At 67.2% G+C, this 57,671-nt stretch carries 45 protein-coding genes and 1 pseudogene (2 of these 46 cut by a window edge); 14 read left to right on the top strand and 32 right to left on the bottom strand.

Annotated elements, in window-relative coordinates:
* The 12 genes and pseudogenes from J7I89_RS23030 to J7I89_RS22975 form a co-directional block, all read right to left on the bottom strand.
* A protein-coding gene (locus tag J7I89_RS23030; protein ID WP_214975377.1) for an ABC transporter ATP-binding protein crosses the window boundary here: on the bottom strand, window positions 1-1,418 show its 5' portion. The gene continues 109 nt to the left of window position 1, outside the view; 1,418 of the gene's 1,527 nt are visible here — the first part of the coding sequence; its start codon is at window positions 1,416-1,418; its stop codon lies beyond the left edge, outside the window.
* Window positions 1,415-2,173 carry an energy-coupling factor transporter transmembrane protein EcfT gene (locus J7I89_RS23025; RefSeq protein WP_214975375.1) on the bottom strand — a complete coding sequence of 253 codons (759 nt, stop codon included), beginning with the start codon at window positions 2,171-2,173 and terminating at the stop codon, window positions 1,415-1,417. The genes J7I89_RS23030 and J7I89_RS23025 overlap by 4 nt, the downstream gene beginning before the upstream one ends.
* 2 nt (window positions 2,174-2,175) lie before the next feature.
* Window positions 2,176-2,997: an ECF transporter S component gene (locus J7I89_RS23020; protein ID WP_214975373.1), complete on the bottom strand. Its 822-nt coding sequence runs from the start codon at window positions 2,995-2,997 to the stop codon at window positions 2,176-2,178.
* A 165-nt stretch (window positions 2,998-3,162) separates the two neighbouring features.
* The gene (locus J7I89_RS23015) at window positions 3,163-4,200 is read right to left on the bottom strand and encodes a nucleoside hydrolase (RefSeq protein WP_214975371.1); all 1,038 of its coding nucleotides are present in this window, start codon (window positions 4,198-4,200) and stop codon (window positions 3,163-3,165) included.
* Window positions 4,200-5,177 carry an aldo/keto reductase gene (locus tag J7I89_RS23010; protein ID WP_214975369.1) on the bottom strand — a complete coding sequence of 326 codons (978 nt, stop codon included), beginning with the start codon at window positions 5,175-5,177 and terminating at the stop codon, window positions 4,200-4,202. Before J7I89_RS23010 ends, J7I89_RS23015 begins: the two co-directional genes overlap by 1 nt.
* Window positions 5,178-5,235: 58 nt before the next feature.
* The gene (locus J7I89_RS23005; RefSeq protein WP_056626014.1) at window positions 5,236-5,454 is read right to left on the bottom strand and encodes a hypothetical protein; all 219 of its coding nucleotides are present in this window, start codon (window positions 5,452-5,454) and stop codon (window positions 5,236-5,238) included.
* A 33-nt stretch (window positions 5,455-5,487) separates the two neighbouring features.
* Window positions 5,488-6,048 carry a hypothetical protein gene (locus J7I89_RS23000; RefSeq protein WP_214975367.1) on the bottom strand — a complete coding sequence of 187 codons (561 nt, stop codon included), beginning with the start codon at window positions 6,046-6,048 and terminating at the stop codon, window positions 5,488-5,490.
* Window positions 6,045-6,320, bottom strand: a pseudogene (locus J7I89_RS22995) (DUF402 domain-containing protein); the annotation flags it as partial. The pseudogene J7I89_RS22995 and the gene J7I89_RS23000, both read right to left, overlap by 4 nt.
* A gap of 26 nt (window positions 6,321-6,346) precedes the next feature.
* The gene (dxs, locus tag J7I89_RS22990) at window positions 6,347-8,320 is read right to left on the bottom strand and encodes a 1-deoxy-D-xylulose-5-phosphate synthase (RefSeq protein ID WP_214975363.1); all 1,974 of its coding nucleotides are present in this window, start codon (window positions 8,318-8,320) and stop codon (window positions 6,347-6,349) included.
* A gap of 141 nt (window positions 8,321-8,461) precedes the next feature.
* Complete coding sequence (gene acnA / locus J7I89_RS22985; protein WP_214975361.1) at window positions 8,462-11,272, bottom strand: aconitate hydratase AcnA; 2,811 nt, start codon at window positions 11,270-11,272, stop codon at window positions 8,462-8,464.
* A gap of 151 nt (window positions 11,273-11,423) precedes the next feature.
* Window positions 11,424-12,794 carry a class I SAM-dependent RNA methyltransferase gene (locus J7I89_RS22980; protein WP_214975360.1) on the bottom strand — a complete coding sequence of 457 codons (1,371 nt, stop codon included), beginning with the start codon at window positions 12,792-12,794 and terminating at the stop codon, window positions 11,424-11,426.
* Window positions 12,791-14,767: an APC family permease gene (locus J7I89_RS22975; RefSeq protein ID WP_214975358.1), complete on the bottom strand. Its 1,977-nt coding sequence runs from the start codon at window positions 14,765-14,767 to the stop codon at window positions 12,791-12,793. Before J7I89_RS22975 ends, J7I89_RS22980 begins: the two co-directional genes overlap by 4 nt.
* A gap of 94 nt (window positions 14,768-14,861) precedes the next feature.
* Here J7I89_RS22975 and J7I89_RS22970 point away from each other — a divergent pair, with 94 nt between their 5' ends.
* Both J7I89_RS22970 and J7I89_RS22965 read left to right on the top strand, forming a co-directional pair.
* Entirely contained in the window at window positions 14,862-15,533 is a 672-nt protein-coding gene (locus J7I89_RS22970; protein ID WP_214975356.1) for a TrkA family potassium uptake protein, read from the top strand.
* The gene (locus J7I89_RS22965; RefSeq protein WP_214975354.1) at window positions 15,534-16,331 is read left to right on the top strand and encodes a TrkA family potassium uptake protein; all 798 of its coding nucleotides are present in this window, start codon (window positions 15,534-15,536) and stop codon (window positions 16,329-16,331) included. It abuts the gene before it with no gap.
* Here the strand turns inward: J7I89_RS22965 and J7I89_RS22960 are convergent.
* The 4 genes from J7I89_RS22960 to dut form a co-directional block, all read right to left on the bottom strand.
* Window positions 16,298-17,056 carry a DUF3159 domain-containing protein gene (locus J7I89_RS22960; RefSeq protein WP_214975352.1) on the bottom strand — a complete coding sequence of 253 codons (759 nt, stop codon included), beginning with the start codon at window positions 17,054-17,056 and terminating at the stop codon, window positions 16,298-16,300. The genes J7I89_RS22965 and J7I89_RS22960 overlap by 34 nt on opposite strands.
* The gene (locus tag J7I89_RS22955) at window positions 17,053-17,382 is read right to left on the bottom strand and encodes a hypothetical protein (protein ID WP_214975349.1); all 330 of its coding nucleotides are present in this window, start codon (window positions 17,380-17,382) and stop codon (window positions 17,053-17,055) included. The genes J7I89_RS22960 and J7I89_RS22955 overlap by 4 nt, the downstream gene beginning before the upstream one ends.
* Window positions 17,375-18,088 carry a DUF3710 domain-containing protein gene (locus J7I89_RS22950; protein WP_214975347.1) on the bottom strand — a complete coding sequence of 238 codons (714 nt, stop codon included), beginning with the start codon at window positions 18,086-18,088 and terminating at the stop codon, window positions 17,375-17,377. Before J7I89_RS22950 ends, J7I89_RS22955 begins: the two co-directional genes overlap by 8 nt.
* Before the next feature lie 124 nt (window positions 18,089-18,212).
* A complete protein-coding gene (gene dut / locus J7I89_RS22945; RefSeq protein WP_214975345.1) occupies window positions 18,213-18,773 on the bottom strand; it encodes a dUTP diphosphatase in 561 nt (186 codons plus the stop codon).
* Window positions 18,774-18,881: 108 nt separating this feature from the next.
* Between dut and J7I89_RS22940 the strand changes: the two genes are divergently transcribed.
* Window positions 18,882-19,370: a DUF3093 domain-containing protein gene (locus tag J7I89_RS22940; protein ID WP_214975343.1), complete on the top strand. Its 489-nt coding sequence runs from the start codon at window positions 18,882-18,884 to the stop codon at window positions 19,368-19,370.
* 57 nt (window positions 19,371-19,427) lie between these two features.
* Here J7I89_RS22940 and J7I89_RS22935 read toward each other — a convergent pair whose 3' ends face one another.
* A complete protein-coding gene (locus J7I89_RS22935; protein ID WP_214975341.1) occupies window positions 19,428-19,727 on the bottom strand; it encodes a DUF4193 domain-containing protein in 300 nt (99 codons plus the stop codon).
* Between the two features lie 262 nt (window positions 19,728-19,989).
* On the opposite strand from J7I89_RS22935, the gene sepH reads away from it, so the two are divergent.
* Window positions 19,990-21,405, top strand: coding sequence for a septation protein SepH (gene sepH, locus J7I89_RS22930; protein WP_214975339.1), 1,416 nt, complete (start codon window positions 19,990-19,992; stop codon window positions 21,403-21,405).
* A gap of 66 nt (window positions 21,406-21,471) precedes the next feature.
* Here the strand turns inward: sepH and J7I89_RS22925 are convergent, their stop codons facing one another.
* The 4 genes from J7I89_RS22925 to J7I89_RS22910 are packed head-to-tail and all read right to left on the bottom strand — an operon-like array spanning window position 21,472 to window position 26,937.
* A complete protein-coding gene (locus J7I89_RS22925; protein ID WP_214975337.1) occupies window positions 21,472-22,200 on the bottom strand; it encodes a thymidine kinase in 729 nt (242 codons plus the stop codon).
* Window positions 22,193-23,464, bottom strand: coding sequence for a nucleotide pyrophosphatase/phosphodiesterase family protein (locus tag J7I89_RS22920; RefSeq protein WP_214975335.1), 1,272 nt, complete (start codon window positions 23,462-23,464; stop codon window positions 22,193-22,195). The genes J7I89_RS22925 and J7I89_RS22920 overlap by 8 nt, the downstream gene beginning before the upstream one ends.
* 1 nt (window position 23,465) lies before the next feature.
* Window positions 23,466-24,203, bottom strand: a complete 738-nt coding sequence (locus J7I89_RS22915; RefSeq protein WP_214975333.1) for a DUF5998 family protein — start codon at window positions 24,201-24,203, stop codon at window positions 23,466-23,468.
* A gap of 43 nt (window positions 24,204-24,246) precedes the next feature.
* Window positions 24,247-26,937 (bottom strand): bifunctional GNAT family N-acetyltransferase/acetate--CoA ligase family protein, encoded by a 2,691-nt coding sequence (locus J7I89_RS22910; RefSeq protein WP_214975332.1) that lies wholly within the window; start codon window positions 26,935-26,937, stop codon window positions 24,247-24,249.
* 56 nt (window positions 26,938-26,993) lie between these two features.
* Between J7I89_RS22910 and J7I89_RS22905 the strand changes: the two genes are divergently transcribed.
* Entirely contained in the window at window positions 26,994-29,519 is a 2,526-nt protein-coding gene (locus tag J7I89_RS22905; RefSeq protein ID WP_214975330.1) for a DNA topoisomerase (ATP-hydrolyzing) subunit A, read from the top strand.
* Between the two features lie 53 nt (window positions 29,520-29,572).
* A complete protein-coding gene (locus J7I89_RS22900; protein WP_214975329.1) occupies window positions 29,573-30,091 on the top strand; it encodes a DinB family protein in 519 nt (172 codons plus the stop codon).
* A gap of 254 nt (window positions 30,092-30,345) precedes the next feature.
* On the opposite strand, the gene J7I89_RS22895 is transcribed toward J7I89_RS22900, so the two are convergent.
* Genes J7I89_RS22895 through J7I89_RS22880 form a run of 4 tightly spaced genes read right to left on the bottom strand, consistent with a single transcriptional unit; the run spans window position 30,346 to window position 37,482 of the window.
* Entirely contained in the window at window positions 30,346-31,338 is a 993-nt protein-coding gene (locus tag J7I89_RS22895; RefSeq protein ID WP_214975327.1) for a GNAT family N-acetyltransferase, read from the bottom strand.
* Between the two features lie 9 nt (window positions 31,339-31,347).
* Complete coding sequence (cydD, locus tag J7I89_RS22890; protein ID WP_214975325.1) at window positions 31,348-34,806, bottom strand: thiol reductant ABC exporter subunit CydD; 3,459 nt, start codon at window positions 34,804-34,806, stop codon at window positions 31,348-31,350.
* 6 nt (window positions 34,807-34,812) lie between these two features.
* On the bottom strand, window positions 34,813-35,862 hold the full coding sequence (gene cydB / locus J7I89_RS22885) for a cytochrome d ubiquinol oxidase subunit II (protein WP_214975323.1): 1,050 nt from the start codon (window positions 35,860-35,862) through the stop codon (window positions 34,813-34,815).
* A gap of 18 nt (window positions 35,863-35,880) precedes the next feature.
* Entirely contained in the window at window positions 35,881-37,482 is a 1,602-nt protein-coding gene (locus tag J7I89_RS22880; protein ID WP_214975321.1) for a cytochrome ubiquinol oxidase subunit I, read from the bottom strand.
* A gap of 273 nt (window positions 37,483-37,755) precedes the next feature.
* Here J7I89_RS22880 and J7I89_RS22875 point away from each other — a divergent pair, with 273 nt between their 5' ends.
* Complete coding sequence (locus tag J7I89_RS22875) at window positions 37,756-38,142, top strand: BlaI/MecI/CopY family transcriptional regulator (RefSeq protein ID WP_214975319.1); 387 nt, start codon at window positions 37,756-37,758, stop codon at window positions 38,140-38,142.
* Between the two features lie 6 nt (window positions 38,143-38,148).
* Window positions 38,149-39,132 carry a M56 family metallopeptidase gene (locus J7I89_RS22870; protein ID WP_214975317.1) on the top strand — a complete coding sequence of 328 codons (984 nt, stop codon included), beginning with the start codon at window positions 38,149-38,151 and terminating at the stop codon, window positions 39,130-39,132.
* Between the two features lie 46 nt (window positions 39,133-39,178).
* Here J7I89_RS22870 and J7I89_RS22865 read toward each other — a convergent pair whose 3' ends face one another.
* Window positions 39,179-41,287 carry a type IIA DNA topoisomerase subunit B gene (locus J7I89_RS22865; RefSeq protein WP_214975315.1) on the bottom strand — a complete coding sequence of 703 codons (2,109 nt, stop codon included), beginning with the start codon at window positions 41,285-41,287 and terminating at the stop codon, window positions 39,179-39,181.
* A gap of 225 nt (window positions 41,288-41,512) precedes the next feature.
* Here J7I89_RS22865 and J7I89_RS22860 point away from each other — a divergent pair, with 225 nt between their 5' ends.
* The gene (locus J7I89_RS22860; protein ID WP_056628651.1) at window positions 41,513-41,734 is read left to right on the top strand and encodes a hypothetical protein; all 222 of its coding nucleotides are present in this window, start codon (window positions 41,513-41,515) and stop codon (window positions 41,732-41,734) included.
* Window positions 41,735-41,907: 173 nt separating this feature from the next.
* Here the strand turns inward: J7I89_RS22860 and J7I89_RS22855 are convergent, their stop codons facing one another.
* The 5 genes from J7I89_RS22855 to J7I89_RS22835 form a co-directional block, all read right to left on the bottom strand.
* On the bottom strand, window positions 41,908-43,236 hold the full coding sequence (locus J7I89_RS22855) for an RNA polymerase sigma factor (protein ID WP_214975314.1): 1,329 nt from the start codon (window positions 43,234-43,236) through the stop codon (window positions 41,908-41,910).
* 333 nt (window positions 43,237-43,569) lie between these two features.
* Window positions 43,570-44,760 (bottom strand): winged helix DNA-binding domain-containing protein, encoded by a 1,191-nt coding sequence (locus J7I89_RS22850; RefSeq protein WP_308160012.1) that lies wholly within the window; start codon window positions 44,758-44,760, stop codon window positions 43,570-43,572.
* Window positions 44,761-44,821: 61 nt separating this feature from the next.
* Complete coding sequence (locus J7I89_RS22845; RefSeq protein WP_214975310.1) at window positions 44,822-46,126, bottom strand: DUF4192 domain-containing protein; 1,305 nt, start codon at window positions 46,124-46,126, stop codon at window positions 44,822-44,824.
* 88 nt (window positions 46,127-46,214) lie between these two features.
* Window positions 46,215-47,555, bottom strand: coding sequence for a nitrate/nitrite transporter (locus J7I89_RS22840; protein ID WP_214975308.1), 1,341 nt, complete (start codon window positions 47,553-47,555; stop codon window positions 46,215-46,217).
* A 61-nt stretch (window positions 47,556-47,616) separates the two neighbouring features.
* Window positions 47,617-48,555: a proteasome assembly chaperone family protein gene (locus J7I89_RS22835; RefSeq protein WP_214975306.1), complete on the bottom strand. Its 939-nt coding sequence runs from the start codon at window positions 48,553-48,555 to the stop codon at window positions 47,617-47,619.
* A gap of 256 nt (window positions 48,556-48,811) precedes the next feature.
* Between J7I89_RS22835 and J7I89_RS22830 the strand changes: the two genes are divergently transcribed.
* The 5 genes from J7I89_RS22830 to J7I89_RS22810 all read left to right on the top strand — a co-directional run bounded on the left by J7I89_RS22830 (window position 48,812) and on the right by J7I89_RS22810 (window position 54,991).
* Window positions 48,812-50,335: a leucyl aminopeptidase gene (locus tag J7I89_RS22830; protein ID WP_214975304.1), complete on the top strand. Its 1,524-nt coding sequence runs from the start codon at window positions 48,812-48,814 to the stop codon at window positions 50,333-50,335.
* Window positions 50,336-50,575: 240 nt separating this feature from the next.
* Window positions 50,576-51,958: a dihydrolipoyl dehydrogenase gene (gene lpdA, locus J7I89_RS22825; protein WP_214975302.1), complete on the top strand. Its 1,383-nt coding sequence runs from the start codon at window positions 50,576-50,578 to the stop codon at window positions 51,956-51,958.
* 116 nt (window positions 51,959-52,074) lie between these two features.
* A complete protein-coding gene (gene sucB / locus J7I89_RS22820) occupies window positions 52,075-53,808 on the top strand; it encodes a 2-oxoglutarate dehydrogenase, E2 component, dihydrolipoamide succinyltransferase (protein ID WP_214975300.1) in 1,734 nt (577 codons plus the stop codon).
* Window positions 53,809-53,963: 155 nt separating this feature from the next.
* Complete coding sequence (locus J7I89_RS22815; protein WP_214975298.1) at window positions 53,964-54,314, top strand: hypothetical protein; 351 nt, start codon at window positions 53,964-53,966, stop codon at window positions 54,312-54,314.
* 245 nt (window positions 54,315-54,559) lie between these two features.
* Complete coding sequence (locus J7I89_RS22810; protein WP_214975296.1) at window positions 54,560-54,991, top strand: OsmC family protein; 432 nt, start codon at window positions 54,560-54,562, stop codon at window positions 54,989-54,991.
* A 112-nt stretch (window positions 54,992-55,103) separates the two neighbouring features.
* On the opposite strand, the gene J7I89_RS22805 is transcribed toward J7I89_RS22810, so the two are convergent.
* Window positions 55,104-57,671, bottom strand: partial view of a S41 family peptidase gene (locus tag J7I89_RS22805; RefSeq protein ID WP_214975271.1) — the 3' portion only. It continues 945 nt past the right edge of the window; 2,568 of the gene's 3,513 nt are visible here — the last part of the coding sequence; its start codon lies off the right edge, out of view; its stop codon occupies window positions 55,104-55,106.

Raw genomic sequence — 57,671 nt, 5'->3', positions numbered from 1 at the left:
GCCGCTGTCATGGTGGCCGACAGCCGCTTCAGGCCGTGGGCATCCAGCGCGACCGTTGGCTCGTCCAGCGCAAGCACCTCCGGTTCCCGCGCCAGGACCGTCGCCAGTGCCAGCAGCCGCTGGCCCGAGCCGGACAGCTCGTGCGGGTGGGCACTGCCGGCCGCGCCCAGTCCCACCGCCGCCAGCGCATCAGCCGCCCGGCCGGGCGCTTCGTCACCGAACACGCGATCCAGGCCGAACAGCACTTCGCGAAGCACGGTCCGTTCGAACAGTTGGTCGTGGGGGTGCTGGAACAGCAGCCCGAGCCGCCGGGCGATGATGCCCGTGGGAACCCCGGCAATGGCCTCGCCGCCTATGCGGACCTCGCCGCGCAACGGTTTGAGCAGCCCGTTGAACAGCCGCAGCAGCGTCGATTTGCCCGCACCATTCGGACCGGTCACGGCCACGATCTCCCCGGGCCACACGTCAAGGTCCACGTTCTCGAGCAGGAGTGGACGGCCGGGGTTTTTCGTGTCGAACCCGAAGGACACCCCTTCCAGTTTCAGCGCCGGCACATCTCCGGGTGCCGGGCATGGCCGGGGCTGCGCCTGAACTGGGTGCGGTCCGGATGGCTCGCTGACAACAACCCCGGAACTGGCCAGCTCTTCGCCGGCAAGGAGCCGGTCCGGCGGTCCGGCCGCCGTCGCGGCCCCGCCATCCAGCACGAGCCAGTGTTCCGCCGAACGCGCCAATGCGTCCGTGCTCTGGCTCAGCAGCACGACGGCGGTCCCCCGGGCCAGCTCGGCGGTCACCAGCTCCGTGACGGTCCGGGTTCCGTCCACGTCGAGGGACGCCAGCGGCTCATCGAGGACCAGGACGGCAGGATCCGCCACAATGGCACAGCCCACAGCCAGTCGCCGCAGTTCTCCCCCGGACAGCGTTGCGGGGTCGCGTTCGAGGAGACCGGCGAGCCCGGTCCTGCGGGCTGCCTCGGCAACGATCCGCACCATCTCTGCGCGCTCCGTCCCGCGGTTTTCCAGTCCGAAGGCAAGTTCCTCTTCCACGGTGGCGCGGACCGCCGAGAGCATGGCGGCAGGGTCCTGCGGCACGTACCCCACCTGCTCGGCCCAGGCGGCGGGGTCGATCTGCGGGTCAGTGTCCGCTCCGGCGAAGACCAGCGGCTGCCAGGCCTCCTGCTGTCCGCCGGGTTCCAGCTGCAGGCGTCCCTTCAGGGTCCCGTCGCGGCCGCCGGCCAGCCAGCCCCCGAGCAGCCGCCCAAGGGTGGATTTTCCGCTGCCGGAACCGCCCAGCACCGCCGTCAGCGTGCCCGGGGCGGCCACGATGTCCACTCCCTGCAGCGCCGGACGGGAGTCTCCGTGGAACGCGAAGGATTCTATGGCCGCCCGGAGTGTGACCGCGTCTGGTTTGTGACTGTTCATGCCTGGCCGCCCCCGGGCAGGGAAGCGGCAATCCGCACCGCCACGGCAGCCACGGCGAGCAGGACCGCAAGAATCCGGAAGCCCCGCTGGGCCCGCGAATCACGGACTTGCGTGTACGTGGTCCTGGGGCCGGTGCGCCTGAACCCCCTCGCGTCCAGGGCCTGCGCCCGGATGCCGGCATCGTGGACCAGCCCCAGCACCAGCGGCACCATCTGCAGCCGCGCCGCCCCCAGGCGGTTTCCGATTCCCTTCCCCACCACCAGGCCCCGCGATTCCTGCGCCTGGCGGACCTTTTCCAGCCGCGCGGCGATGATGGGGGCGAGCATCAGCGTGGACGCCAGCACGTAACCGAACTGCGGCGGAAGGCGAAGGACGGCCAGGGCGGCGACCAGTTCAGGCACCCGGACGCTGAACGAAAACAGCAGCAGGACCAGGACGAACGCAGACGTCCGCAGCCCCATGTCCACAGCGAATCCCAGTCCCTCCGCGGTGATCCGTGCCGGCCCCCAGCTGGCGAGCACGGTGCGGCCCTCGGGGAAGAAGAGTCCGTGCATCAAGAGGAGCGACAGCCAGAACGGCGCCAGGATGACGCCGGCGGCGAGGAGCACGCGGCGCGCGGTGCCGGTGACGCCGGCCAGCAGCGCGGCTCCGCCCGCCACGGTGAGGGAAACCGCCCAGCTGGACGCCGCCGTCGTAATCACCAGCACGGCAGCGGCCGCCGTCAGGGTGGTGAGCGGGTTGAGGCGGGGCGCCACGGTCAGGCGTTCCGCTTGGCCGGCTCCTTGCCTGCGAGGACGTTGTAGCGGCGGACGAACGGGAACTGGAACGTGGTGCGCCGGGGAAGTGCGTAGACCAGCAACGCCGCGATGGTGAAGACGATGGCCTTGTCCATGGGGTCAGAAATCAGGGCCTGCTTGGTGATGGCGGCCAGCAGGGTGTCGCCCATGGCGCGGAAGGCACTGACGATCGCCCCGGTTCCGGCGCCGGAGGTTCCGCCGAACACGAAGGCAGCGATGGGCGCCGAGACGACGCCGGCGACTATCCCGGTGACAAATCCGGCAACGGGGGCGAGGTAGAAACGCCGGAACAGGCCGTAGCGGGCGGCGGTGCCGGCGAGGAAGCCGATGAGCGCCGCGCCTGCTGCGAACGGCAGGACGGTGGGGTTGATGAAGGACCAGACGATGCTGCTCAACGCGCCGGTGGCAGCGCCCGCCGCGGGGCCCGCCAGGACGGCGATCAGCACCGTGCCGATGGCATCGAGGTAGAACGGCAGGCCGCTGGTGCCCATGAGCTGCCCGAGCACGATGTTCAGGACCAGGGCGACCGGTATCAGCACCACCGTGGACGTGGGAAGGGTGGGAAGCACGCCCACAATCAGCAGGACCGCGCCCAGCAGGAACCCGCCCAGCGCGACGAGGGCGGAGACGCTGCCGAGGCCGCCGGTGATGTCGGCCGGCTGGGTGAGCACCAGGTAGATGAACGTGCCCGCGATCGCGGCGGCGCCCAGGATCTCGAGCAGCCGGCGGTTCCGGCCCGCCCGCTGACCGGGGGTGGGGAGGGTAAGGGACGGCTGTGACATGGTGGTTCCTTAGGCTGATGACGGCGGGTCCCGCACCCGTGGCGTGAAGTTCCGCGTACGCAAAAGTGCGGCGCCTATGTCACCTTGGCGCGGCTACCATCCTACCGACCGCCGGGCACGCCTGCCACGGCCTGCTGCGCAGAGTCCTAGCTGCTCCTCAGTGTCCTAGCTGCTCCTCAGTGGCAGGGAGCGCGCCAGCGCGCCTACGGACGCGATCAGCTCGTCGAAGCACTGCCCTGGATCGTTGGAGACGACGATCCGTGCGTTGGCCGGCTCCTTCCAGATGCCGCGGAAGTCCGCGACCGTGGTGCCGATGAGCCGGGGCGACCCGGTTTCCACATGAACGGTCGCGGGCCGCGTCTGGAACGGCGTGCGGCCGACTGCGACGGCGGCAGCGAAGGCGTCATGCATGTGCGCGACAAATCCCTGGTCATACAGCCGGTGGAACTCCATGTAGAAGCGGATGGCGTCCGACAGGCAGGCCACGAGCAGATTCCGCGACCGGCTGCGCTGCCCTTCCGGCTGCTCCGGCAGCACGAGCTCCGGTTCACCTGCGCCGGCCGCTTCGGCCAGCCGCTGCAGGTGCTCCGGCCGCATCTCGATCCGCTCGGTGGTTTCCAGGGCGCACACCACCGGCAGGCTGTCCTGCGGAAGGCCGCTGTAGGCGGCGAAGACCTCCTGCGCCGCGTGCGGGTCCACCGAGACGTTCCATTCCGCCGTGGGCGTGGTGTTGCCCTGGTAGTTGAAGCATCCGCCCATGATGACCAGGCCCTTCAGCAGCCTGGGGAGGTCAGGCTCGCGGCGCAGTGCGAGTGCGAAGTTGGTCAGCGGGCCGGTGATCAGCCCGGTGATCTCCCCCGGGTGCGCCCGGACCGTCTCCACCCACACGTCCACGGCATGCCGGGGAGATATCTCACCTGCGGGCCTGGGCAGCTCCGCGTAGCCGATCCCCTGGGGGCCGTGGGTCTCCTCGGTGGTCACCAGGGGGATTTCCAGCGGCACCTCGGCGCCGACTGCCACTTCCACGCCGGCGCGGCCGCAGAGTTCCAAAAGGGCCAGGTTGTTCAGGGCCACCTGCCGGGCACCCACGTTGCCGGCCGTGCACGTAATGGCCTGGATCGTGACCTCCGGCCTGGAGAGCAGGTAGACCAGGGCGAGGGCGTCGTCAATCCCGGTGTCGACGTCCATCAGGACGGACTGCATCAGAACAGGGCCACCTTGGGCGTCTGCGGGAAGATGGCGTCCAGCTCGTCCAATTCGGCCTTGTCCGGCACCCAGGCGACGGCCTCGGCGTTCTCGCGGACCTGCTCGGGCCGCGTGGCGCCGGCGATGACGCTGCTGACCGACGGCTGGGCGGCCAGCCAGGAGAATGCGACCTGCACTTCGGTGAGGTCTCTGGCAGCCGCGAAGGCATGGAACTGTTCCAGCTGCTGCCAGTCGGCCTCCCGGACCAGATAGGTACGGGTGTGGCTGAGCCGCGAGCCGGAAGGGGCCAGGTCCGGCGCATACTTACCGGTCAGGAGTCCGTTGGCCAGCGGGAAGTAGGGCAGTACGCCGATTCCGTAGGCCTCGGCCGCGGGGGTGACCTCCAGTTCGGCGCGGCGGTCCAGCAGGTTGTAGTGGTTTTGCGAGGAGATGAAGCGCGAGCCGCCCCTGGCGCGCGCCACGAATTCGGCCTCGGCGATCTGCCAGCCGGCCCGGTTCGAGTGGCCGATGTACCGCACCTTGCCGCTCGTGACCAGCTCGTCGAGGGCGTCGAGGGTCTCTTCGATGGGGGTCAGGGGGTCCGGGGTGTGGAACTGGTAGAGGTCGATCCAGTCCGTGCCGAGCCGGCGCAGGGAAGCCTCCGCGGCGCGGATGATGTAGCACCGAGAGCCGCGGGCACCAAAGTCCCTGCCGTTGGCACCATGCATGTCCATGCCGAACTTGGTGGCCACGACGGCTTCCTCGCGCCTGCCGCCCAGCGCCTTGCCGAGCATGGTCTCGCTCAGTCCCGGCTCGCGGCCGTAGGTATCGGCGACGTCGAACAGCGTCACGCCGGCTTCAAGGGCGGCGTGAACGACGGCGTCTGTCCCCTCCTGCGACTCCGTCGCCGTATTGGCCCGGCCCAGGTTGTTGCAGCCGAGCCCGACGACGGAGACAGTCAATCCGGATTTTCCAAGACGGCGGTATTCAGTCATGGAAACACCCTATAACGGCGCCGGCGGCCGCCCTGGCAGCCCTGTTAGCCGGTGCAACTCAGGCGGATTGGAATTCCAGTCCGTGCTCGTCCAAGGCGTCCTGAAGCTGCGCCAAGGTCTTCGCGCACATGCCAGGGAGCGCCGCCAGCTGGCGCAGCCCCAGCTGCGCCACCTGTTCCAGCGTCTCCACGCCGGAATGGGCGAGAAGCCGGCGGGCTGGCGAGGCTATGCCCCGCGGAAGCGGTGTTCGGCCTGGTTGGACTGACTTCGGTGTCATGACGTCCTGCCTTCCATCTGCTGGGAACTGCTCTTAGAGGCTGAAGCTGGCGGCCTGCTTGGGTGAGTGCTTGAGTTTCAACGCAGTCGGGTCGCTGAACGGAGCCGCGCCGATGCTGAGCTTGGTGAAGTCCAGGTCCTCGCCCCGGATGCAAACCTTGATGGCGTTCACGGCCTTGTTCACGTCCGGGCACAGGCAGAAAATGTTGAGCTTGGAGTCGCTGAATTCCGAGCGGTCCACAACGCCCAGGCCGCGCCATGCCAAGTGGCTGATAAGTGCGTCCTTGGCCTTTTCCTCAAGGTACCGGTCACGGCTGGTGCCTTCCTTGGTCTTCAGCGCGTACTGCGCCACTAGCCAGAACTGCTCTTCCTCCGGAATCTCGGCGTAGCCGTCTTCGGCGCACTGCACCGCGAATGCGTCCATCAGCCTCTCGGCGGCCTCGGCATCCGGAACGTCCGTCTCCTCGGTCTTGCTCTGGTGCCCCACGGCCCCGTGGTTCATGATGAACTGGCTGTAGTCCTCGTCGAACCAGGCTTCCCTGAACTGGAGAGCCCCTTCTTCATCACGCTTGTAGACCCGGATAATTCCGCTCATGCCCGTCCTTTCCTAAACCATTCATGGTCTGTGCCGTCGAATGGTGGCTGTTGTGCCTTTACGGCCTGGTAGAGCTCATCGGATGCCGACCGGATCCGGTCAACAAGCTGTTCGGGATAAGCCATCTCAATCCTGTGTCCTGCGAATTCGTCCTCGTCATCGACGAATACGCCGCGATCCGCCGAGCGGATCACATCGAGGTCCATGTCAATCACGTGGAATTCCGCCACGCCGGGCTTGAGGGTCTTCCATTCATGGGCTGTTGCCAGGTCGCTCTGCTTCAGTCCGTGCGGAATCCTCACAGAATCGGCAGGCTGCCCGTGCTGGGATGTTCCTGCCCCGGCAGGGGGCGTGCGAAAGGCACCTTCGTCCCGAGAACCTGCGCCACGACGTCGTGCGTGATCTTCCGGGCAGTGAGGCCCACGCGTTCCAGGACCTGCCCGCGGGTGCCGTGGTCCAGGAAATCGACAGGGAGGCCAACCTCGTTCAGGGCGGTGTCCACGCCGGCGGCGCGCATCTCCTGGCGGATCCGCGAGCCGACCCCGCCGGCCCGCACGCCGTCTTCGATGCAGACCACGAGGCGGTGGTGGGACGCGAGGGCCACAATGGACCGGCGTACGGGAAGAACCCACCTGGGATCCACCACGGTGGAACTGATCCCCTGTGCGCCGAGCCGGTTGGAAACATCCAAAGCGAGCTCGGACATGGCGCCCACGCTCACGATCAGGACATCGTTCTCGGTGGATCCGGCGGGGCGGCGGGCGAGGACATCGACGCCGTCGTTCAGCCTTTCAAGGGCCTCGACTTCGGCGCCGACGCTGCCCTTGGAGAACCTGACCACGCTGGGAGCGTCCTCAATCGCGACGGCTTCCCGGAGCTCCTCGCGGAGGCGGGAGGCATCGCGGGGTGCGGCGAGGTGGAGACCGGGAACGATCTGGACCATGGCCATGTCCCACATGCCGTGGTGGCTGGCGCCGTCGGGTCCGGTGACGCCGGCCCGGTCCAGGACGATCGTCACGCCGGCCTTGTGCAGGGCCACATCCATGAGCAGCTGGTCGAACGCGCGGTTGAGGAACGTGGCGTAGATAGCCACCACCGGGTGCAGTCCGCCGAAGGCCATGCCGGCCGCGGACGTGAGGGCATGCTGTTCGGCGATTCCGACGTCGATAACGCGCTCAGGGTGGCGCGCGGCGAACTTGTGCAGCCCGACCGGGATCAGCATGGCGCCGGTGATGCCGACAATGTCCGGACGTTCGTCCGCGATGTCCGCAATTTCATTGGCAAAGACCGAGGTCCAGGACTGGGCGCCGGTGCCTTCGGTGGGCTCGCCGGTCTCCGGGTCGATGATGCCGACGGCGTGGAACTGGTCGGCCTCGTGGGCGCGGGCCGGGGCGTAGCCGTGGCCCTTTTCCGTGATGGCATGGACGATCACCGGCCCGGCATACTGCTTGGCCTGCGCGAGGGCGTGCTCCATGGCGTGCAGGTTATGGCCGTCCACGGGCCCGATGTACTTCATGCCCAGGTCCTCGAACATGCCTTGGGGTGCCCACCAGTCCTTGATGCCCTTTTTCATGGCATGCAGGCTGCGGTACGTCAGCTGGCCCAGCGGGCCGCCGTTCTGGAGCTTGTGCTTCCACCAGTCCAGGGTGCCCTCGTAGGCCGGAGCGGTGCGGAAGGAATCGATGGTGGGGCGCAGCGAGGCAAGGTAGTCGGCGAACCCGCCCACCGTGGGCGCATACGAGCGGCCGTTGTCGTTAACGACGATGACCACGCGGCGCTTCTTGTCCGCCGCGATGTTGTTGATGGCCTCCCAGGCCATGCCGCCGGTCAGGGCGCCGTCGCCCACCACCGCAATGACGTACCGGTCGCCGTCGCCGGTCAGCTGCCGGGCCCGTGAAATACCGTCCGCCCAGGACAGCGAGGAGGACGCATGCGAACTCTCCACGATGTCGTGTTCAGACTCGCCGCGCGCCGGATAGCCGGACATGCCGCCCTGCTGGCGCAGGGTGCCGAAGTCCTGCCGGCCGGTCAGGAGCTTGTGGACGTAAGACTGGTGCCCGGTGTCAAACACGATGCTGTCCCGGGGCGAGTCAAAGATGCGGTGCACGGCCATGGTGAGTTCCACGACGCCGAGATTGGGTCCGAGGTGTCCACCGGTCTGCGAGACGTTGCTGATCAGGAATTTCCGGATGTCGGTAGCCAACTGTTCGAGCTGCGCTGCGGACAACTTGCTCAGGTTCTGCGGGTTCCGGATGGTCTCCAAGATTCCCAACGGCCCCTCCTTCGGTGGTAGACGTGCCTTTTAACTCTAACGCCTCTGCCGTGGCCGCCGCGCCGGAACGCGAAGGCCCCGGCCGGTCTGTGACCGGCCGAGGCCTTCGCATGCGTTACCGGTACAGGCCGGCGACTCCGCCTAGTTCGCGGAGATCTGGCGCAGAACGTACTGCAGGATGCCGCCGTTGCGGTAGTAGTCGGCTTCGCCCGGGGTGTCGATGCGGAGCACGGCATCGAACGACTTGGCGGTGCCGTCCTCGGCGGTGGCCGTGACCTTGAGGGTCTTCGGCGTGGTGCCTTCATTCAGGGCGGTGACGCCCTCAACAGCGAAGGTTTCCGTGCCCGTCAGCCCCAGCGTGGCAGCGGACTCGCCGGCCGGGAACTGCAGCGGAAGGACACCCATGCCGATCAGGTTCGAGCGGTGGATGCGCTCATAGCTTTCGGCGATGACAGCCTTGACGCCCAGCAGCGCGGTGCCCTTGGCTGCCCAGTCGCGGGACGAACCGGAACCGTATTCCTTGCCTGCCAGGACCACCAGGGGGGTGCCGGCTGCCTGGTAGTTCTGGGCGGCGTCGTAGACATAAGCCTGCGGGCCGTCCGCCTGGGTGAAGTCGCGGGTGAAGCCGCCCTCCACGCCGTCCAGCAGCTGGTTCTTGATGCGGATGTTGGCGAACGTGCCGCGGATCATGACCTCGTGGTTGCCACGGCGTGAGCCGTAGGAGTTGAAGTCCTTGCGCTCCACGCCGTTGGCCAGCAGGTACTGGCCGGCCGGGGTGTCCGACTTGAAGGAACCAGCCGGGGAGATGTGGTCCGTGGTGACGGAATCGCCGAGCTTGAGCAGCACGCGGGCACCGGAGATGTCCTTCACGGGCTCAGGCGTGGCCTTCATGCCCTCGAAGTACGGGGGCTTCCGGACATACGTGGACTTCTCGTCCCAGGCGAAAGTGTCGCCAGCCGGGGTGTCGAGGGCCTTCCAGCGGTCGTCGCCGTCGAAGACGCCCTCGTAGCCGCGGGCGAACATTTCTTTGTCGATGGAGGAATCGATGACCTGCTGAACTTCGACCGGGTTCGGCCAGATGTCCTTCAGGTAGACCTCGTTGCCGGCTTCGTCCTGTCCAAGGGAGTCGGTGTCGAAATCGAAGTCCATGGTTCCGGCCAGGGCGTAGGCGATGACCAGCGGCGGGGAAGCCAGGTAGTTCATCTTCACGTCCGGGTTGATGCGGCCTTCGAAGTTACGGTTGCCGGACAGCACTGCGGTGACGGAAAGGTCGTTGGCCTGGATGGCCTCGGAGATTTCGGCGTCGAGCGGGCCGGAGTTGCCGATGCAGGTGGCGCAGCCGTAGCCCACGATGTAGAAGCCGAGCTTCTCCAGGTACGGGGTGAGGCCGGACTTCTCGTAGTAGTCGGTGACCACTTTGGAGCCGGGAGCCACGGAGGTCTTTACCCACGGCTTGGACGTCAGGCCCTTGTCCACGGCGTTGCGCGCCAGCAGTGCTGCGGCGAGCATCACGGAAGGGTTGGACGTGTTGGTGCAGGACGTGATCGAGGCGATGGACACCGCTCCGTGGTCCAGCTCGAACTCGCGGCCGTCCTCGGTGACAACGTGCACCGGGATGGACGGACGTCCCTCGGCGCCGTTGGCGGCAGACTCAACGCGGGCCGTTTCCGTGGTGTGGGAATCAGCGTGGGTGAACGAGGGCGGATCGGAGGCCGGGAAGGACTCTTCCAGGGACTCGTCCACGCTGCCGTCTTCGATGGTCACGTAGTTGTGGATGTCCTTGCGGAACTGCTCCTTGGCATCCGTGAGCTCGATGCGGTCCTGGGGACGCTTCGGGCCGGAGATGGAGGGAACAACCGTGGACAGGTCCAGTTCGAGGTACTCGGAGAACTTGATCTCGCGGGAAGGATCGTGCCAGAGGCCCTGTTCCTTCGCATAGGACTCAACCAGGGCGACGTTCTCGTCGGAACGGCCGGTGAGGCGGAGGTACTCGAGTGTGACGTCGTCGATCGGGAACATTGCGGCCGTGGAGCCGAACTCCGGGCTCATGTTGCCGATGGTGGCGCGGTTGGCCAGCGGCACTGCCGCCACGCCTTCGCCGTAGAACTCCACGAACTTGCCCACAACGCCGTGCTTGCGCAGCTGCTCGGTGATGGTGAGGACGACGTCGGTGGCGGTGGCGCCGGCCGGGATGGAACCGGTCAGCTTGAAACCCACGACGCGCGGGATCAGCATGGAAACGGGCTGACCCAGCATTGCGGCCTCGGCTTCAATGCCGCCAACGCCCCAGCCCAGCACACCCAGGCCGTTGACCATGGTGGTGTGTGAGTCGGTGCCGACGCAGGTGTCGGGGTAGGCACGGACGACGCCGTCCACTTCGCGGGTCATGACGGTGCGGGCCAGGTATTCGATGTTGACCTGGTGCACGATGCCGGTTCCCGGCGGGACGACCTTGAAGTCGTCAAACGCGGTCTGGCCCCAGCGCAGGAACTGGTAGCGCTCACCATTGCGCTGGTATTCGATCTCCATATTGCGCTCCAGTGCGCCGGAGTTACCGAAGGCATCGATCTGCACCGAGTGGTCAATCACCATCTCGGCCGGAGCCAGCGGGTTCACCCTCTTCGGATCGCCGCCAAGCTCCTTGACCGCCTCGCGCATCGTGGCAAGGTCCACCACGCAGGGCACGCCGGTGAAGTCCTGCATGATCACGCGGGCGGGCGTGAACTGGATTTCAGTGTCGGGCTGGGCATTCGGATCCCACCCTGCCAAGGCGCGGACGTGATCGGCAGTGATGTTCGCGCCGTCCTCGGTCCTCAACAGGTTTTCAAGCAATACCTTGAGGCTGAACGGAAGGTTTTCTGAACCTTCAACGGAGTTCAACCGGAAAATTTCGTATTCGGTTCCGGCTACATTAAGTTTGCCTTTTGAACCGAAGCTGTCCACAGTGCTCATCGCAGGACTCCTCTCGCAACAGTTTCATCTTTGTCGCGCGGTAGACCGCTTGCTAGTTAGGGGATCCTAATTAGTGCAGGCCCTGACAAATTGCATGGGTCAACCGTAAAAGGGAGCGCGACGCGGGACTACTAGGCCCATCCTAGTCACATCAACCGCGGGGAGTCAGCAGTGCCACCGTCTCCAGATGGTGCGTGTGCGGGTACAGGTCGAACGCCCTAAGCCCCGAGAGGGACCAGCCGCCCTGCTGGAAGTAACCGATGTCACGGGCAAACGATGCAGGGTCGCAGGACACGTAGGCGATGGCACGGGGGTTTGCGGCCATCAGCTGGTTGACCACCGCCTTGCCTGCACCGGCACGCGGCGGATCCAGCAGGAGGGCGTCGAAGCTGCGGGGCTGCTGGCGCAACACGCGCTCCACGCGGCCCTGCACGATTTCGACCTGCGGTGCTCCGTGCAGGTTTTTCCGCGCGTCCCGGCTCGTTCCGGGGGCGCCTTCCACCGACAGCACGGAACCGGTTTCACCGACGGCGTCCGCCAGCGGTGCCGTGAAAAGCCCGGCCCCGGCGTAGAGATCGGCGACGGCCGCGCCCGGCTCCAGGAACCCGCCGTCGTGCAGGAAGCCGGTCACGGCGCCCACCAGGGTTTCCGGAGCGTCGCGGTGGATCTGCCAGAAGCCGGCACCCGTGACCCTGTAGTCGTGGCCGGCGGCGGACTCCTGCACCCAGGTGCGGCCGCGTAACTGCAGGGTCTCGTCCTTGAGGGGATCGTAGCTTGCCACGGATACATCCGCGGGGAGCTGGGCGAGGATGGTGCTGAGCCGCTTGGCTCGGGTCCCGGGCGCGGGCGCGAGGAGCACCAGCGGCCGCGACCCGTTGGCCGGCGCCGCAACCTCCACGCGCTCGATGCCCTGCAGGTCAATCTCCCACAGGCGCAGGGCGTTCACCCCGTCAACCGCGAGTGGCATCTCCCGCACCGGGATGACCTGGTCCGAACGGTGGGCGTGCATGCCCAGCTTGCCGCCGGCGGTCACCGCAAAGCTTGCCCGCGTGCGCCACGCGAGGCCGTCACCGCCGTCGTTGATTTCCGCGTCTGCGGCGCTGGCTGCGCCCACCGCTTCCACTTCGGTGGAAAGTTCGACGCCGGCCAGCCGCTTGAGCTGTTCGGCCAGCACTTCGCCCTTGAGGCTGCGCTGACGGGACAAGGACACGTGGCCCAGTTCGGCACCGCCGACCGGCGGATGCCCGTGCTCCCAGGAACTGAGGGAATCGGCCACCCGCCAGAAGTGCGGGACACGGTCCGGCGACGGTTCCACGACGTCCACAACATCGGCGCGCCAGAACTTGGCCGACTCCCCCGCGTCGGTGAGCCGGATCCGGGCGCGCTCCCCGGGTATGCCGTGACGGACGAAGACCACGCGGCCTTCGTGGCGGGCCACACAGTGCCCGCCGTGGGCCACGGGGCCGATATCGACGGTCAGTTCGGCGCCTATGGAGTTGGTCTGGGTGTCCGGCACGGTCATTGGATGTCCTGCAGTTTCTTTGCTTCTTCGGATGATTTGAGCTGCCACGGAACACTGGCCACCATGACGCCTGGTTCAAAGTGGAGCCGGGTCTTGATGCGCAGCGCCGTTTGGTTGTGGACCAGCTGTTCCCACCACTTGCCCACCACGTATTCCGGGATGTACACCACGATGAGGTCGCGCGGAGAGTCCCGGCGCATGCTTTTGATGTAGTCCATGATCGGGGTGATGGTCTCGCGGTAGGGGCTGGCCAGCACTGTCAGGGGGACGGGGATCTCAAGCTTGTCCCAGTCGGCCAGCGTGTGCGCTGTTTCCTCGGCGTTGATGTCCACGGTGATCGCGTCCAGCCGGGAGGGGCGTGAGGCGCGCGCGTAGGCGAGGGCCCGGAGGACGGGCTTCCGGACGTGGGAGACGAGCAGCACGGCGTGGACGCGTGTGGGCAGGGCGCGGGGCGAGGAGTCCTCGTCGACGGCCAGTTCCTTGGCCACGTTGTCGTAATGGGCGCGGATGCTCCACATGATGAGGAACAGCACGAACATCGCCAGCAGGGCGATCCAGGCGCCCTGCTCGAACTTGGTGATGAGCACGATCACAAGCACGAGCGAGGTCATGCCGAAGCCGATCATGTTGATGGTGCGGGACTTGAACATCCGGCGGCGCACCGCCTTGTCCTTGGCCAGCTTCAGCTCCCGGCCCCAGTGCCGGATCATGCCCAGCTGGCTGACCGTGAACGAAATGAACACGCCCACAATGTAGAGCTGGATGAGCTTTGTGACGTCCGCGTTGAAGGCGATGATCAGCACGAGGGCCCCGGCGGCCAGCGCCAGGACGCCATTGCTGAACGCCAGCCGGTCACCGCGGGTGCGCAGCTGGCGCGGCAGGTAACCGTCCTGGGCCAGGATCGAGCCGAGGACCGGGAAGCCGTTGAACGCAGTGTTGGAGGCGAACACCAGGATCACCCCGGTCGCGGCGACCACGATGAAGAAGAAGATGGAACCCGAGCCGAAGATGGTCTGGGCGATCTGGCTGATGGCCGGACTCTGGATGTAGCCCTCGGGCAGCGGCCGGCCGTTCAGGAGGAACTCTGTGGCCGGGTCCAGCACAATGTGCACCTTCGTCGCGTTGGCCAGGTAGATGATGCCGGCCAGCATGGACGAGGCGATCACGCCGAGCAGCAGCAGCGTGGTGGCTGCATTCTTGCTCTTGGGTTTTTGGAAATTCGGCACACCGTTGCTGATGGCCTCAATGCCGGTCAACGCGGCGGCGCCGGAGGAGAACGCCCGGAGCAGCAGGAAGGCACCGGCCAGTCCCACCAGGCCCTCGTCGAAGCCTTCCGCCGGCACGATCTCAAACGCCGCCGACGGCGCCTCGCCCAGCTGGCCGGTGATCGCCTGGAAGACTCCCACAGCCGTCATGCCCAGGATGGAGGCCATGAAGATGTACGTCGGGACGGCGAAGACGCTGCCGGCCTCCTTGATGCCGCGAAGGTTCACCAGGGCCAGGATGATCACGCCGATGGTGGCGATCATGGCCTGCTGGCCGTGGAGCGACGGAACCGCGGTGGTGAGGTAGGTCGCGGCCGACGACATCGACACGGCCACCGTCAGCACGTAGTCCACGAGCAGCGCGGATGCAACGGTCAGCCCGGCGTACTTCCCCAGGTTCACGTTCGCGATCTCATAGTCGCCGCCACCTGAAGGGTAGGCGTGGACGTTCTGCCGGTAGGAGGCCACGACTGTCAGGAGGACCACCATGACGGCCAGGCCCACAAGCGGGGAGATCGCCACGGCGCTGACGCCTGCCAGGGCCAGCGTGAGCAGGATCTCGTCCGGAGCATAGGCCACGGACGACAAGGCGTCCGAGGCGAAGATGGGAAGCGCGATCCGCTTCGGCAGGAGCGTGTGGGCCAGCCGGTCGTTCCGGAACGGCCGCCCTACCAGCACCCGCTTCACGGCATTCAGAATTGTCAGCACCACACAAAGTTAGTCTGATTCGGACGCGATGTCATGGCAGGATTCCGGCGGTAGAGTCGTACGGAGCAGTCGGCGAGAAGTATGAGGAGACAGTGTGGCGCACTTCGTGATCATGGGATGTGGACGCGTAGGGGCAACCCTGGCGCACACGCTTGAGGATGCAGGCCATTCAGTGGCCATCATCGACCAGGATGACCGCGCCTTCCGCCGGCTTCGTTCCGGCTTCACCGGCCGGAAAGTGACCGGCGTCGGCTTTGACCGTGACACCCTCAAGCAGGCTGGAGTCGCCGACGCGTACGCCTTCGCCGCGGTTTCCAGCGGCGACAATTCCAACATCCTGGCCACGCGCGTGGCCCGCGAGACGTTCCATGTACCCCATGTCGTTGCCAGAATCTACGATCCCGGCCGTGCAGAGATCTACCAGCGCCTGGGCATCCCCACAGTGGCAGCCGTGCGCTGGAGCGCCGACCAGGTCCTTCGGCGCATCCTGCCGGAACAGCACCTCGCCGGCGACTTCCGGGAGCCGTCCGGCCGCCTGGTACTGGCCGAACTCGAACTGGATCCCGCGTGGATCGGCCACACCGTGTCCTCGATCGAAAAGGTCGCCGACATCCGGATCGCGTACCTGACCCGGTTCGGCGAAGGCGTCCTTCCTTTGCCCGGCACCTCGTACCAGGAAGGCGACACCGTCCACGCCATGCTTCGTGTGGACCGCAGCGCCGAAGTGGCCCATGTTCTGGCCAAAGCACCCGCCAAGGAGTCCTAAGTGAAAGTCGTCATCGTCGGAGCCGGAAGCGTCGGCTCCTCGATCGCCCGTGAGCTGCTTGCCCACAAGCACGAGATTCTGCTCATCGATCTCAAACCGGAAGTCATTGGCCGGAGCGGGCTGCGCGGTGCGCACTGGCTGGTCGGTGACGCCTGCGAGCTCAGCACCCTGCAGGACGCGAAGCTCGACGACGCGGATGTAGTGGTATCGGCCACGGGTGACGACAAGGTCAATCTCGTCGTCTCACTGCTTGCCAAGACCGAGTTCGGGGTGGGGCGCACCGTCGGCCGGGTCAACAACCCGAAGAACGACTGGATGTTCAATGATTCCTGGGGCGTCGATGTGGCTGTCAACACGCCGCAGCTCATGACGGCCCTGGTGGAGGAAGCCGTTGAGATCGGAGACCTCGTGCGCCTGCTGACGCTGCAGACCGGGGTGTCCTCGCTCGTTGAGTTCACGGTGCCCCATGACTCGCACGCGATCGGGCTGACCGTCGGCGACATCGACTGGCCCGAGGACTCGACGCTCGTGGCCATCCTTCGGGACCAGGCCCCGATCACCCCCAGCAGGGACGACGTCATCGATGGCGGCGACGAACTGTTCTTCGTCACCACCATCGCCGCGGAGGACCAGCTGCGTGAACTCCTGTCCCCCGGATCCAGCGAAGAGTCCGGGTCCGGCGAAGGGTCGGGTTCCGCGGAAGCGTCAGCCGACGGGGCAGCCGAGGCGCCGTTGCCGGCCGCCGTTCAGCAGACCCGGCTGGATCAGTCGCCGGAAGACGACGGCTTCGACGGCTGAACCACGACCGCGGCTGCAGGCCGGGTGACCAGCCAGGCCAGCCACACGCCCAGGATGTACAGCGGAGCACCCATAATGAGCCTCGTGGTTGCCAGCGCCGCCAGGCCGTCCGGCCCCATCAGGTAGAGCGGCACCTGCACCAGCAGGCGGAGGGCAAGCACTCCGACGATGATCCACGTGCCGAGCCGGTAGGCGCGGACGCGTGCAGGGTTCTGGCGCCAGTCCAGCCCCTCGTTCCGGATAAAACCGAACAGCAACCCGGCGATGGGCCACTTGACGGCAATCGAGATGACCATGGCGACGATGTAGGCAGCGTTGGTGAGGAATCCGGGCAGGTAGAAGTCCTCCGCCTTGCCGGTGCTGTTGGCAAACCACGCGGAGATGCCGACTCCGACGACCCCGGCCAGGGCCTGGGTCAGGGGGCGGCGCTGGACGAGCCGGACCACGGTAAACACGGCAGCAGCGCCGAGGGCTGCAATGAGCGACGGCGTCAACGCAGCGGTGACGGTAAAAGTAATAAGGAAGACCAGGCCGGGCAGGATGCTCTCGGCGATGCCCTGGTACCCGCCGGCGCTTTTGAGGACGTCGATGCGCCCGTCATCGGTGCGGTGCAGGCCGGCCTTGGACGCGTAGCCTTCGGCCAGCCCGGCAAGTCCGGGAGCCTCCGGCGCCGAGTCGGGCTCCTGCCGTCCCGGTCCCCGGTCCGGGTTCTCAGGCATAGTCATTGGTTCTCCTGGTGGGACAGTATTTCGTAGCGGGGGTTGAAGATGGTGGGCAATCCGTCCCGGACCGTCAGCATGCCTTCCAGACGGAGCTGGGTTCCGGCGTCGATGCCCGGAATGCGGCGGCGGCCCAGCCAGATAACGCGAAGGCGGTTCTTTCGCCCGGACGCAGGACGGTCGTGGTCCGTGACGATGGCGGTGAACGCCGCCACTTGCGTTGCGGGCGCATAGGTCACCGATTCAATGAAGCCCTGGCATACGACGCGCCCCCGCTCCGGCAGTCCGCTGATGGGCACTGCCTCGCCCAGGGGGTGGCTGGCATCAACCAATCTGGGTGATCTCCGGACCGCGTTCGGGCTGCTGGAACTCCGGCGCACCGGGCGGCACGGACCCGGTGGCATCCTTGGGGAGCCGCAGCTGCAGAAGGTCACGGGGAGGCATGGGGTTGTCGCCGCGGATCACGACGATTTTCCGGAACAGCTCCTCCAGGCCGGCTGCCGCATCACGGTTGAGCGCGGCTTCGCCTCCGAAGACCCCACGGAGGAACCAGCGGGGACCGTCGACGCCGATGAACCGGGCAACGCGGTAACCCTGGCTGCCGTCGGCGGATGCAGCCGGCAGCTTGGCCACCAGCTCCGGACCGAAGTCGCCCGTGATTTCTTCCACCTGGCCGCCCTGGCCGCCCACGGACTGGCCGATCTGTTCGCGGATTTCCTCCCAGAGGCCTTCCGAGCGCGGCGCAGCGAACGCCTGCAGCTGCAGGCTGGAACCGTCCAGGTCCATGGTCACTGCCACGACCCGCTGCGTTGCCTCCTCCACCTCAAGCCTCAGCTGGAGACCCTCACGCGGTGCAATGAGGAGGGCACCGAGATCCACGTAGCCGTCCCGGCTGCTGATCTCGGAGACATCAAAGGGGCCGGTGGCGCGACGGCCGGTGGCGGCGTCGTCAGCTGAACCGGCCGCGATGTCCGCCTGGACGTCCTCAGGCTCCGCCGCCTCTTGCTTCTTGGCTTTCCTGCCACGCCCAAAAACCATGGGTTGTCTCCTTAGTTGTGATCTTGTCGCGCCGGCCCCGCAGGCGCCGCGTCATGTCTTGCTGACCGCCGGCGGCGTCACGGGAGGCTTCGCCCTCACGGAACGCTCGGGGTGTCCGGTGAAGCTAGGCGCCCGGAACGGCGAAGCCGCCCGTGGAGCCGAAGCCTCCGGCACCGCGGACGGAGTCGTTCAACTCCCCCACGGCGACGAACTGCGCATGCTCCACGCGCTGGATGACCATCTGTGCAATTCTATCGCCGCGGCGCAGTTCTATGGCCTGCTCCCGGTCGGTGTTCAGCAACGTCACGGCGATTTCGCCGCGGTAGCCCGCATCGACGGTTCCCGGCGCGTTAACCACTGTCAGCCCGTGTTTCGTTGCGAGGCCCGAGCGCGGGTGGATCAGGGCCACAAAGCCGTGCGGAAGGGCTATGGAGACGCCGGTCGGCACCAGCCGCCGTTCGCCAGGCTCCAGCACAACATCCTCGCGGGCCCGCAAATCGGCTCCGGCGTCACCGGGGTGGGCGTAGGACGGCGCTTCCAGGCCGGCGTCGAGCATTTTCAATTGAACCTGCACTGTTGGCGCTCCGAACCCTGCCGGTGCGGGCTCCGCCGGAGTGGGCTCTGCCGGGGCGGCGGGTGCCGCTGCATGCGGCGGAGGCGTAAGAGGTGTTGCTTCGTCAGTCACAGTCCCTCACTCTATCGCCCGCGCGGTGCATACTCCTACCTGCCCCGGGGCGGCAAGGGCCGGTCCGAGCGGGATGAAAAGACACCGCAAAGATGGAAAGCTGGGTGCATGCCCGATTCAAGCGCAGCCGTGCCTGCCCCCCACCAGTCCTCCCCCGATGAAACCGTTCTTTTCACCGAAAAGCTGTGGCCCGGCGTCTGGATCTGGCTGGTCGCGGCGGGCATCGCCGGCGCGGGCATCCTTGTCTTTGCGCCCATCAGCCTGGCGGCCGGACTAACGGCCGCCGGCGTGCTTTTCGCCATCGAGGCGGTCCTGCTGATCCTGTCCACCCCTGCCGTGACCGTGACAGCCGGACGGCTGCAGGTGGGCCGGGCAAGTATTGAGCGCGGCCTGACGGGACAGGCCGTGGCCTACCGCGGCAGCGAGGCGACGGCGGAACGCGGAACGCGCCTGAACGGCCTCGCATACCTTTGCATCCGCGGCTGGATCGATCCCGTGGTGCGAATCGAAATCACCGACCCCTCGGACCCCACTCCGTATTGGCTGACTTCCACGCGCCGCCCGGACGAACTCGTGGCCGCGCTGATTAGAAAATAAGCCCCCGGGAAAAGAAGCTGCCCGGAAAGTAAGCCGGAAATAGGCCGGGAAATAGTCCTAGCCTTCGCAGTCTTTGCAGTAAAAGCGGCCGTCCTTTTCGCGGGCGATCTGCGAGCGGTGGCGTACCAGGAAGCATGAGGAACACGTGAACTCATCAGCCTGGGCCGGCATGACGCGGACCAGCAGTTCTTCACCCGACAGGTCCGCCCCCGGCAGCTCGTAACCTTCGGCGAGGTCGGCTTCGTCCTCTTCGACGACTGCCGTCGGTTTATCGGCGCGGCGGGTTTTCAGCTCCTCAATTGAATCCTCATTGAGGTCCTCTTCGGATTTCCTCGGCGCATCGTAATCTGTCGCCATGGTCTGCTGCTCACGCTCCGTCGACTCGCTTGATTAATTCACCGTACACAACACCGAATGCCGCCAATTTGTGCCCGGATCACGGGCACATTTTTCCCTATGCCGCAAGGAAAAGCCAGAGCGGAACCAAAGACCGTCCACGCTTCCGCCCTGCGGCACCGAAAGTCCCGGAATATCGCGGCGCGCCCTCCGTCCTAACAGGAAACGACCGCCTTGAGTGGCAGAGTTTCGATTGATAGTAATGCCAGGGTGGAGGATTGTAATGCAGGATCTACGGCTTGTAGGCGTCCACGACGACGGGGAGCATCTCCTGTTAAGCGGCACCGGCGGCGAAATGTTCCAGTTGCCGATCAACGAAGCATTACGGATGGCTGCCAGCCGGCCCTCGGTGCGGACATCGGCGGGCAGCGCTGTGGCCATGTCCCCCCGCGACATCCAGGCCAGGATCCGCAGCGGCTCCACAGCTGCGGAGGTGGCGGCGGCTTCGGGCATGCCGCTCGAAAAAGTTGAACGTTACGAGGGACCGGTCCTGGCCGAGCGCGAATACGTTGCCCAGCAGGCCCGCAAGGTGGAAGTCGCTTCGCCGCCCCCCGGGCACGACATCTACCGGTCGGCGTTCGGTGACAACCCCGCCACGCTGGCCGACATGGTGGCCCACAGGCTCACCGCCCACGGCATTGACTCGTCCTCGCTTGAGTGGGATTCCTGGCGGCGGCCCGACGGCACCTGGACGGTAGTGGCCAGGTTCGAGGTTGCGCCGGGCGGCCACGCCAGCATCGGCGAAGAACCCCCGGCCATGTGGACGTTCAATCCCTCGCGCAAGTCCCTGCAGAACGCCAACCGCTGGGCGCAGCAGCTCAGCGAACTGGAGCCCCTGGACGGGCCGGTGCCCGCCCGCCGGCTCTCCGCCGTGTCCGACCGGCCCTTTGATTTTGAAACCGATGCCGAGGCCGCGGCCCGCACCGGAGCAGAGCCGAAGAAGGACCCCGACGGCCTCCTGGACATGCTGCGCTCCCGGCGGGGCCAGCGAATCGGCGTGGACGAGGACGGCGATGACGCCCTTGCCCTGCTGCTGACCAACGGCGTCCCCGCGGCCCATCCGAGGCCCTCGGAAGTTCCTGCCGCCGTCGACACCGACGCGGAGCCGGAAGAACAGGAACCGGAATCGGCCGAAGCGGATCTGTCCGACTCCCCGGCCGCCCAGTTCGGCCAGCCGGGCCGCCGGCGCGACGGCCGGCCCTCGATGCTGTCCCGTCTCAGCCTCGCGCCACAGCACCAGGACGCCGATGACGATTCCCTGAAACTTCACGACGGCGTCAGCACAGACACGCGGGAAATCACCATTGTCCCGTCCCGGCTGCGCCCGGTCAGCACGGCGGGTAAGGACACCCCCGCAGCTTCGCCGGCGGGTCCGGCGGGTCCTGCTGCCGACGACGTCGCGGCGGACCGTCCCGCCGAGGGCCCGCAACGGCCTGCGGCCGGCAACGTCGGTCTGGATGAATTGCTGGGCCGCGGGGCTCCCCGCCGCCGGTTGGAAGGCAACCGGACACAGCCGGGCCAGGGAACCACGCCCCGCCCGGATCAGGACCGGGATGAACCTGAACGCCAGCCATCGAGGCCGAAGCGCTCCAGCGTTCCCAGCTGGGACGAAATCGTCTTCGGCACCAGGGGCGACTGAACCAAACGTAGGCACCCGGAGTCTGCCCAGGCGACCCGGTTCCCGCTCAGGCGACCCGGCTCGTCCTCAGGCGTCCCCGACCGTGGTCCGGTCGCCGGCCCCGTGCCAGAGGCACGCGTCAACCTCGAACGGGAGCAGCTGGTCCTGCTGGGCCATGATGTTGGCGCCGTGGGCGGTGACGCGGCGCATGAAGTGGCGCCGGCACAGCGTTTCATAGCCGACGACCGGCACATGGCCGGCGTCCGTGGACGCCGCCTCGCCTGCCATGTCGACGTCGCCCACCACCACCTGCGCGCCTTCCATGACCATGACGCCGTCCACCGTCCTGGCGTTGTGCGTGGCGCGGCGCCCGCACCAGCACAGGGCTTCCACCTGGAGGACCTGGACGCGGTCCGCCAGTTCAATCAGCCGCTGTGACCCGGGAAAGAGGCGCGTGCGGAAGTCTGAAGTGATCCCGAAGGCAAAAACGTCGACGTCGATCTCGTCCACCACCCGCGCAAGCTGTTCCACCTGGGCCGGCGAATAGAACTGGGCCTCGTCGCAGATGAGATAGTCAACGCGGATCCCCCGGGTCCGGCGGAGCACCACTTCGTCCCAGAAATCGGTCGCGTCAACCACCTCCACGGCGTCCGTCTCCAGCCCGAGGCGGCTGGAGATGCGGAATCCGCCGGCGCGGTCGTTGCGGCTGAACCGCACTCCGCCGCGTCCGCGGGCGCGGTGGTTGTAGTCCATCTGGAGCGCCAGTGTTGATTTTCCGCAGTCCATGGTGCCCGAGAAGAAGACGAGTTCAGCCACGGGCTCCCCTCCGGCCGGCGGGCTTGCCGGCAGCCTGGAAGCAGAGCAGCGGCACTTCCCGCTCCGCCTTGGTCAGGGAGCCGTGCTGACCCACCACCTCTAGGGCAGTCGGCCGGACGCGGCGGGTGTCGTAAAACGCCAGGGCATCACGGGCGGCGATCATCACGTCCCCGACGCGCCCCACGACTTCCGGCCGGACCGGGCCGAAGAGTCCGGCAGCAAGGGCTTCCTCCCGGGTGAAGGCCCAGATCCTGTCGCCGAACCGGCCGCGCCAGGCGTCCAGCAGCCGCTGGCGTTCTTTCCCGTCCGCGTCCTCTTCGAGGTACAGGTGGACCATCCGCGGCTCCCCGGCGGTGTGCCGGACCCCGGCCACCAGCGCGGGCTCGGCGGAATAGTCGATGCGCTGCGCCTCGGCGACGTCGAGCATGCCGTGGTCGGCAGTGACCAGCACCGTGGTCCCGGCCGGGAGGGCGGCGTCCAGTCGTTTGACGGTTGCGTCCAGCTCTTCAAGCTGATGCTCCCACTGCGGCGACTGGGAGCCGTGGCGGTGGCCTGCCTTGTCCAGGTCATTCAGGTAGAAGTACATGAGGCTGGAGTCCGGCCCGGCCATCGCCTCGGCGGCGGCAGCGGTCCGGGCGTGCGATGTGGTGGCAGAGATGAACCTGCCGCCACGCAGCGCCGCGAGCGTCATGGGCGAACTGCCGAACTGGGGAAGGCTGACGGTGACGACGTCAACCTGCTGGGCCGCCCGTTCGAAGACCGTGGGGAAGGGCTGCCATTCCAGCGGGTCCACGCCGGCATCCCAGTTGCCCAGCATGTTGACCACCTTGTCCTGGGCCGGATCCAGGACGTCGTATCCCACCAGTCCGTGCTGGCCGGGGGCGAGTCCCGTGCCCAGGCTGGCAAGCGAGGCCGCCGTGGTGGAGGGGAACGCGGAATCCAGCCATACGGGGACCGCCCCCTGCCCGCGTTGCATGATCCCGCGCAGGAACGGGGTATGGGCGGACTTCTGCTTGAGCAGGCTCCGGCCCAGCCCGTCGGCGAGGACCACGCAGATGCGCTTGGCCGGCGGCAGCGCCAGCGCATTCTCGAACCCGTCCAGCCCGAGGCTCGCCGCTGCGCTGCTTAGTACCTCCGCGACAGAGCGACGTCCGTAGGTCGGGGCGGCGGGCAGTTCATGCCCGGCCGGGGACAGCCCGGCGAACGGTTCCCGGCGAAGTGTTGACGGGGCGGCGGAAGAGGGCGATTCGTTTTCCGGCACCATCTCAGCGCTGGTGCCCGCGGCTCAGGCGGTTCGAGAAAACGCCCATGCGGGGACGCGGCTGGGGCGGCAGCCCGTGCGGAACAGGAGCCGCCGAGCCCGTGTTCACGGCGCGGAGGGCGCGCGCAAAGAGCTTGGCATCCTGGACTGCCTGCAGTCCGTCCGCCTCGGCGCTGATGCGCAGGACAATGTCCTCCTGGGCGATGGTTCCGCTGTACCCGTGGTCGGCCTCGCACTGCGGGTCCCCGCAGCTTGCCGGACCCATGTCGAGCCGCTGCCCGCCGGACCAGGCGATGGAAAGGGTCACCTCGCGGACCGGATCGGACGGCTTGTAGTTCTGCGGCTGCGAGTACATGTAGCTCAGCACCACCGAGCGGATCTGGGCCACGGGAACGGACTCCGTGGAAATCTGCGCCACGATCTGTTCGCCCGCCTCATCGAGCTGCTGGTCGTCAACGTGCGTGATCACCAGCATGTCGTCGGTGAGTACCAGCACGGTGATGTGCCGGCGGACCTCGGCGCGGTCAAAGTGCGTTTCCAGGTGGACGAGGTGGGCGACGCAGTCGCGGCCGTCCAGGGCGTCGTCCACGACGTCGGCCACAAGCCGGGGGTAGAAACCGGCCTGCTGGAGCGCGCCTTCAAGGCTCTGGCCCTGGGCGCTGTGGTTGTGTGAGCTGTGGTGGAAAGCCTGTGGGCTGTGGTCGGGCGCTTGAGGCTTCGAGGTGGGAGGCTGGGAGCTCATTTTCCCATTTTCACAGATCGGCTTGGCACATGCTAACTAAGCGTCAACTGCGCATGGCCCGCCGTGCGCTGTCGGTGCGCTGTGCCGCGTTGCCGATCCGGACGTCGGCGGCCAGGATGAATGCCCCACGGGGAGTGGCCAGGACCGGGTTGAACTCCACGAGCGCAATTTCCGGGTGGGCGTCCTTGAGACGTGCGAGGCGGGCGGCAAGGTCTTCGAGGGCGGCGACGTCGACCGCGGGCAGGCCCTGGTAGCCGAACAGCTTGCGGGACGCCCGGGGGCTGCGGATGAACTCGCGGAGGTCGGCGGCGGACAGCGGCGGCACCCGGTGGGCCCAGTCGTCCAGCAGGTTCACGGCGTCACCCGCCAGCCCGAAGGAGACCACCGGCCCCAGCAGCGGATCCTCGATGGCGCGGAATGTGCAGGCCTGGCCCACCGGCGCCATCGTCTGGACCTCCAAGGAGGACGATCCGTAGGGCTCAAGGGAGCGGCGCATCTGGAGGATGTTCAACCGCAGGGAGTCCGGGTCCTGGATGTCCAGCCGCACGCCGCCCAGGTCCAGCCTGTGCCGCAGCGTCGGATCGGTGGTCTTGAGCGCCACCGGCCAACCCAGTTTTGCGGCTGCTTCCACGGCCTCGTCGGCAGTATCGAAGCCGGCGGCAGGCAGCACGCGGATACCGTAATGACCCAGCAGTCGGGCGGCGTCCGCGGAATCCAGTTCCTTCAGCTGTTCACCCCGGACGTCCGCCAGCAGCCTCTCCAGATCCGCATGGGCGGCGTCCCCATCACACCCGTCAGGCTCGGCAAAGAGGCCCTGGGCCCGGCCTGCCCACTCGGCGTAACGCACAACGGAAGCCAGGGCCGCGACGGCCGCCCCTGGGTTGGAGTAGCACGGGACCGGCGACGTTCCGGCGTCCTCCCCCACCATGCCCTCCACATACACGGACGGGTCCAGGATGCCGGTGAACGCCGCAACCACGGGCTTTCCCGCCTCGGCCGAACTTTCAGCCAAGACCCGTGCGATGTTGTCCACGGTCAGTCCGCGGGCCGGCAGGAACGCCACCACCGCCGCGTGCACGGCCTCCATGGCGAGGACCGCCCGCAGCCTGTCCCGCAGGGCCGGCAGCGCGAGCGACATGCCGGCGTCGAGGTTTAGCTCCGTTACAAGTTGTTCCACGCCAAGGCCATGGGCGGACGCACTGTCCGCCACCACCTTCCCCAGCGCCCCCGAGTTGCTGAAGACCGCCACTCCGGCGCCCTTGGGCAGTGGCTGGCCGGACACGATCTGCGCCACGTCCATGAGCTGTTCGATGGTCTCCACGCGGATCACGCCCGCCTGGCGCATCATCGCGTCCAAGGCGCCGGCGGGGGCCTGCGTGGTCCGCACGGCATGCCCGGGCGGAAGCTGGAGGCCCATGGAATTGGACTTGGCCACTATGACGGGCTTGGTCAGGGCAAGCCGGCGGGCCAGCCGTGAGAACTTGCGCGGGTTGCCGATCGACTCCAGATACAGGCCCACGGCGGTGGTGTCGGCGTCGTCCTCCCAGAACTGCATCATGTCGTTGCCGGAAACGTCCGCCCGGTTACCGGCGGAGAGGAAGGTGGAGATTCCGGCGCGGCGGCGGCTGGACGCCGCGTAGAGCGCCACCCCGATGGCCGCGGACTGGCTGAACAGCCCCAGTCCGCCGCGCCGGGCCAGGCCGGGCGCCATGGAGGCGTTGAGGGAGACGGCCGGATTGGTGTTGACGATGCCCAGTGACGCAGGGCCGATCACCCGCATGCCGTTGGCCCTGGCCTGCCGAACAAGGTCCCGCTGCCGCGCCAGGCCGCGCTCACCGTCCTCAGTGAAGCCCGCGGAGGCCACCAGGACTCCCTTGACGCCGGCGGCTGCGCATTCATCCACCACCTTGGGGACTTCGTCGTACGGAACGGCGACGATGGCCAGCTGGACGGGACCGGGCACTTCGGACAGCCGGCCGAAGGACAGCATCCCGGCAAGCTCAAACGCCTCCGGGTTGATGGCGTAGACAGGCCCCGTGAAGCCGCCTTCAATGATGTGCTCGAGGAACTGGTACCCCACCTTCCCCCATTTTCGGCTGGCGCCGATCACAGCCACCGACGACGGCGCCAGCAGGTCCTGCACGCTCCTCGCCTCCGCGCGGTGCTCCCGGGATTCCATCACGGCGCGCGATTTGTCCGTGGGGTCGATGTTGAACTCCAAGCTCACCACGCCGTCGTCGAAATGGCGCTTGACGTCGTAACCCGCATCGGAAAAGACCATCAGCATCTTGCGGTTCTCGGGCAGGACCTCGGCGCTGAACCGGCGGATCCCGTTTTCCCGGGCGGCTGCCGCCAGATGCTCCAGGAGGATGGATCCGATGCCGCGGCCCTGGTGGGCGTCGGCGATGTTGAAGGCCACTTCCGCCTCCGCCGGATCGTCCAGGCGGTCGTAGCGGCCGATCCCGATGATGTCCCCGCCGATGGTGATCACCAGGGCCACGCGGTCCCGGTAATCCACCTCCGTGAACCGCTTGAGCTCCTTGTTCGAGAGCCTGGCCTTGAACGCGAAGAACCGCATGTAGATGGAGTTCTGCGACTGGCCCGTGTGGAACGCCTGCACGGCGTCGGAATCGGAGGGGTGGATGGGGCGCAAATGTGCCGTCCCGCCGTCCCGCAGGACGACATCGGCTTCCCAATATTCCGGATATACGCCGTCCGCGGGCTGATCCACCATAGGCTTAGCCTAGCCAAGACTCCCGAAGTGCACCCCAAAAAGGATTTACCAGCCCCATGGCCCGCCGCCAAAATTCAGCCCCCGCAGGGGAAACCGTCCAGGACTACGTCGAAAACATCGTTGACATAGACGTTACTTCCGAGATGGAAGGCTCGTTCCTCGAGTACGCCTATTCGGTCATCTACTCACGGGCCCTGCCCGACGCCCGGGACGGCCTCAAGCCGGTCCAGCGGCGCATTCTGTACATGATGAGCGAGATGGGCCTGCGGCCGGACCGGGGCCACGTCAAGAGCGCCCGCGTGGTGGGCGAAGTCATGGGCAAGCTCCACCCGCACGGTGACACCGCCATCTACGATGCCATGGTCCGCATGGCCCAGGACTTCTCGCTGCGGCTTCCGCTGATCGATGGCCACGGCAACTTCGGATCGCTCGACGACGGCCCGGCCGCGCCGCGCTACACGGAGGCCCGCCTCGCGGCCGCAGCGCTCACGCTGACGGACCATCTCGACGAAGACGTGGTGGACTTCGTCCCGAACTACGACAACCAGCTCACCCAGCCGGACGTCCTGCCGGCGGCGTTCCCCAACCTGCTGGTCAACGGAGCCACGGGCATCGCCGTCGGCATGGCCACCAACATGGCCCCGCACAACCTCGTGGAGGTCATTTCGGCGGCGCGGCACCTCATCGCCAACCCCGATGCCACGCTCCAGGACATCATGCAGTTCGTCCCCGGCCCGGACCTTCCCACCGGCGGGCGGATTGTCGGCCTGGAAGGCATCCGCGACGCCTACGCCACCGGCCGCGGGTCCTTCAAGACGCGCGCCAAGGTGGAGGTGGAACAGCTCTCCGCCCGCCGCACGGGCCTGGTGGTCACCGAACTTCCCTACATGGTGGGTCCGGAAAAGGTGATCGAGAAGATCAAGGACGCCGTCAACGGCAAGAAGCTCACCGGCATCAGCGACATCGTGGACCTCACCGACCGCAAGCACGGCCTGCGCCTCGTGATCGAGCTCAAGAACGGGTTCAACCCGAACGCGGTGCTCCAGCAGCTCTACCGCTACTCGCCGATGGAGGATTCCTTCGGCATCAACAACGTCACGCTGGTGGACGGCCAGCCGCAGACCCTTGGCCTGCTCAAGCTGCTGACCGTCTACGTGGACCACCGGATCGACGTGGTGCGGCGCCGGACGGCCTTCCGGCTCGGCAAGAAGAAGGACCGCCTGCACCTGGTGGAGGGCCTCCTCATTGCCATCGTGGACATCGATGAGGTCATCCAGATCATCCGGTCCTCCGACGAGGCGTCGGCGGCCCGGGAACGGCTGATGTCCATCTATGACCTCTCCGAGATCCAGGCCAACTACATCCTGGAGCTCCGGCTCCGCCAGCTGACCAAATACTCCCGGATCGAACTCGAAAAGGAGCAGGACCAGCTCCGCCGGGAGATCGAGGAACTCGAAGCCATCCTCGCTTCCGACGAACTGCTCCGCGAGCTGGTCTCCGGCGAACTGGCGGAAATCGCGGAGAAGTACGGCACCCCGCGGCGTACCGTCCTCCTCGAATCCGAGGCCGTCTCCCCCACTGTCGCAGCTGCGGCCCTCGGCGTCCAGAGCAAGGCAGGCGTCAAGGGCAAGGCTGCCCCGCTGGCCCTCGAAATCGCGGACGATCCCTGCTGGGCCATCCTCACGGCGTCGGGCCAGATTGCCCGCACCTCCAACCAGGACAGCCTCGCGGAAACCGGGCCGCGCTCGAAGCACGATGTGTTCCATTCCGTGGTCAAGACCTCGGCCCGCGGCGAGATCGCAGCAGTCACCTCGCAGGGGCGCATGCTGCGCATCCAGGTGATGGACATGCCGGTCCTGCCGCCGATGTCCGGGCTGCCCAACCTGGCAGGCGGGGTGCCGGCCAGGGACTTCATCACATTGCTCAAGGGCGAATCCCTCGTGGCCTTCGCGCCGCTGGACGAGGTGCTGGCGATCGGGACCGCCCAGGGCGTGGTCAAGCGGGTCCAGCCGGACTACCCCCTGAACCGCGAGGACTGGGAGGTCATCGCGCTCAAGGACAAGGACACCGTGGTGGGCGTTTCCCCGGCGGGATCCGAGGACGCCGACCTCGTCTTCCTCACCCGGCAGGCCCAGCTGTTGCGGTTCAGTGCCGCCAACGTCCGGCCGCAGGGCCGGACGGCAGGCGGCATGGCCGGCATCAAGCTCGCGCCCGACGACGACGTGATGTTCTTCGGCGCCGTCGCACCCGGTGACGACGCCGCCGTCGTCGTCACGATTTCCGGGACCGACGGCGCCCTTCCGGGCACCGCGCCGGGAGCCGCGAAGGTCACGGCTTTTTCCGAATACCCCGTCAAGGGCCGCGCCACCGGCGGGGTCCGGGCGCACCGGTTCCTCAAGGGGGAAGACACGCTGCTGCAGGCGTGGGCGGGCCACGGCCCGGCGAAAGCCTCGTCCCTCGCGGGGGTTGCCCGTTCCCTGCCCCAGGAGCACGGACGGCGCGACGGTTCCGGCATTCCGCTGTCCCAGGCGGTGGAGGCGATCGGGCCCAGCATGACCTGGGCGGCGGACCAGCCCGCCTGACGGGCGCGCCGCGCCGTCACGGCGCACTGCCGCATCGGGCCTAGACTACTGCCATGCCTATCATCCCCGATGAAAAAGACTGGACGTGGGTCCTGTCCCGCCCGTGCAGCGACTGCGGATTTGATGCCTCCACTGTTACGCCGGCCACTGTTCCCGGCAGCATCGAAAACATGCTGCCCCGCTGGCGCGCCGTGCTCCGCCGGCCGGATGCCACCGAACGCCCCGATGACACGACGTGGTCGGCGCTGGAGTACTCCTGCCACGTCCGCGATGTCTTCAGCCTCTTCGACCAGCGACTGAACCTGATGCTCAGCCAGGACGGTGCGCAGTTTGAGAACTGGGACCAGGACGCTACGGCTGTCGAGAAGGATTACGCCAACGCGGACGCCGCCGTGGTGAGCGCCGAACTCACCGCCGAAGGCGAGCAGGTGGCTGCCTCCTTCGCCCGCGTGCAGGAATCGCAATGGGGCAGGACCGGGCTCCGCAGCAACGGCTCGGAGTTCACGGTCCTGACTCTGTCGCAGTATTTCCTGCACGACGTTGTCCATCACCTCCACGACGTCGACGGCTGACCGACGCGTCTGGAAAAAGTCACCAAACAAGTCACTAAAGAGCACTAAATTCGTCACTAAACCTGTCACTAAACAAGTCATTGCGCCCGGACCATTGCCTGCTACCACGCCGGTGCATAGTCTTTGGCATGGGAGTGTCTGTCAAACCTTTTGGGGGGCGGCTTGAACGGTCTTCGCCTTTGGGGGGACACTGCCGTAAAGGGCTGGCTCCACGGTCTCTCCCGCGGCAGGTGGAGCCAGCTCCGGCACTCGCTTCAGAGGGCCTTGTCCCAGGCCATGCTCTGGTTGACTGGGTGATACCCCATCTTGAGGTACAGCGCCAGCGCACCCGTCGGGTTTTCGGAGTCCACATCGAGTGACGCCTTGTCCATGCCCGCGTCCGCGAACCGGCGCATCGCATCCGCCAGCAGGGCCTGCGCAATGCCCCGCCCACGGAATTCGCGGCGCACGCCCAAGAGCTCGGTGTAGCCTTCGCTGAAGCCGCGGGTCGCCGCGCTCTCGGGGTCGTGGCTGGCCAGCTGGTAGCCTGCAACATCGCCCGTGCGTGCTTCCAGCACGACTGCGCTGAGGTCGGGGCGGGCCAGGGGGTCGTTGACGGTAAACCTCCACGATTCCTCGTCGCGTGGCTCGCTGCCCCAGTGGTCGGCGAAGGCCTGGTTGTGCGCCAGCCGCACGGCTTCGCTCATCTCCGGCCCCATGGTCACCAGCTCCAGGCTGGCATCCAGGACCACCTGGGGCAGCGGCTCTGTCAGCGGCCGGTGCATTTCATTGAAGTACCGGACCACGTGGTAGCCGCTCCTGGCCAGGAGCGCGGCCTGGTGCTGCTGCTTTTGCTCCATGAAAATCCTGAGCTTGGGGGCGGTGCCAGTATCCTCGGCGAACCGCTGCCGGGTCCGGGCCTCAAGCCACCCGAGGAGGGCGGATCCGACGCCGCGGCGCTGCCACTGCGGATCGACGCAGCCGAACCCGTGCGCCTTCTCGCCGTCCTTGTTCTTGGAGATGCGCGCGTACGCCCGCGGGACTCCGCCGGGGTCGATTCCCAGCACGGTGTTGGGCCCGGGCGGGTTGTTCCGGGACTCCATGAGCTGCTCCAGTTCGGCGCGGTGCTCAAACCACACGGGCTTCTCCACGGCTGCGGTGCGGGCGATCAGCGCCGCCCACGAGTCGAGATCCCCGGTCTCGGCGTTCCGCCACTGCAGCGCCGGATAGTCAACGGCGCAGGGGGCAGCAACATCGTTGTGCGTCATGGCAACAGGCTAACCGGCGGAAAGTGAGCGCGCCATCACCCCGTCCGCGTCCGGTTGGCCGTCTCCGCCGAGGGCAAGAAGTGCGTCGTGAGGGCTGATATCGGCGGGGTTGTGCGTCACCAGCACCACCGTCCGGGAGCTCAGTCCGGCCCGGAGGTCCGCCATGAGCTCCCGGCCCGACTCGGCGTCAAGGTGCGCTGTGGGCTCGTCGAGCAGGATCACGTCAGCCCTTGTCATCAGGGTCCGGGCAACGGCCAGCCGCTGGCGTTCGCCGCCGCTGAGGAATGCGCCGCCCGGGCCGATCCGCGTGTCCAGGCCGTTCTCCAGCCGGGCCACGAGCGGTGCGAGGCCGACAGCAGCGAGCGCGTCCTGCATGTCCCGTTCGGCGTCCTCCCCGCCCGCGGCCTGCTGCTCCCGGCGTCCGAGCAGCAGGTTGCCGCGCACCGTGGAATCAAAGAGGTGGGCCTCCTGGGGGCACCACGCCGCGGTGCCGGTGACGGCGATGCCTCCCCCGGTGGGCGGGAGGAAGCCGAGTGCCACGGCCAGCAGCGTGGATTTGCCGGCACCGGACGGACCTGTGACCGCAAGCCAGCGGCCAGGTTCCGCGACGGCCGAGAGTCCGCTGAAGACGGTTCTGCCGCCGGGCCACGCCGCGGACAGTCCTGCCAGTTCCATGCCGGGACGGCCGCCCGGGCGGGCGCCTGGCTTGACGGGCGTCGTCGCGTCCGGCCCCCCGGGGCTGAGGACGCCGGACTCGCCGATGCGGCGCAGCACGGCGCGCAGTGCCGGAAACTGGCGTACCGCCGTCGTCATGGCCGCATACGGTTCCACGAGCGCCAGCTGCAGCAGGACGACGACGGCGACGGTCGGCGCCGCGACGTTCCCTGCCAGCACCTGTGGTGCCGCCATGACGGCAGTGGCCAGCGCGCCGGCGCCGCAGGCGGCGACCGTAATGGCCTGGCCGAGTCCTTCGGCCCATGCCGAGCGCTGGGCGGCGCGGGTTGCTGCGCGGTCCTGCGAACGGATGTCGCCGAGCACGGGCAGTGACGCGCCGTTGGCATGCAGTTCGGCCCTGGCGTCGAGCGCCGCGGCGATGCGGCGGAGGACTCCGGAACGCAAGCGCTGCTCCGTCCCCGCCGACATCCGGTCCGCAACCAGCGCGGCCGCCGGTGCCGCCGCCAGGCTTGCCACCGCCGTGGCGAGAACGGCGGGCAGGGCGGCCGGCAGTATCCAGGCCGACGTGCCGGCGGCGGCCGCCGCGACGGCCAGCGCTGTGACCGGCGGAAGGACAACCCGCGGCAGCAGGTCCCGGACGGTGTCGACGTCGTCAATGATGGCACCCAGCACGTTGCCGCCCTGCAGGAGGCGCCGGAGGGACAGTGCCCGCTGGCTCAGCGACTCCCAGAGAGTGCCCCGCAGGATGGTCAGTGAGGCAAAGACGGTTTCATGCACCAGGAGCCGTTCGCAGTAGCGCAGGACCGCCCGGCCGATTCCGAAGAACCGGACACCCACGATGGCCGTCAGCAGGTACAGGATGGGCGGCTGTTCGCTGGCCCGCAGGATGAGCCAGCCCGACAGGCCGGAGAGGGCTATGGCAAAGAGGGCGGCCAGGATGCCCACGATACCGGCGGCAGCGAACCTGCCGCCCACCGGTGCGAGCAGCCGGCCCAGGAGCGTTGGCGTGCCCGCCCGCTCGACGGCGGTAAGCTGGGCGCCGGCGGCAGTCTGCGCGGCGCCGGGGCCAGCAATAGCAGCCGACGCCCCCGTCATGCCGGGCGCGAAGTCCGCACGGCCGGTCGTGACGCTCGTTGCGCCCGTGCCGGCGCTGGCAGGATGAGGCGTTCCCGCGAGCGAAACCAGTTCGTCGGCGAGCTCGCGTGTCTGGCGGTCATGGGCAACCAAGATCACGGTGGCCCGGCCGCACAGCGCGCGGATGGCGTCATGGACCACGTTGGCTGATGCCCGGTCCAGGTGCGCAGTGGGTTCGTCCAGCAGGAGCACCGTGGCGCCTGCTTCGATGCGGGCCAGTCCGCGGGCAAGCGCGACGCGGCGCAGCTCGCCGGGACTCAGTTCGGCCGGATGCTTCCCGGCCAGGTGCCCTGCGCCGGCAGCCGAAAGGCAGCGCAGCACTTCAGCGGCCGATGCCCCGGCGTTCGCTGCGGCTGTCGGGCCGTTGGCTGCCGGGCCGTTGGCTGTCAGGTACAGCAGGATCTCGTCCTGCACCGTCTCCGCCACCATGACCGGATGCTGAGGCACCCAGGCAACGTCCCCGGCAGCAAAGCCGCCGACTTCGCCGCTGACTTCGGTGTCTCCCCCGGAGCCGACCGTGCCGGCCAGGACGCCAAGAACCGTGCTCTTGCCCGTTCCGCTGGGGCCGTGCAGCGCGGTGACCAGGCCGGCCGGTGCCGAGAAGCTGAGGGGGCCGACGGCGGGCCCCTGCCTCCCCGCATAGCTGACGGTCAGCTCCCGCACAGTCAGGTCAGCGGGGCCGACTCGCCCCGGCGGATCCGACTGCACTTGCTGCAGGCGCCGCTGCTCGGGTGCTTCCAGCACCGCTGTTGTTTCCGTGAGGGCGGCCCTGCCGTCGTCGCTTGCGTGGTGTGCCGTTCCCAGCTCGCGGAGGGGCAGGTAGCAGTCCGGCGCCAGAATCAGCGCGAGCAGGCCGGCCTCGAGGGCCATGTCGCCATGGACCAGCCGGACGCCGATGAAGACGGCCACGACTGCCACCGAAATCGTGGCGATCAGCTCCAGGGCCAGGGCGGAGAGAAATGCGGTCCGGAGGGTTCCCATGGTCCGCGACCTGTACTCCTCGGAGATTTCCTCCAGGGCCCGCCGCTGGACAGAAGCACGGCCCAGGCCCACCAGCACCGGCAGCCCCTTGGCGAGCTCGAGCATGTGCGCAGAGAGCCGGGACAGTGCCGCCTGCGCGTCGCGGACCTTGTCCTCCGTGTAGCGGCCGATCAGAACCATGAACACCGGCACGAGCGGAACCGTCAGCACGATCACCACGGCACTGACCCAGTCGGCGAAAAGGATCCGGCCGCCCAGCAGCAACGGAATGGCGGCGCAATTCACCAGCGCAGGAAGGTACTGGGTGTAGTAGCTGTCCAGGGTATCCAGCCCCCGGGTCGCGAGCACGGCCAGTCCGCCGTCGGCCGGGCCCGCCTCGCGGACACCGTTGCGGAGCGCCGTTTCGAGGAGCTGTGAGCGCAGTTCCTCCTTGACGCCAAGGGCTGCCCGGCGTGCGGCGACTCCTTGGGCCCAGACCGTCAGGGAGCGGAGGAGGACGCCGGCCGCCCCCCAGCCCAGCTGGTCCGCCCACGCGGGATCCCTCATCATGAGGCCCGCCAGGACGGATGCGACCGCCTGGCCCATGAGCACCAGGGACAGGGCCTTCAGCGCTGCGAGCAGGCCAAGGCCGTAGAGTGCCCGGCGTGTTGACGGGCCTGCAGGGAACTGCGGTTTCACGGCCGGTTAGTCATTCCTGGTGAAGGCCTTGGCGGCAATCGCCGGAAGGAAGCTGTGCGCGTCCGGGATGTGCTTTGCGCTGACCCTGCGGCGGAACACCCAGTAGGTCCAGGCCTGGTAGGCGATGACCAGCGGCAGTCCGACGCACGCCACGATGCTCATGAGGCCCAGCGTGTAGTCGGACGATGAGGCGTTTGAGATGGTCAGGTTGAACGCAGGATCAATGGTTGACGGAAGGACCACGGGGAACACTGCTCCGAAGATGGAGGCAGAACCGCACAGCAGGAACACGCCGACTGCCAGGAAGGCCCGGCCTTCGTTGCCGCTTCGGGCCTGGAACCAGGCGACAGCGGCCGCAACGACCGCGACGGCGAGGACTGCCACCGTCCAGGCCTCGCCGCTGAGCAGCTGGACGCTGACGGCCCAGCCGGCCAGCGGAAGGAGCAGGACGGGCAGCAGCCGCACAAACCAGCGCCGGGCACGGTGCCGGACATCGCCGTCGGTCTTCAACGCCAGGAAAGCCAGCGCATGCAGCAGGGCGAACGCTGCCACCGCGAAGCCGCCGAGCAGAGCGTATCCACTGAACCAGGAGAACGGGCCGCCGTCGCGGTCCCCGTTGGCGTCCAGGGGCAGGCCCGTTGTGGTCAGCGCGAGGGCGGCCCCCACTCCGAAGGCGGCAACGAAGGAGCCGACGGCTATGGCCCAGTCCCACGTGTTGCGCCAGCGGTCGGTGTCCACCTTGCCGCGGTACTCAAACGCAACGGCGCGGAAGATCAGTGCAACCAGGACGACCAGGAGGGGCAGGTACAGGGCCGAGAACAGCGAGGCGTACCAGAACGGAAAGGCGGCGAAGGTGGCGCCGCCCGCGGTCAGGAGCCAGACTTCGTTGCCGTCCCACACCGGCCCGATCGTGTTGAGCAGCACGCGGCGCTCGGTGTTGTTGCGGGCGAAGATCTTCATCAGCATTCCCACGCCCAGGTCGAAACCCTCGAGGAAGAGATAGCCGGTCCACAGGACGGCGATGGCGATGAACCAGATAGTCGGCAGCAGTTCCATGCTCTTGATCCTCAGCTCTTAGTAGGCGAATGCCAGGACGTCGTCGGCTGTTCCGGACTTCCCCGGCCCGCCCGGGCCCGGCGTGCCGTCCTCGTTCTCGTCAACGGGTGCGTGGACCAGTTCGGGCATGGCCGAAACGACGCCGCCGCGGACGTACTTGACGAGGAGTTTCACTTCCACCACGAGCAGCACCGCATAGATGGCGGTGAGCACGATCAGCGACGTGAGGATCTCGCCGGCGGAGACCCCGGGGGAAACTGCCGCGGCGGTGAACATGAACACCTGGTCGATGCCGTTGAGGTCGGGGTTGGGTGCCACCACGAACGGCTGCCGGCCCATTTCCGTGAAGATCCAGCCCGCGGCGTTCGCACCGAACGGGGCCAGGATGCCGAACACGGCCAGCCGCATGAGCCAGCGGGACTCCGGCACGGTGCCGCTCCGGGTGATCCAGAGGGCCAGGAGCGCAGCCAAGGCCGCCACTCCGCCGAAGCCGATCATCATGCGGAACCCCCAGTAGGTGACCTCCATGACTGGGACGTATTCGATCTCTTGGCCGGCCCGCTCGCCGTAGATGGGATCGTTCGGCAGGTGCGTGCCGTAGTCGGCCTTGTACTGGTCCAGCAGGCTGTTGACGCCCTTCACCTCGGTGGTGAAGTCGCCCTTGGCGAGGTAGGAGAGGATGCCGGGGACCTCGATCAGCGCCACGATGTCGTCGCAGTTCCGGGCGCCGAGGTTGCCGACGCTGAGGACCGAGAAGCCCGTTCCGTCGTGGCAGGCGGCTTCGGCGGCGGCCATTTTCATCGGCTGCTGTTCGAACATCAGCTTTCCCTGCAGGTCGCCGGTCAGCGCAGTGCCGGCGAAGGAGATCATGGCGACGACGGCGCCGATCCGCAACGAGCGGAACCAGACGGTGTGGTCGGTAAGGTCCCGGCCCGGAATGTCGGCAGCGCCGGGGATGACTTTGCCGTCGGCTCCGACGGTGTCGATGCCGTCCCTGCGCCGCCGCCAGAGGTGGTACCAGGCGATGCCGAGCAGGAACCCGCCGGCCACGGCGAGTGCGCCGAAGAGGGTGTGCGGCACGGCCACGAGTGCGGTGTTGTTGGTGAAAACGGCCCAGGCGTCGGTCATGACCGGCCGGCCGTCGATCATCTCGACGCCCACCGGGTGCTGCATCCAGCTGTTGGCCACGATGATGAAGTACGCGGAAAAGAAGGATCCGATCACGGCGATCCACAGGCAGGCCAGGTGGACGCCCTGCTTGAGCTGCTTCCAGCCAAAGATCCAGAGGCCCAGGAAGGTCGATTCGACGAAGAACGCCAGCAGCGCTTCAAGGGCGAGCGGAGCGCCGAAGACGTCGCCCACGAAGCGGCTGTACTCGCTCCACGCCATGCCGAACTGGAATTCCTGCACGATTCCGGTGGCCACGCCCATGATGAAGTTGATGAGGAAGAGCTTGCCCCAGAATTTCGTCATCCGCAGGTAGGCCGGGTTGCCCGTCCGGTGCCAGATGGTCTGCATCACTGCCACGACGAGGCCCAGGCCGATCGTCAGCGGCACCATCATGAAGTGGTAGACGGTGGTGATCCCGAATTGCCAGCGTGCGATTTCCAAGGCTTCCAAGGCGGTCCCTACTTTTGGCTAGGTCTCAAGCTCTATCAAGCGCTGTTTCTACGTAACGTAGAACTTCAACTTCTACAGAGTGTAGAACACGGCGTCCGACGCTGTAAACATCGTTACACCGGCCGGGCCGGGCTGCAATGAGCCGTGGCGCGCCGCTCCTTCTACTTCATGTAGAAAGAACAGCGCAAACACGCTAGATTTGAACTTGAAGAATTGGAATCAAGCAAGGGGCCAGCCGGCCCCACAGCATTGCGTTGTCAAAAGGATGTACACATGGCAAGTCTTGGGGAACTGGAACGGGCGGTCATGGACCTGCTCTGGGCGGGCCACGAAGCAGCCACCGCCAACACGCTGCGGGACATGCTCGCACAAAGCACGGCGGCCCACGGCGGCGCAGCAGGGCACGAGGGCAAGGACCTGGCGGTCACCACTGTCCTGACCGTGCTGTCGCGCCTGGAGAAGAAGGGCCTGGTGGAGCGCGAACGCGGCATGCGGCCCCACCGCTACCAGGCGGTATCCAGCCGCGAGGACCACACCGCCGAGCTCATGCACGAAGTGCTGGGATCCGCCCCGGACCGTGAGGCCGTTCTGGCGCGGTTCATCGGATCCGTGACCGAAAGTGAAGCCGAGACGCTGCGCAAACTGCTTGGCCACAGCTAGCGGCAGATGTTCTGGACCTCATACTTCCTGGCGGTCCTCGCGATAGTGCTGGCCTGGCCGGTGCCTATCCTCCTTTCCCGCGCCCACTGGCCGGCCCGGGATCCCTTCACGGCCATGCTGCTGTGGCAGGTCATCGGCCTCGCCGGTGGCCTGTCGATGATCGGTGCCATGCTGGTCTACGGCCTCGAACCGGTCGGGGACAACCTAATCGCCGGGCTGCGGGCCCTCGCCGGGATGGTGCTGTACAACGCACCCACCACGTCACTGGGCTTCTGGCATCTGTTTGCGCTCTCCGCGGCCGCCCTGCTGACGGCGCACCTCGTCTTCACGCTGCTGCTGACGTATTACAAGATCGAACGGCAGCGCCGGCGCCACCGTGAACTGCTGGCGTTGCTGGCCTCGCCCTCCGCGGACGGCACGGGCACGGTGGTGATCAACCATGATTCACCGGTGGCGTATTGCCTGCCCGGCGGGGCGCGATCCGTCACAGTGCTCTCCGACGGACTCATGGCGGCCCTGGAACCGGCGGAGCTCCGTGCGGTCCTTATTCACGAGAACGCCCACCTGAACCAGCGCCACCACCTGCTGCTGTGGGCGTTCGCGGCCTGGCGCCAGGCCCTGCCCTGGCTGCCCACCACGCGCCTCGCCCAGGAAGCCGTCAACTCCCTGATCGAGATGCTCGCCGACGACGTCGCACTCAGGACCGAAAGCAAGGCAACGCTGATCAAGGCCATAGCGATCGTCGCCAGCGGCTCCGCCGTTCCGCAGGCGGCACCCCTGGGCCCGGGCGGACTTCCCGGCGCGGGCCTGCAGCTGCCGGACGGCGCCGCCGGCTCCGGTTCGGCAAGCACGACGGCGTCACGCGTCAGCCGCCTTCTCTCGCCCCGGCCCCCGCTTCCGGTCGGTCTCCGGGCCACAGTGGTGGCGGTCTGTGTGCTGCTGCTGGCCATGCCCACCGCGCTGCTGATTGTGCCCGGCCTGCTCGGCTGACTGCGCCTGGGTTCCCAGCTGAGTGTGCCCGGCCCGCCCGCGGGCCTCAGGCGTCGATGCGGTCGCGGTCCAGGCTGGCGGCGCCGGCGATGATGAAGTCCTTCCGCGGCGCGACGTCGGATCCCATCAGCAGATCGAACGTGGCTTCCGCATGCTGGGCGTTTTCGATGTTGACCTTGCGGAGCATGCGGTGCCGCGGATCCATGGTGGTTTCGGCCAGCTGCTCGGCGTCCATCTCGCCCAGGCCCTTGTAGCGCTGGATCGGCTCCTTGTATTTCTTGCCGTCCTTGGCGAGCCTGGCCAGGAGGGCATGGAGCTCCGCCTCGGAGTAGGTGTAGATCATCTCGTTGGCCTTCTGGCCCGGGTTGATGACTTCCACGCGGTGCAGCGGCGGCACCGCCGCGAACACCCGGCCCTGCTCCACCATGGGGCGCATGTAGCGGAAGAAAAGCGTGAGCAGCAGCGTGCGGATGTGGGCCCCGTCCACGTCGGCGTCGGTCATGAGGATCACCTTGCCGTAGCGGGCGGCCTCGATCGCGAAGCTGCGCCCCGAACCGGCTCCGACCACCTGGATCAGGGCGGCGCATTCAGCGTTGGAGAGCATGTCCCCCACCGAGGCCTTCTGGACGTTCAGGATCTTGCCGCGGATGGGCAGCAGGGCCTGGAAATCGGAGGACCGCGCAAGCTTCGCGGTGCCGAGGGCCGAATCGCCCTCGACGATGAACAGTTCCGAGCGGGCGACGTCGTCGGTGCGGCAGTCCGCCAGCTTCGTGGGCATCGACGACGTCTCGAGCGCGGTCTTGCGGCGCTGCGTCTCCTTGTGGACGCGGGCCGAGATGCGCGACTTCATCTCGCTGACGATCTTCTCCAGCAGCAGCGCAGACTGTGCCTTGTCGTTGCGGTTCGCCGAGTTGAGCTTGGCCGCGATCTCGCGTTCCACCACCCTGGCCACGATCGCCTTGACCGCCGAGGTGCCGAGGATCTCCTTCGTCTGCCCCTCGAACTGCGGTTCAGCGAGCCTGACTGTGAGGACGGCGGTCAGGCCGGCAAAAATGTCGTCCTTCTCGATCTTGTCGTTGCCGGCCTTCAGCTTCCTGGCGTTGGTCTCCACGGCCTTGCGGAAGGTCTTGACCAGGGCCTGCTCGAAGCCGGCCTGGTGCGTGCCGCCCTTGGGGGTGGAGATGATGTTGACGAAGCTGCGGACCGTGGTGTCGTAGCCGATCCCCCAGCGCAGCGCGACGTCCACTTCGCAGTCCCGCTCGACCTCCGCCAGCTTGCTGTGGCCCTTGTCGTCCAGCACGGGGACGGTTTCCTTGAACTTCCCGGCGCCGTGCAGGCGCCAGACGTCCGTCACGCCGGCGTCGATCGCGAGGAATTCCGCGAACTCCGAGATGCCGCCGTCGTGGTGGAACACTTCCTCGTGCGGGCCCAGCTCACCCGGGGTGCCGGCGAGCTTGCGTTCATCCCGCACCGTCAGCTTCAGGCCCGGCACCAGGAAGGACGTCTGGCGTGCGCGGGCGGCAAGTTCCTCATAGGAGAACTTGGCGTCCGGCGTGAAGATCTGCCGGTCCGCCCAGTAGCGGATGCGCGTTCCGGTCACGCCCCGCTTGGCCTTGCCCACGACGTCGAGCACGGAATCGTCCACGAACGCGGCGAAATCGGCGGCGGGATCGGGCCGCGGTCCGCTGTCTTTGAACCGGCCGGGCTCGCCCCGGCGGAAGGACATCTTGTACGTCTTGCCTCCGCGGTCCACTTCGACGTCGAGCCGGGCGGAGAGCGCGTTGACCACCGAGGCGCCCACGCCGTGCAGGCCGCCGGACGCGGTGTAGGAGCCGCCGCCGAACTTGCCGCCGGCGTGGAGCTTGGTGAAGACGACCTCGACGCCGGTCAGGCCGGTCTTGGGTTCCACATCCACGGGGATACCGCGGCCGTCGTCGTGGATCTCCACGGAGTTGTCCGCGTGCAGGATGATCTTGATGTCGTGGCCAAAGCCCGCCAGCGCCTCATCGACGGAGTTGTCGATGATTTCCCAGAGGCAGTGCATCAGCCCCCGGGAATCCGTTGAACCGATGTACATGCCCGGGCGCTTGCGGACCGCCTCCAGGCCCTCCAGCACCGAAAGGTGGCGGGCGGTGTAATCAGAACTCGGTGTCACAGGTCGTGAACTCCTTCAGCGACGGGCCTGCTAAGGCGTTAAAAAGCTCCCTCTAGCCTAGTCCTGCGGGGCCGTTTCACCCTGCTGCCACTCCCGCCTGAGCGTCAGTCGGCCCCAGTTCGTTACGCAGACGTGATACGCGGACAGCGAAAGTGACACATCCTTGCCATGGTTTGGCTGCGAATGCTGGTTATATAGATGTACAGATCTACTAAGGAGGCCGACATGACAACAGCAGTTGCCGACCGCACACTCACCGCTGCTGACCGGTGCGACCGTTGCGGTGCGCAGGCATACGTCCGGGTTGTACTCGAGTCCTCCGGAGGCGAGTTGCTCTTCTGCGCTCACCATTCACGTGCCGTCGAAGCGACCCTCAAGCCGCTGAGCTCGGACTGGCACGACGAGACGGGCCGGCTTCACGAGAAGGCACCGGTACCGGTCGACTAGACCCAGCAGCTGAAAAGCGCGAAGCAAAAAGCCAGGGCTCCCGGCAAGGGACCCTGGCTTTTTTCTGCCCCAAAGCACAAGCCAGGGCCGCCACCGGATTATCCGGTGGCGGCCCTGGCTTTGGCGTCCAGTCCAATGGCTCCTGGTTCAGAAGCTACTGGCTCTGCAGGCTTCTAGTCCAGGTAGTCCCGCAGGACCTGAGACCGCGACGGGTGCCGCAGCTTGGACATGGTCTTGGATTCGATCTGGCGGATACGCTCACGCGTGACACCGTAGACCTTGCCGATTTCGTCTAAAGTCTTCGGCTGGCCGTCCGTGAGGCCAAAGCGCATGGCCACCACTCCGGCCTCGCGCTCGGACAGCGTATCCAGCACCGAGTGAAGCTGTTCCTGCAGCAGCGTGAAGCTCACGGCATCGGCCGGAACCACGGCTTCGGAGTCCTCGATGAGGTCGCCGAACTCGGAATCCCCGTCCTCGCCGAGCGGCGTGTGGAGGGAAATCGGTTCGCGGCCGTACTTCTGGACTTCGACAACCTTTTCAGGGGTCATGTCCAGCTCGAGGGCCAGCTCTTCGGGCGTGGGTTCGCGGCCGAGGTCCTGAAGCATCTGGCGCTGCACGCGGGCGAGCTTGTTGATGACTTCGACCATGTGGACCGGAATACGGATGGTGCGGGCCTGGTCCGCCATGGCGCGGGTGATGGCCTGGCGGATCCACCACGTGGCGTAGGTCGAGAACTTGAAGCCCTTGGTGTAGTCGAATTTCTCGACGGCACGGATGAGGCCCAGGTTTCCTTCCTGGATGAGGTCAAGGAAGAGCATGCCGCGGCCGGTGTAGCGCTTGGCCAGTGACACCACGAGGCGGAGGTTCGCCTCAAGGAGGTGGTTCTTGGCGCGCTTGCCGTCATGAATGATGAACTCAAGCTCACGCTTGTACTTCGGATCCATGGAACCGTCGTCGGCGTTGATCTTCTCCTCGGCGAAGAGTCCGGCCTCGATCCGGAGGGCGAGGTCAACCTCCTGCTCGGCGTTGAGGAGGGCGACCTTGCCGATCTGCTTCAGGTAATCCTTGACGGGGTCGGCGGTAGCGCCGGCGGACATGACCTGCTGGACAGGGGCGTCGTCGTCGTCGGCATCGGAGTAGACAAATCCAGAGCCGGTGGGCGCGGCGGCACCCTTACCGGCTTCGTCGCCTTCTTCAACAAGATCGGCGGCATCCGGCGACACATCTTCGAGATCTTCGTCGACTTCATCGACGTCATCGTCCGATGTCGAACGGCTTCCGGCAGCCTCGGCGGCGGCCTTGGCACCGGGCTTCGGGCCGCGCTTCTTCGGCTCGGGCTTGGCGGCGGACGTCACATCACCGCCACCGGCGATTGCCGCATCCTTGACAGCCTTGTTGGCGGCGCGGGTAGCTGCACGCTTGGCGCTTGTTGCCGCCTTCTTCTCCTCGGCAGACGCATCGGCCTGGGCGGCGGGTTCCTTCTTCGCGGAAGACGGGGTCACAGAAAACCTTTCTAGCGGCGGTCTGTGGAATCACCATACGGGCAACACCACTATGACCCTGTCAAGTCCGTGATTGACATCAGGTGCAACCGCGGCCGACAGAGCCATTAAGTAGAACTGCCGGGGCGGCCGCAATGTTCCCGTTTCCGGGGTCCATTGCAAGCACTGATTCACGGACCCAACCGGGTCTCGGCAACCATTGTCTCATGCTTTTCGCAGTCAGGGCCGCTGGGGCTGTAATACGCCGGTGCCGCGGCTCCCCTTTCGCGGATCCGTCGCGCCGGTTCGGCACCCCTGACGGTTTCTGCCTGTCGGCGTGACGGCGTTGTCCTGTCAGTAGGTGTCGAACCCGACGTCCACGGACGACGCGTCCCGCAGCGGCGCGACCTGCTCGGCCTCACAATGTAGCGACTTCTTGTCCCGATCCGGCAGCGAGCCGAACGTCTTGATGGTGATGGTCAGCTTCCGCCCGCTCTTGCGTGGACGCCATGTGCCGATGATTTCGCCGCCTGCGAGAACCGTGCCCGGTTCGCCGACCGTCTTCCACACTTCCGGGTGGTACTTCTTGTCGACGATCGTTTCGCGGTCGCGCATCTGGGTATAAGGGTCACGCGCCGGGAGCAGGCGCACCCCCTTCGGCATCAGTGCCGACCGCAGTGCGTCGAGATCCTCGGTGAGGATCCATGACGTGCCGCCGAACTCGACCTGCGTCAGCTCGTCCTCGACCAGGCGCCACCACGGGCCGGTGTCAACGGCATGGATCCCCGCCCACGCGGCAAACCCTCCGCGTGTCGACGGTCCGTAGCAGCGCAGGTAGCGGCGAAGCAGTTCGGCGCGCGCGAGGTCCGGGTCGGTGTCCGGGATCGGATGGCCGAGCCACTCGTCGACCAGGACGAACGGTGCTGTGTTCCCGGCGCGGGGCGCGAAGCAGACCACTCGCTGCAACGCGAGGATGCGGACGCAGAAATGTACGACACCCTCCCCGAGCGGTTGCCCCGGGGCGTAGGGACCTTGTTCCTCCCAGATGTCGCGTTGACGCTTCGGCAGCCTGCGGGCAATACGCGCGGCGATCTCCGCGCCCAGCCCGTTGATGGCGAGCCTGCGCCCGGACAGCACGCCACCGATCTCGGCGCCGGCTAGTCCGACCGTCTCGGTCAGGGTCATGTCAAGTTTGTCCAACGCCTGCTCGACGCCGGGAACGAGGTGGCGCATCGCCTTCTCGGTCGGCGGCAGCACGCCGGTGGTGAATACCGGTGCGTCCGAGACCGGGAAGTAGAACGGCGAGCCGCGCATGCACCAGGTCTGCAGCAGGCTCTTCTCCTCGGCGACTGCGCCGGCCACCTGTTCCTGCGTGAGGTTTCGCACCCTGGCGTGCAGGGCAAGCAACCCAGACCCGGGCGGGCTGTTCTGGACCCCGCACCGGCCGGCGGCGTCGAGCAGCCCGCCTTCGCCCAACCGTTCGGTGAGATGGTGGGCGCCAAGGCGAAACGCGATGGCGTCGCCCTTCGAAACGCTGTCAGCCACGGGCACATACTATCGCCGCCCGCCGGCCGACCCGCGTGAGGACATCAGTGGTCACGGGACATTATGCGGCGTCCGTCCCGAACTTCTGCCAGGCCGCCTCGCGGCGACTCGCCCACCCGCAGATGGTTCCCCGGCGGACCACTTCGGAAAGCAGATCCGCGAGCCTGTATCCCGGGAAGGCCTCCAATGCCTGGCTCAGCGAAGCGTGGGCGAAGGATCCCCTCCCCCGGCACCATTCGATCCATCCCTTTGCCGTCAGCGCCGCAGCCCGTGCTTCACCCGGGCCGCGGGACGACAGTTGCAGCATCACCTCTTCGAGGCGCCTCATCGTGTTCCAGTCGGGCACCGACGGGCTCAGGCCCAGCAGGACCTCGCCGTATCCGGGCACGGGCACGGCGTCGCGACGGCGGGAAGTCCCCTGATCCGCACGGCCGCCAGCCGCATCGGTCTCCGGCTGGCCCGCCGGCGCGGACAGGCCGGCCAGAGACAGATCAGGCAGGCCCGGACCAGACAGCGCCGGACCGGCTGCCGGCGGGCTGGCACGGGACGAGAAGATCCCGAATTCCTCCGCGCCCAACGCGGCTGCGGCTCGTCCCGCGGCCACCATGACCAGGACGGCGTCACGCCACGACGGGACGCACAGGCAAGCGCGCAGGAATCCGGCGACTTCCGTCGGGAGCTCGGCACCGGGGTCCGCGGCGAGTACCCGTTCCCATGCGTCCAGGACCCTGTCGAACTGGGCCCGGCTGGTCCGCCTGCTGACAAGCTCGCCGGCCCAGCGCCCTTCGGCGGCCTCCACGGCCGGATCCTGCGCCGCCGGCCCGATGTGGTCCTCGACGGGGGCAGCACCGGGCGGGGCCCCGACACTGCTGCCCAGGAACACCATCTCCGCGTTGAGGCGGCTGTCGCGGATCTCGGCGACGGGACGGCCGGGCAGCGGGCAGCAGCCGGCGTCAGCGCAGTAGGCGTTGCGCCAGTACTCGTCGCCGACGTACCAGGCATCCCGCACGGGCATTCCGGCCAGTCCGAGGGCGGTTTCAAGATCCGCCAGCAGCGGCCTGCCGACGTCTCCGGGCCCGGACTCTTCCGGCCATTCCTCTGCCCAGCCGTCATTCGTGAAGAACATCAGCAGGGTGCCGTCGGCGTCGTCGTCGGCCAGCAGGTAGCCGGCCACGGTCCGGGCGAAGTCTTCCCGTTCGCAGCTGGATCCGGAGACGGGCAGATCCACCCGGAGCGTGGCTCCGAGGCGTTTGCCCTGCATGGTCATGGCCACGAGGCTGCGGGACGGCCAATATCCCAGGCTGTGCGGAACGTACCCCAGGATGTCTTCGGGGCCGGTGATGATGAGGTGCTGGGGTGCTGTCATACCTCCAGCCTGAGACAGCCCGTTACCGTCTGGTAGGCCCGACTTCCGATATGTGAATTGTGGTGGGATAGTGCCGGCCGAAAGAAAGCTAGTCGCGGGACGGCGCGTCGCGCCGGGCGTTCCTGGCCCTGCGCTGTTCGGCCAGGACTTTGAGCAGCGGCTGCACCACCACGCCCTGGGCGGCCATCTGCCGGCGCACTTTGCGGCGGACCACCAGCGTGGCAACGGAACCGATCCCAATCAGCAGGAAGTGCACGCACAGGGCGACGCGGAACGGCTCCAGGCCGTACAGCACGCCGTTGGAGAATCCCGTGGCATACAGGATGTCCAGGACCGCGCCGATCAGGTAGATCGCCACCAGCGCCGCGATGAACCCGCCGACGTTGACGATGCCCGTGGCAGTACCGATCCGGTGGGCCGGGTTGAACGTGCGCGCGAAGTCGAAGCCGATCATGGACCCCGGCCCGCCGATGGCCAGCACCACCACGAGGCCGGCCAGGAGCCACAGGGGCGAGCGTCCCGGGTAGAGCAGCACGGCCGCCCAGGCTGCGGCGGTGGCGGCGGCAATGAGGAGAACCATGGTGGAGCGCCGGAGCGGGTGGCGGGAAACGAAGCGTCCAATCAGCGGACCGGCCCCGATGGCGCCCGCCACATAGAGGGCCATGAGCGAGGCAACCGTGCCGGCATCGAGCCCCTGGGCCGAAATCAGGAACGGATACCCCCAGGTCATGGCGAAGACGGTGCCGCTGAACTGGATGGTGAAGTGGCTCCACAGGCCCAGCCTGGTGCCTGGCTGCTTCCAGGCCCGGGAAAGGGACACCCCGGTGGCGCGCAGACCCTTCGTCGACGGCTGGGCGGGGGTGCCGTGCGGAAGGTCCTGCAGCAGCAGGATCACCAGGACGACGGCTACTCCGGACAGTCCCGCAAGTGCCAGGAAGGCGGGCGTCCAGCCGGCGGAGTGCAGCACGAAGGCGAACGGCACCACGCTGATCAGCTGCCCGAGCTGCCCGGACATGCCGGTGAGCTGGGTCAGCAGCGGTACCCGGGCGGGAGCGAACCAGAGCGGGATCAGCCGGATGACGGAGATGAACGTCATGGCATCGCCGGCGCCCACCAGGACGCGTCCGAGTACACCGGCCGGAACACTGTCAGCGAAGGCAAGCTGCAGCTGGCCGAGTCCCATGAGCAGGGCTCCGCCGGCAATCATCGCCCGGGAGCCGAACCTGTCCACCAGCACGCCCACCGGAATCTGGAGCCCGGCGTACACCAGCAGCTGCAGCACCGTGAAGAACGAAATCGCCGAAGCGCTGGCGTGGAACCGCTCCGTGGCCTCGAGTCCGACCACGCCAAATGACGTACGCTGGGTCACAGCCACCAGGTACGAAAAAATGCCGATGGACCAAACAAGCCAGGCGCGGGGTGCAGTCACCTCTTCATTATGCCCGGGCGCCGCAAAAGTCCTATTTAATTCAGGGCTTTAGTGACCGAGATTATGGCGTCGGATTTTCGCGGGCCAAATAGGCCTCCACCGCCGCACCCAGCGCATCGCCGTCGGGCAGTTCGTCGTTCTCGTCTGCCAGCAGGGACCGCCGCACCGTGCCCTCGGCCTTCTCGTCGTACCGGGCCTCCAGCTTGGACACCACCTGCTGGACGTCTTCCGAGGCCTCGATCTGTTCGGCGATCTGCCGGCCCACCTCGCGGCCGGATTCCCGGAGCCTGTCCGTGGGAAGCATCAGCGAGGTGGCGGCGCCGAGGTACTCCAGCCCCGCCACGGCCGCGGTGGGGTACTCAGCCTCGGCGAGATAGTGTGGAACGTGGATGACGTAGCCGGCGACGTTGCGTCCCGCGTCGGTCAGGCGGAGCTCCAGCACATGCCCCACTGCCGCCGGAACTTCGACGGTCGGCTTCCAGACCGAAATGCCCTCGATCAGTTCGGGGCGGTTGCCGTGCACGGTCACTCCCACTGGACGGGTGTGCGGCACCGGCATGGGGATGGAGTGGATCCACGTGACCAGGTTGACGTCCAGTTCCTCCACGATCCGCACGACGGCACGGGCGAAGCGTTCCCACTGCAGGTCCGGCTCAAATCCGGCAAGGAACAGGAACGGATTTCCGAGCCCGTCCACGAGACGGTAAAGCGCCAGGCTCGGCGCCTGGTAGTCCTGCAGATGGTCCTCCACGAAGGACACGTGGGGCCGCCGGGAGCGGTAATCGATCAGCTGGTCGGCATCGAACACGGCAACCAGTTCGGAATCGAGGGTGTCGAGGAGCTCGGCCGTGATCTGCTTGACCACATGGCCTGCGTCGGCAAAACCGGTAAAGCCCATCACCAGATTCAGCCCGCGCAATTCGGGGCTGTGGAACAGCTCAATGTTTTTGGCATAGAGCGCGTCGGGGTCCAGCAGCGAGCCGGAAATCCGTTCAAACACGGCGAGTTCCTTTCGTGGTCGGAGGGTTAATGTCCATAACGCTGAGTCAGCATACGGAATTCCTCATCCTGCTGTGGCGCGGCTCTCAATCAATCCGGCTCCTGCGCCGCCGAGAGACTACGATCGGAACTGGCCTTTACTGAGGGCCGCTGCTGCCGGCGGCCTCCCACACGGACGGCGGCCGGGTACCCATGGCAGGGCGCCTTACATGCACTTCCTGCCCGAGATAATCACAGAGAATTGAGGACTGATCCTCGTGGTCAAGAATACTGAAATCAACCTTAGTGCCATTGCGCGGGACCTGAAGAAGGCGGCCAGCGACGCAGTTGTCATCGGCGTCGGCCAGGGGGCGGACGGTCCCGTCCTGCTCGAAAATCCGTTGACGGCGAAGTCGGCCGAGGCATTGGCCGATTCGTTGAAGGTTCTTGGCATCACCGGGGCCGCGGACCAGGCCGTCCGCCTTCCCGGACTCCCCGAGACGGGCTCCGGGGTCCTGGTGCTGGCGGGCGTCGGCAAGGTCAGCGACGGTCAGCGGTTGTCGGGCGAGGCGCTGCGCCGCGCTGCGGGCTCCGCCGTCCGCCAGCTCGCCGGGCTCTCGTCTGTCACGCTGGCATTCCCGACGGCGGATGTCGCCGACGTTGCGGCGGTCGCCGAAGGCGCCGCGCTGGGAGCCTATTCGTTCACGGAGCACCGGTCCTCCAAGGACGGCCTCAAGGATCCGGTCAGCAGCGTTGCCATTTTCACCGAGCTGGCCGGCGACAAGGAACTCGAGCCCGCCCTCAAGCGTGCCAGCCTCCTTGGCAGGGCCGTCAACGCCACACGCTCGCTGGTGAACCAGCCGCCGAGCCACCTCTACCCGGAAACCTTCGCCGACGCCGCCAAGGAACTGTCCAAGGGCCTGCCTGTCAAGGTCACGGTGTGGGACGAGAAGCGCCTTGAGAAAGAAGGGTTCGGCGGCATCATGGGCGTCGGCAAGGGCTCCGCCCGCCAGCCCCGCCTCGTCAAGGTGGAGTATGCGCCGGCGAAGGCCACCAGCAAGATCGCGCTGGTGGGCAAGGGCATCACTTTCGACACCGGGGGCATCTCCATCAAGCCGGCCCTCGGCATGGGTGACATGAAGAGCGATATGGCGGGTGCCGCCGTCGTACTTAATACAGTGCTGGCCCTCGCGGGCCTGGGCCTGCCGGTCAAGGCAACCGCCTGGCTCTGCATCGCGGAGAACATGCCGTCCGGCGCGGCGTCCCGCCCGGCCGACGTCCTCACGATGTTCGGCGGGAAGACCGTCGAGGTCCTTAACACCGACGCCGAGGGCCGGCTGGTCATGGCGGACGGCATTGTTGCGGCGAGCCAGGAATACCCGGACGCCATCATCGACGTCGCCACGCTGACAGGGGCCCAGCTGATAGCGCTCGGAAACCGCACCGCGGGCGTCATGGGCGCGGACAGCGTCACCGGCCCGCTCAAGGCGGCGGCGGACCGTGCCGGGGAGCTCATCTGGCCCATGCCACTGCCGGAGGAGCTGCGGCCCAGCCTCGACTCCCAGGTGGCGGACCTCGCCAACATCGGCGAGCGTCACGGCGGCATGATGACGGCGGCGGTGTTCCTGCGCGAGTTCGTGGGCAAGGGCAAGGACGGCCAGCCGATCCCCTGGGCGCACATCGACATTGCGGGCCCGTCGTTCAACAACGGCGCGCCTTACGGCTACACACCCAAGCAGGGCACGGGCTGCACGGTGCGCACGCTGGTGGCCTACGTCGAGGATCTACTGGCCCGAGCCTGACCGGTGCCGCGGCTGTGTGGCGGGCGGCGTGATCCGTCTGCCACACAGCCGCGTGACACTCGACACAAGCGCTCCACAAAAGTCGCGGCAAGGTGGAGCATGGATAAGTGGTTCGCTAAGGTGAACCTCGGTAGTCACAAATGAAAGGGAACCGGCCTGCTGGCATAATCACGGCAGAGCAAGTTCCAAGACCAGATGATGCGTACTCTCGTGTCATCGTTCACGCGAGGGAGCGTTTAAGTGGCCGATCAGGCAACTGCGCAAGAATTCGACATCCTGGTACTCGGTGGCGGCAGCGGCGGATACGCCACGGCCCTCCGGGCCGTTCAGCTTGGCTTCACCGTCGGCCTCGTGGAGAAGGGCAAACTTGGTGGAACCTGCCTGCATAACGGCTGTATCCCCACCAAGGCGCTCCTGCACTCTGCCGAACTGGCCGACCACGCCCGCGACTCCGCCAAGTACGGCGTGAACGTCACGCTTGACGGCATCGACATCACGGCCGTCAACGCCTATAAGGACGGAATCGTCGCCGGCAAGTTCAAGGGACTGCAGGGCCTCATCAAGTCCAAGGGCATCACCGTCATCGAGGGTGAGGGCAAGCTTCAGGGCACCGACACCGTCGTCGTGAACGGCACGGCCTACAAGGGCAAGAACATCGTCCTCGCCACGGGCTCGTACTCCCGTTCGCTTCCCGGCCTGGAAATCGGCGGCCGCGTCATCACGTCCGACGAAGCGCTGACCATGGACTACATCCCCAAGAGCGTCATCGTCCTGGGCGGCGGCGTGATCGGCGTCGAGTTCGCTTCCGTGTGGAAGTCGTTCGGCGTGGACGTCACCATCGTTGAAGGCCTGCCCTCGCTGGTCCCGAACGAAGACGCCACCATCGTGAAGAACCTCGAGCGGGCCTTCAAGAAGCGCGGCATCAAGTTCTCCACCGGAACGTTCTTCCAGGGCGTCGAGCAGGACGGCGACGGCGTCAAGGTCACGCTGGTTGACGGCAAGACGTTTGAGGCCGAACTCCTCCTGGTGGCCGTTGGCCGCGGCCCGGTCACGGCCAACCTCGGCTACGAAGAGGCAGGCGTCACCATCGACCGCGGGTTCGTCATCACCAACGAGCGCCTGCACACCGGCGTCGGCAACGTCTACGCCGTGGGCGACATCGTTCCCGGTGTCCAGTTGGCCCACCGCGGCTACCAGCAGGGCATCTTTGTTGCCGAAGAGATTGCCGGCCTGAAGCCCGTCATCGTCGAAGACGTCAACATCCCGAAGGTCACCTACTGCGAACCCGAAATCGCCACGGTCGGCTACACCGAAACGGGCGCCAAGGAAAAGTTCGGCGAAGACCAGGTCGAGATCCAGGAATACAACCTCGCCGGCAACGGCAAGAGCTCCATCCTGGGCACCGGCGGCCTCGTCAAGCTGGTCCGCCAGAAGGACGGCCCCGTCGTCGGCGTCCACATGATCGGCTCCCGCATGGGTGAGCAGATCGGCGAAGCCCAGCTGATCGTGAACTGGGAAGCCTACCCGGAGGATGTGGCCCAGCTGCTGCACGCCCACCCGACCCAGAACGAGGCGCTGGGCGAAGCCCATCTCGCCCTCGCGGGCAAAGCCCTCCACGGCTAAAGCAGCTCCGCAATACAACAGGGCTTAGTGCACCCGGCATGATCCGCAGGGTGCACTAAGCTCGAACAAGCCAGCAATCATCCGCACAAAAGATCAATAAGGAGAACGGGGACGACATGTCTGAATCCGTTAACTTGCCCGCCCTCGGTGAGAGCGTCACCGAAGGAACCGTCACCCGCTGGCTCAAGCAGGTAGGTGACCGGGTAGAGGTGGACGAGCCGTTGCTCGAAGTCTCCACCGACAAAGTAGACACTGAAATCCCCTCTCCGATCGCCGGCGTCATCGAGGAAATCCTCGTTGCCGAAGACGAAACCGCAGAAGTTGGTGCTCCCCTGGTCCGCATCGGTGACGGTTCAGGCGGCGGGTCCGCCCCCGCAGAAGCCGCGCCGGCGGAGGAAGCCCCGGCCGCCGAGGCACCCGCCGAGGCACCTGCAGCGGAAACGCCCGCTGAGCAGGCACCCGCCGCCGAAGCGGCACCGGCTCCGGCCGGCGAGGGCCACGAAGTGACCCTCCCGGCCCTGGGCGAAAGCGTCACCGAGGGCACTGTGACCCGGTGGCTCAAAGCCGTTGGCGACACCGTCGAAGTGGATGAGCCGCTCCTAGAGGTCTCCACCGACAAGGTGGACACCGAAATCCCGTCGCCGGTCGCCGGCACGCTCCAGGAAATCCGTGTCAACGAAGACGAAACGGCCGAAGTCGGCTCCGTCCTCGCGGTCATCGGCTCCGGCGCTGCTGCCCCCGCCGCCGCCGCACCGGCACCGGCCGCCGCTCCCGAGAAGGCCGCCGAAGCCCCCGCGCCAGCTGCCGCACCCGAGAAGCCGGCCGAGGCACCTGCCACGGCTCCGGCCAAGGAAGAAGTTCAGGCACCTGCTCCCCAGGCACCGGCCGCTGCCCCGGCTGAGGCACCAGCCGCCGGCGGCGAGTCCGGCTATGTCACTCCCCTGGTCCGCAAGCTGGCCAACCAGCAGGGCGTTGACATCTCCTCCCTGTCCGGCACCGGAGTGGGCGGCCGCATCCGCAAGCAGGACGTGCTTGCTGCCGCCGAGGCGAAGGCGGCTCCGGCTCCTGCCGCTGCACCGGCATCCGCTGCTCCGGCGGCTGCCCCGGCATCCGCCGCGGCATCCTCGCTGCGCGGCACCGTGCAGAAGGCACCCCGCATCCGACAGGTCATCGCCCGCCGCATGCGCGAGTCGCTGGATGTCTCCACCCAGCTGACCCAGGTGCACGAAGTGGACATGACCAGGGTGGCCAAGCTCCGCCTCAAGGCCAAGAACTCGTTCCAGGCCCAGAACGGCGTCAAGCTCACGTTCCTGCCGTTCATCGCCAAGGCCGTCGCCGAAGCCCTGAAGCAGCACCCCAAGCTCAACGCCGCGTACGACGAAGAGAAGCAGGAAATCACCTACCACAACGCCGAGCACCTGGCGATCGCCGTCGACACTGACAAGGGCCTGCTGGTTCCCGTCATTTCCGACGCCGGCACCCTGAACCTCGCCGGCCTGGCCGCCAAGATCGCCGACGTTGCTGACCGCACGCGCAACGCCAAGATCGGTCCGGACGAGCTCTCCGGCGGAACGTTCAGCATCACGAACATCGGCTCCGTTGGCGCCCTGTTCGACACTCCGATCATCAACCAGCCGCAGGTCGGCATCCTGGGCACCGGCGCCATCGTCAAGCGCCCCGTGGTGGTCACCGACGAGAACGGTGACGACTCCATCGCCATCCGTTCCATGATGTACCTGTCGCTCACGTACGACCACCGCCTGGTGGACGGCGCGGACGCCGGACGCTTCCTGCAGACGCTCAAGGCCCGCCTTGAAGAAGGCGCGTTCGAAGCGGATCTGGGACTCTAGGCTCCGGGAATTTCGACGGCGGCGGCCGTCCGGGACACGGTGGGAAACCACCGGCGGACCGGGCGGCCGCCGCCGTTTTTCGTCCATGCCATTTGCATTCCGACCCGCGCCCGGGCTTACTACGAAGCGTAGAACCATCTGGCTAGACTGATGCCATGATAATCGTCTATAACATCATGGTCTTCCTGCACATCGTCGGCGCCGCCATGATCGTCGGCATCTGGATCGGCAACATGAAGAAGCCCACCGTCCACCCTCGGCAGTTTGACGGCGCGGCTCTCCAGATCATCACCGGCATCGTCATGATGGGCCTCATTCCTGCGCTGGACATGGACGCCAACTACGCCAAGCTCGGCATCAAGTTCGTCATCGCCCTGGCCGTCGGCGTGCTGGCCTTCATCGGCCGCCGGAAGTACAAGAAGGACGAGCCCATCTCCGCCGGCCTGGCGCACAGCGTCGGCGGCCTGGCGCTGCTGAACGTGGCCATCGCCACCCTCTGGAACTGACAGCCGCCTTTCCCTCATGACGACGACGGCGACGCCCCCTCCGCGGAGGCGTCGCCGTCGTCGTTCCTTGCGTTACCCTGCACCCGTAATCCGGCCGCCGCGTCCTGGCGGCCGCGTTTTGGCGGCCGGTCATAATCCTCTGACAGCGGACAACCCGTGCGCCCGCGCCGGCTAATCCATAGGATTGTGCAGGAAGGATCGGGCGTCAGCCGGGTCCTGATTTAAACCCAAGCTTAGGAGTGGACATGGCAGCAACACGCACCGCACACACTGTATGGAACGGCGACCTGATTACCGGGGCCGGCAACACGACGCTCGACAGCTCCGGACTGGGCACCTACGAGGTCACCTGGAAGGCCCGCACCGAGGCCTCGGAAGGCAAGACCAGCCCGGAAGAGCTGATCGCCGCCGCCCACTCCGCCTGCTTCTCCATGGCCTTCAGCCATGCGCTGGCCCAGGCCGGCCACACCCCGGAAGAGGTGCACACCAAGGCAGACGTCACGTTCGTGCCGGGCACCGGCATCACCGGCAGCCACCTGACCATGAGCGCCAAGGTGCCGGGCATCTCCGAGGATGAATTCCAGAAGATCGCAGCGGAAGCCAAGGTCGGCTGCCCTGTCTCCGGCGCCCTCGCCAGCATCGACATCACCCTGGACGCCACACTCGCCGCTTCCTGATTCGGCGGCTGCCCAGCGGCCGGAACCACACAGCAAAAGGCCCTGTTCCCGGTCTGGAGAATCCTGCCGGGAACAGGGCCTTTTGTATGAGCCGGGTCAGCGGCTCACGGCGTCAGCCGACCGTGGGCCTGCGTGCCGGCAGCGGCTCCGGGCGCAGCCGGCGGTAGCCCTCGCGTGCCGGCGGCCGGTCTGTGGGGAGCTCCTGGACCATTTCCTTCAGGGCGCCGATTCCGTATTCCAGCTGCGGGTCGCGTCCGGCCGCATAGGCGTGCGGCGGGAAGGCCACCTCGATGTCCGGTGCAACGCCGTGGTTCTCGACGCTCCAGCCCACGCCGCCGCCGAACCAGGTGGCGTAGCGCGGCTGGGTCACGCCGGTGCCGTCGGCCAGCGTAAAGCGACTGTCGATGCCGACCACTCCGCCCCAGGTGCGGGTCCCGATCACCGGGCCGATGCCGCGGAGCTTTGACACCTGGGTGATGATGTCGCCATCGGAACCGGCGAATTCGTCGGCCAGGATGATGACCGGCCCGCGCGGTGCGTGGTGCGGGTAGGTCCGCGGCTTCTCGCCACGCGGCATGCTCCAGCCCGTCACCTTGCGCCCGATCAGCTCGGCCACGAGCTGGGAGGTGTGCCCGCCGCGGTTCCGGCGCACGTCAACGATCAGTCCGTCCAGCGCCGTTTCGGTGTCCAGGTCGCGGTGGAGCTGCGCCCAGCCGTTGGCCATCATGTCGGGGATGTGCAGATACCCGAAGCTTCCGCCGGACGCTTCGCGGACCGTGCGTCGGTTCGCGGCCACCCAGTCCTGGTACCGGAGACGCTCTTCGTCCTTGATCGGAACGACGGCAATGCGGCGCTGGGCTCCTGCTGCCGGGCCGTGGCCGGCTCCGTTGCGGATGGTGAGTTCCACCGCGCGGCCGGCGGCGCCGACCAGCTGCATGGCGGGTGTGAGCGTTTCCGTCAGCCGCACGCCGTCGATCGCGAGCAGGACGTCCCCCGCCTTGGCGTCGGCTCCGGGGCGGGTCAGCGGCGACGTGGCCAGCGGATCCGAGGATTCACCTGCGAGGATGCGGAGAATTTCCCAGCCCTCCCCCGTGAACGCCAGGTCGGCGCCAAGGCGTCCCTGGCCGTTGCTGCCGTTCTCAGTCGCGGCCGCCGGACGGACGTAGGCGTGGGACGTGCCGAGCTCGCCGTGAAGCTCCCACAGCAGGTCCACGAGGTCGTCGTGCGAGCCCAGCCTGTCGACCAGCGGCCGGTAACGCTTGTGGATTGAGGACCAGTCCTGGCCGGCCATGTCCTCGGTCCAGAAGAAATCGCGCTGCAGCCGCCATGCCTCGTCGAATGCCTGCCCCCAGACGCTGAGGGGGTCCAGCAGCACGCGGATCCGCGTCAGGTCCACCTTGACCAGCTGGCCGGACTCCTCATCGGCCTTCGCGTCAGAGGGCACCACACGGACCTGCTTGTCGTGGATCAGCACCACTTTCGTGCCGTCGCCTGAGACGCGGTAGCTGTCCAGCGCCTCAACGATGGTGGCGGCCTTGCGCTTGGCCAGATCGAACCTGACAAGGCCAGGTGCCGCGTTCTTGTCCTCAAGGCTTGCCCTGCCGTCGCCCGTTACACCGGCGAGGGGGCTGTCCAGCCACAGCAAGGCGCCTTCGGCAGCCGTCAATGACGAGTAGTTGCCCTGCGGTACGGGCACGCTGATGACGCGGTGCGACAGGCCGTCGGCATCCACCCTGACAGTAGCGGGCTGTCCGGGCTGCTCTTCTGCGCTGACGGGGGCGGCCTCCGCCTCAACGGAAAGGTCCACGCTGGGACCGAACGGCGATGCTGTCTCCGCCGCCAGCGCCACCAGGTAGGGCTTGATCGGGCTGGGGAAGGACAGGTCAAAGGAATGTCCGTCGTACACGGGATCGAAACTGCGGTTGGACAGGAAAGCGAGGAACTTTCCGTCCGGCGTGAACGACGGCGACTCGTCACGGAAGCGGCCGTCGGTCACCTCGACGATCCCGGCCTGTCCGCCGGCGACCGGGACCCCACCGGTGACGGGGACGAGGCGCAGGCGGCTGCGCGAGCCGAACGACGTCACCGGCTCCGACCACGCCAGCCAGACGGAGTCCGGTGACCAGCACAGGTCTTCGATGCTGCCTTCGCCGATGCTCGTCACGGCGGTGATGGTTCCCTTGCGGGTGTCTGCCAGGAATACGTCGCCGAAGGCCGTGCCGATGGCCACCCAGCGGCCGTCGGGGCTCGCCTCGATGGCGCTGGCGCGGGACGGTTTCGGGAACGAAATCTTCAGGGACGCCGGGCCGGCCGGCGCCGGTCCGGCCGCCGTTCCCGCCGCGGGGCCCGCCTGGTCCTCTGCCTCGGCTGCGGGAGCGACGTCCGTCGTCGAGTCGTCGGCCACCGTCAGCCCGGTGCCGTGGCCCGCAAGCCCGGCCGCGGACACCGGCAGCGGCAGGGGCACTCCGGAGGACACGGGCTCCTGCTGCGCCGTGTCAGGTTCCGGGGACACCGGCGCCTCTGCCTGCACTTCCAGCTGCGGGGCAATCTCCCTGATGAAGAGGGCCTCGTCGCCCTCAAGATCGGCGACGTAGGCGATGCGGCCGTCCGTCAGCGGACGCGGAAGCCGGGCGCGGACGCCTGGAGTGGCCTCGACCACGCGGGACGGCCCGTCCTTGTG

Source organism: Arthrobacter sp. ISL-5 (genome assembly GCF_018613835.1).
In the GTDB taxonomy this organism is placed as follows: Bacteria; Actinomycetota; Actinomycetes; order Actinomycetales; family Micrococcaceae; genus Arthrobacter.
The sequence above is the reverse complement of the archived record's forward strand: the minus strand, read 5'-3'. Positions and strand labels throughout refer to the sequence as shown.

Coding starts and splice junctions, on each gene's coding strand:
- J7I89_RS23020 (WP_214975373.1), bottom strand. CDS start 2,997: ATGTCACAGCCGTCCCTTACCCTCCCCACCCCCGGTCAGCGGGCGGGC.
- J7I89_RS23015 (WP_214975371.1), bottom strand. CDS start 4,200: ATGCAGTCCGTCCTGATGGACGTCGACACCGGGATTGACGACGCCCTC.
- J7I89_RS23010 (WP_214975369.1), bottom strand. CDS start 5,177: ATGACTGAATACCGCCGTCTTGGAAAATCCGGATTGACTGTCTCCGTC.
- J7I89_RS23005 (WP_056626014.1), bottom strand. CDS start 5,454: ATGACACCGAAGTCAGTCCAACCAGGCCGAACACCGCTTCCGCGGGGC.
- J7I89_RS23000 (WP_214975367.1), bottom strand. CDS start 6,048: ATGAGCGGAATTATCCGGGTCTACAAGCGTGATGAAGAAGGGGCTCTC.
- acnA (WP_214975361.1), bottom strand. CDS start 11,272: ATGAGCACTGTGGACAGCTTCGGTTCAAAAGGCAAACTTAATGTAGCC.
- J7I89_RS22980 (WP_214975360.1), bottom strand. CDS start 12,794: ATGACCGTGCCGGACACCCAGACCAACTCCATAGGCGCCGAACTGACC.
- J7I89_RS22960 (WP_214975352.1), bottom strand. CDS start 17,056: ATGACTATGCCTGAGAACCCGGACCGGGGACCGGGACGGCAGGAGCCC.
- J7I89_RS22950 (WP_214975347.1), bottom strand. CDS start 18,088: ATGGTTTTTGGGCGTGGCAGGAAAGCCAAGAAGCAAGAGGCGGCGGAG.
- J7I89_RS22940 (WP_214975343.1), top strand. CDS start 18,882: ATGCCCGATTCAAGCGCAGCCGTGCCTGCCCCCCACCAGTCCTCCCCC.
- J7I89_RS22935 (WP_214975341.1), bottom strand. CDS start 19,727: ATGGCGACAGATTACGATGCGCCGAGGAAATCCGAAGAGGACCTCAAT.
- sepH (WP_214975339.1), top strand. CDS start 19,990: ATGCAGGATCTACGGCTTGTAGGCGTCCACGACGACGGGGAGCATCTC.
- J7I89_RS22920 (WP_214975335.1), bottom strand. CDS start 23,464: ATGGTGCCGGAAAACGAATCGCCCTCTTCCGCCGCCCCGTCAACACTT.
- J7I89_RS22915 (WP_214975333.1), bottom strand. CDS start 24,203: ATGAGCTCCCAGCCTCCCACCTCGAAGCCTCAAGCGCCCGACCACAGC.
- J7I89_RS22910 (WP_214975332.1), bottom strand. CDS start 26,937: ATGGTGGATCAGCCCGCGGACGGCGTATATCCGGAATATTGGGAAGCC.
- J7I89_RS22905 (WP_214975330.1), top strand. CDS start 26,994: ATGGCCCGCCGCCAAAATTCAGCCCCCGCAGGGGAAACCGTCCAGGAC.
- J7I89_RS22900 (WP_214975329.1), top strand. CDS start 29,573: ATGCCTATCATCCCCGATGAAAAAGACTGGACGTGGGTCCTGTCCCGC.
- J7I89_RS22895 (WP_214975327.1), bottom strand. CDS start 31,338: ATGACGCACAACGATGTTGCTGCCCCCTGCGCCGTTGACTATCCGGCG.
- cydB (WP_214975323.1), bottom strand. CDS start 35,862: ATGGAACTGCTGCCGACTATCTGGTTCATCGCCATCGCCGTCCTGTGG.
- J7I89_RS22875 (WP_214975319.1), top strand. CDS start 37,756: ATGGCAAGTCTTGGGGAACTGGAACGGGCGGTCATGGACCTGCTCTGG.
- J7I89_RS22870 (WP_214975317.1), top strand. CDS start 38,149: ATGTTCTGGACCTCATACTTCCTGGCGGTCCTCGCGATAGTGCTGGCC.
- J7I89_RS22860 (WP_056628651.1), top strand. CDS start 41,513: ATGACAACAGCAGTTGCCGACCGCACACTCACCGCTGCTGACCGGTGC.
- J7I89_RS22845 (WP_214975310.1), bottom strand. CDS start 46,126: ATGACAGCACCCCAGCACCTCATCATCACCGGCCCCGAAGACATCCTG.
- sucB (WP_214975300.1), top strand. CDS start 52,075: ATGTCTGAATCCGTTAACTTGCCCGCCCTCGGTGAGAGCGTCACCGAA.
- J7I89_RS22815 (WP_214975298.1), top strand. CDS start 53,964: ATGATAATCGTCTATAACATCATGGTCTTCCTGCACATCGTCGGCGCC.
- J7I89_RS22810 (WP_214975296.1), top strand. CDS start 54,560: ATGGCAGCAACACGCACCGCACACACTGTATGGAACGGCGACCTGATT.